Here is a 55,577-nt window from a genome sequence, read left to right as displayed (position 1 = left end):
AAGTCCTGGCGAATCCTCCGCCACGCCCGCTGCAGCCCAACCCGCCTCAGCGCGATCTGCCGCGATCCTCACCCTGGAGAGGTAACGCTGAAAAGGCTCACTGACAGCGCCCCAACGACGGAAGTTTCAGGTCAAGACGCTTCGTACGTCCCGAACGCGCAGTCCGCACGCAGTCCGCAGGACACCCGATCAGGACCATCTCGGCCCATCACCAGCCATCAGCAAAAGGCCAGGTCAGCGCCCCACAAGGAAGAACCCCGCAGGTCACCGACCCGGCCCACTACCAGGAGACGAAGAAGGCCTGATCCTCGATCAGGCTGTTGTGACCTACGGTTCTTTGATCATCAGGTCATCCCGCCCGCACCCGGCCTGCGGGTCGCCGAGCAGGCGGCCGTGGCGGTCCGGGTGCGGTCTTTTCGGCCGGCCCGGACCCCGCCCGAGGCCGCGCCGCGGTTCCGCGAAGGGCGATCAGTGCCGAGTGGTCCGGCCGCTGCCGACTGCGAGGAGCAGTCGAAGCGAGGCCGAGGCCGGCCTCGGGTGGCCGTCTCACCCGCTGAGCCTCCGAGGGCCGGAGAGCGCGGCCACGCCCCCATGCGCGGACTTCGGAGGCCTGGAGTTACCCGAAACACCTCTTCATCACCCACCGGTAGGTGTCAGCCCTCGTTGCGGTGGTCTCCGCTCCGCAGGACCTCGCGCGGCCGCCGCGCCGGTCGCCTGCTCCGTTCCAGTCGCGCAGGCGGCGTCGGCTCGTATCGGGTGAATGGACACTCGGAATCGCCCTGTGTATGGTCGTCGGGTTCGTGTTCGATCAGGAGTTGTGGAAGGGAGGTGAGGTTGATGACCGCGCTGATGGCCGCCTTGCGGAGTGCCCGGGTCTCCCTCACGTCCCGGGTCGTGGCCTGACTCTGCTGTCCGGGCCCTCGCTGAGAGCGTGAGCTCGCGGGGCCATCACACGAACGTCTCCTGAAACGGATCTCCCATCGTCATGGGCAACACCTGGATCACGCGCGCCGAAACCAGCGCCGACATCCCCGCCATCCGCGACATCAACCTCGCCGCCTTCCCCACCCCTGCCGAGGCCGACCTCGTCGACACCCTGCGCGCCGACCCGGCCGCGTGGATCGAGGGCCTCTCCCTGGTCGCGGCGGACGGGACCGGCCGCCCGGTGGGTCACGCGCTGCTGACCCGCTGCCACATCGGCACCACGCCGGCCCTGTGCCTGGCCCCGTGTGCCGTCCGACCGGGACAGCAGCGGACCGGCGCGGGTACCGCGGCCATCAGTGCCGCCCTGGCAGCAGCAAGGACTCTGGGCGAGCACCATGTGGTCGTCCTCGGGCACCCGGACTACTACCCGCGGTTCGGGTTCACCCGTGCCTCGGCCCACGGCATCGGCCTGACCATCGACGTCCCCGACGACGCCCTGATGGCACTCAGCCTCGACGCCGGCCATCCGCTACCCAGCGGGACCGTTCACTACGCCGCCGCGTTCGGCATCTGAGTCCACCTGTGCCGCGCGGGACCACATTCCCGCGCGGCACGCTCATCAGGTGGCGACCCCCGGGCTCGGCGATGGCCTGGTCCACCTGCCTGGGGACGTCGCATGAGTCCACGCGGGTGTCCCCCTCAGCGAGCATGAGGCTCTCGGGGCCGTGCAGCTCGGTGGACATCCACGGTGAACCGGGCTCGCTGCCCGCCACGATGTCGCCGTCCGGTTCGCCGAGCCCGGCGCCCCGTCCCACGGCGCCCCGCGCATCCTGGCCTCGTGGGCCGACGCCCCGCCCCCGGCGGGGAGCCGGGCGGCCGACGGCGGTTCACTGCCCGCCTGAACACGGCGTCGGAGTCCGCCGCGCTCCCGCCCGAACGTCCTCCCGGCCCGGATCGCCGAGGTGTCAGTGGAACTGCGGCACGATCAGATAGATGCCGTAGCCCACCACCGCCCCGCATGCCAGGAAGCACAGGGCCGCCTGGGTGCGGCCGGCGACGGTGGGGGTGGGGTCGGTGTCGGTGGGGGTGTGGGAGAGGCCGAGGACGCCGAGGGTGAAGACGACGACCACGGCGACGGTGACGCCGAGGCTGACCGCGGCGACGCGGGCGAGGGCGGGCCAGTCCACGTGCATGAGGGCTCCCTGCGGTAGGGGTCAGGTGGCCGAGCCGGCTCGGACGGTCACCCGGTGATGGTCGTTGACGTTGCCGGCGTGCACCGGGTCCCGGCGGGCGGCGAGCACGATGGCCGCCGCCAGGGTGAGGGCCACGGCCGCGATGACGACCGTGCCCGCGGTGCCGCCGTGCTTGACGACGCTCGCCGACAGGCCCCCGACCAGCGCGGCCGAGGGCAGTGTGATCAGCCAGGCCAGCACCATCCGGCCGGCCACCCCCCAGCGGACCTCCGCGAGCCTGCGGCCCAGGCCGGCGCCGAGGATGCTGCCCGACGCGACCTGGGTGGTGGAGAGCGCGAAACCGAGGTGTGCGGAGGTGAGGATCACGGCCGTGGAGGCAGTCTCGGCCGCGAAGCCCTGCGGCGACTGGATCTCCGTCAGGCCCTTGCCCATGGTCCGGATGATCCGCCAGCCGCCCAGATACGTACCGAGCCCGATCGCCAGCCCGGCGGCGCCGATCACCCACACCGGCGGACCCGCGTCGTGGCCTAGCGCGCCCGCCGAGATCAGGGTCAGCGTGATGACGCCCATGGTCTTCTGCGCGTCGTTGGTGCCGTGCGCCAGCGAGACCAGGGAGGCGGAGGCGATCTGGCCGAGCCGGAAGCCCCGGGACACCGTGTCCTTGCGGGCCCGGGCCGAGAGGCGGTAGGCGAGATAGGTGGCGATCAGGGCCGCGACACCGGCCACCACCGGCGAGGCCACGGCCGGGATCAGGATCTTCTCCACCACCTTGTCGAAGTGCACCGCGTCCCCGCCCGCACCGACCCAGACCGCCCCGATCAGCCCGCCGAACAGCGCGTGCGAGGAGCTGGAGGGCAGGCCGGCCAGCCAGGTCAGCAGGTTCCACAGGACCGCCCCGACCAGCCCCGCGAAGATCATCGCCGGGCTGACCCGGGCGTCGTCCACGATGCCCCCGGAGATCGTCCGGGCCACCTCGGTGGACAGGAACGCCCCGGCCAGGTTGAGGACCCCGCTGATCAGGACCGCGGTACGCGGTGCCAGCGCGCCGGTGGCGATGGAGGTGGCCATCGCGTTCGCGGTGTCGTGGAACCCGTTCGTGAAGTCGAACGCCAGTGCCGTGACGATGACGACCGCCACGAGGAACGTGATGTGGTCCATCCCCCCAGGCAAGCAAGCGCAGGCCAATGGTCGGCGAACCGGGAGCAAAACTTCCGGCAAGGAGCGCGGGCCGCTGTGCGAGGCTGGGGGCATGACCGTCCCGGAGGACCTCAGACGGCTACGCCGGGTGCGCGACCGCATGGACCGGGAGTACGCCGAGCCGCTGGAGATGACCGAGCTGGCCCGGGACGCGCTGATGTCCCCCGGCCACTTCCAGCGCAGCTTCCGCAAGGCCTTCGGCGAGACCCCCTACAGCTACCTCATGACCCGCCGGATCGAACGGGCCAAGACACTGCTGCGCCGGGGCGACCGCACGGTGACCGAGGTGTGCCTCGCCGTCGGCTGCACCTCGCTCGGCTCCTTCAGCTCCCGGTTCACCGAGCTGGTCGGCGAGACACCGAGCGCCTACCGGGCCCGGGACCACGAGGCCGTCGCGGTGATCCCGTCCTGTGTGGCCCGCACCTTCACGCGTCCGTGTCGCCGCCCGTACTGAGGCATACCCGGTTCCCGCGCGCCGGATGCCGTCGCGGCCTAGCGTGAGCCCATGGACGTGAAACTGAAGCAGTGCTTCATCGCGGTGGACGATCATGACAAGGCCCTGGCCTTCTACCGTGACGTGCTCGGCCTGGAGGTCCGCAACGACGTGGGCTTCGAGAACATGCGCTGGGTGACCCTCGGCTCGCCGCTCCAGCCGGACGTGGAGATCGTGCTGGAGCCGCCCGCCGCCAATCCCGACGCCTCCCCCGCCGACCGGCAGGCGATGGCCGAGCTGCTCGCCAAGGGCATGCTGCGCGGGGTCATCTTCACCACCGCCGACTGCGACGCGCTGTTCGAACGGGTACGGGCCTCGGGCGCGGACGTGCTGGAGGAGCCCACGGACCAGCCGTACGGGGTCCGCGACTGCGCCTTCCGGGACCCGGCCGGCAACCTGCTGCGCTTCCAGCAGCGGCCCGCCGACTGAAACCCGCCCGGTTCCAAGGGACTTACCGCCTACACTCCGCGCCGTGATCATTCGCTGGGCGTACGCCTACATCGACCGGGCCGCCGACCGCCTCCCCGAGGTGGGCGCCTTCTGGACGGCCGCCACCGGCACCCGACTGTCCGAACCCCGGGGAGAGCAGGGAGAGTTCGTGACCCTGCTAACAGAGGGCACGGACGCCTGCGTGAAGCTCCAGGGCGTCACCGAGGGCGCCGGTGGCGCGCATGTCGACCTGTGCGCGGGTGACGTACGGGAGTTGATCGACACGGCCCGCGCCCTCGGCGCCGCGCTGGTGGCGGACCGGGGCGACTGGGCCGTACTGCGCTCCCCCGGCGGGCAGTTGTTCTGTGCCGTGCCCTGGTCCGGGGAGTCGGTACGGCCGCCGGTGGTGGCGGGCAGCCGACTCGACCAGGTCTGCCTGGACATCCCGCCGTCCTCGTACGACGCGGAGACCCGCTTCTGGGGCCGGCTCACCGGCTGGGAGCAACGGACCGGATCACGGCCGGAGTTCACGGTGCTGGCGCCGCCCACCGGTCTGCCCGTACGGCTGCTGCTCCAGCGTCCGGACGACGAGCGACCGGCCTCCGCCCACCGGGACCTCGCCTGCGCGGACATCGCCGCCGTCCGGGCACGGCACCTGGAACTGGGCGCTGTCGTGGTGCGCGAGGAGGCGCACTGGACGGTGCTGCGCGATCCGGCCGGCGGCACCTACTGCCTGACCGGCCGCGACCCCGTGACGGGCGGGCTGCCGGCCACCGGCGGTCAGGGTTCGGTGGACACGTAGGCGCAGGCGGTGCGTGGCACGTCCGTGGGGGGGCGACGGGCAGTCACCGTCGTCCGGGGCGGGGTTCGGGCGGGGCGACTCGTGGAAGTCCTCCCAGCGGTAAGGGCCGCCGGGCCGCTCGTCCTCCCGGAGGACGAGCGTGAGGACGCCCGCGACGGCCATGGCCGCCGCCCATGCCATGACGGCCCAACGCCACCATCTGCGCCAACCGGGCCCGCCCCGTCCGGTCACCGCCAGGAGCGCACTTCCACCACGGCGTCGACCGGCACCGGCCCGTACACGTGCGGGAACTCCTCGCCGCCCGGCTCCAGCGCCTCGTACCGCACCGGCGCGCCCACCAGCGCGGGGTCGACCACCAGGACGACCAGTTCGTCCGGCCCGGTGTAGTCGCCGTAGAGGAGGCCCGCGATGCGCGGAAGCTGCTCGTCGGTGGAGAAGTGGATGAAGCCCTCCTCCGCCAGGGTGCGGCCCCGGGTCGAGATCTCGTAGGTACCGCGCTCCCGCGCCGTGTCCCAGAGGGCGCGCTCGGTGACGTGCAGGATCTTGGGGAGTTTCGGCATGCGGCCCACGGTACGGTGCCCGGTGACGCGGCGCGTATCGCCTTTTACGACATCTGCCCGCGTCGCCGCTCGGCGGGTTCCTCCGGTTCCTGTGGCGGGCGGGACGCGCAGTCGGGGTTGCCGCACGGGCCGGGGCGCCAGACCGGCACCCAGGCGCCCAGGGTCTTGTGCCGCCCGACCACGGTGTCGACCGTCTGACCGCAGACCGGACAGACGGCTCGCTCCCTGTCCATACCCTCAGCGTAGGACCGCCGGGGGCTCGGCGCTTCTGGTGCGGACGGACGCACGCCCCCGCTTCCCTGGGACCGGAGCCCCCGGTGACCGCGTGGGGTCAGGAACCGCACGGGCCGGGGGACTCCGGGGACCTGGCCCGGCCGGCAGGGCTCAGCCGGTGCGCCGGGTCACGAACTCGGCGAGGGCCAGCAGGCCGTCCGCCGACTGAGGGTCGGGGACCGCGCGGGCCAGTTCCTGTACGGCCCGGGCCATCCGGTCGGCCGCCTCGGCCTGCGCCCAGTCCCGGCCGCCGGCCTGCTCCACGAGCCGTGCCGTGCGGGCGATCTCCTCGGCGGCCTCCGCCTCCTGCGGGCGGTGCGGTCTCGCGTACCGCTCGGCGAGTTCGGCTGCCGCCGGGGTGCCGGAGGTGAGCGCCGCCACCACCGGCAGCGACTTCTTGCGGGCGGCGAGGTCCGCGCCGACCGGTTTGCCGGTGTGCCGGGAGTCGCCCCATATCCCGATGACGTCGTCGATCAGCTGGAAGGCGAGGCCGACCTGCCGGCCGAAGTCGTCCAGCGCGGCGACCTCCGCCTCCTCCGCGCCCGCGTACAGCGCACCGATGGCGCAGGCGCAGCCCAGCAGGGCGCCGGTCTTCGCCTCGGCCATGCCGAGCACCTCGTCGAGAGTGACCTCCGCGGGGGCCCGGCCCTCCAGGTCGACGTCCGTGTGCTGGCCCTCGCACAGCTCCACGACGCAGTCCGCGAGCCGGGCGGCGGCGCGGGCGGACGCCGGGTGCGGGTCCTCGGCCAGCAGCCGCAGGGCGAGCGCCTGGAGGGCGTCCCCGGCGAGGATGGCGTCCGGCTCGCCGAACACCGCCCAGGCCGTGGGCCGGTGCCGCCGGGTGGTGTCGCGGTCCATCACGTCGTCGTGCAGGAGCGTGAAGTTGTGGACGAGTTCGACCGCTGCGGCGGCGCGGGCCACCGCCGTCCGGGCCGTGGCGCCGCCCAGCGCGTCGGCCGCCGCGAGCACGAGCGCCGGCCGGACGGCCTTGCCGGCGTTGCCCGCCGCCGGGGTGCCGTCCGCGTGCTGCCAGCCGAAGTGGTAGCGCGCGATCCGGCGCATGGCCTTCGGCAACGATTCGACCGCCGCCCGCAGTTCGGGGTCGACCAGGGCGCGGGTGCGCTCCAGGAGTGCCGCCGCCTCCCTGCCGTCATGCGCCCCGGCAGAAACGTCCGCCTCGGTGACACCGGTGGCGTCGGTGACACCGGGAGCATCGCGCGCATCGAGGGCGGGGTCCTCCCGTCGCCCGTCCGCCGCGGCCGAACGTGGCACGCCCGGTAGGCGCCGTTCTGTTTCCGTCATGGACTCGGCCATGCCTCCCCCTCGCCAGGTCCTCGGACACCGGCGTCGCCCGGCCGGCCGGACACGTGCCCCGAGGGTGTACCCGCCCCGGAGGGCGAGGACACCGCCACGACCTGCGGAAACGTCACCTCCACCGACCGATCTCGACGTTCTCCAGCACACCGAGGGCGTCGGGCACCAGAACGGCGGCCGAGTAGTAGGCCGTCACCAGGTACTTGATGATGGCCTGTTCGTTGATGCCCATGAAGCGCACGGAGAGGCTGGGCTCGATCTCGTCCGGGATGCCGGACTGGCGCAGGCCGATGACGCCCTGCTCCGCCTCGCCGGTACGCAGGGCGATGATCGAGGTCGTACGGGCCGCGCTGATCGGGATCTTGTTGCTCGGGTAGATCGGCACGCCGCGCCAGGTCGGGATGCGGTGGCCGGCGATGTCGATGGTCTCCGGGACCAGGCCCCGCTTGTTCAGCTCGCGGCCGATCGCGGCGATCGCGCGCGGGTGGGCCAGCAGCAGCTTGGTGCCCCGGCGGCGGCTGAGCAGTTCGTCCAGGTCGTCCGGGCCGGGTACGCCGTCGTGCGGCTGGATCCGCTGGTCGTACTCGCAGTTGTGCAGGAGGCCGAACTCCCGGTTGTTGACCAGCTCGTGCTCCTGGCGTTCCTTGAGCGCCTCGACCGTGAGCCGCAGCTGCTGCTCGGTCTGGTTCATCGGCTGGTTGTAGAGGTCGGCCACGCGCGAGTGGATGCGCAGGACGGTCTGGGCGATGCTCAGCTCGTACTCACGGGGCCGGGGTTCGTAGTCCACGAAGGTGTGCGGGATGTCGGGCTCGCCGGAGTGGCCGGCCGCCAGCTCGACCTCCTTCTCGCCGTACTTGTTGGTGCGCTGGTCGGGGATCGCGCGGACCTGCTCCAGGTGGGCGCGCAGCGCCTCGGAGCGCTCGGCGACCTGCTCGAAGTCGTCGCGGGAGAGGGTCAGCACGGTGGTCGCGGTGTCGGCGCGGACCGTGTACTCCCAGATGGCGTCCGGGTCCAGCAGCGCCCGGTCGCCGAAGTAGGCCCCGTCGGCGAGAACTCCGAGGACGGCGTCGTCGCCGTACGGACCCGTGCCGACCTTCTCCACCCGGCCGTGGGCGAGCAGGTACACCTCACCGGTCTGGTTGCCGAAGTCGGCGATGACCTCGCCGGGGGCGAAGTCGCGCTGGCGGCAGCGGCGGGCCAGCTCGCTCAGCACCTCCTCGTCCTCGAAGGAGCGCAGCGCCGGCAGCTCGCCCAGCTCGGCCGGGACGACCTCCACCTGGTCCCCGGTCTTGACGAAGGTGATGCGGCCGTCACCGACGGCGTAGGTCAGACGCCTGTTCACCCGGTACGTACCGCCCTGGACGTCCACCCACGGGAGTGTGCGCAGCAGCCAGCGGGAGCTGATCTCCTGCATCTGCGGGACGGACTTGGTGGTGGTGGCCAGGTTCCGCGCGGCCGCTGTCCCCAGGGACTGCTGCGGCTTGCCCTGTTCCGTGCGGACCTCTTCGCCTACCGACATATGGCAATGCCCTCTCATGTATGGCCGGCCGCATCGCACACCGGTCTCGCGAGAAGCCTTTCATCACGCAACGTGCCTGTGCCATTACCCGAAAGAGCGGGAATGGATCATCGGATTACTGGGCAAGAAGGGGATTCCCGCCCGGCGTTGCCCGGGATGCCCGGCCTGTCTGGATCGGCTCGCACACCGTCCGAACGGTGTGGCCCGATGCGCCCGTTTTCGGTAGAAGCACCATGAGAGATACCGGTACGAGCACGAGCACGAGCACGAGCACGAAGGAGTCGGTCATGGCCCCACCCATGTCCGCGAGCGCGTTTCTGGCCGCTCTCCAGGCGGAGGGCGTCACGGTCGCCGAGGTCGGCGACTGGCGGCAGCACAACCGCAACCACAAGGGGCCCTGGGGCCCGGTGCACGGCGTGATGATCCACCACACGGTGACCCAGGGCAGTGAGCGCACCGTGGAGATCTGCCGGGACGGTCACGCCGAGCTGCCCGGTCCGCTGTGCCACGGGGTGATCACCAAGGACGGCACGGTCCACCTGGTCGGCTACGGCCGCGCCAACCACGCGGGGCTCGGCGACGACGAGGTGCTGCGCGCGGTCATCGCCGAGAAGGGGCTGCCGCGGGACAACGAGGCGAACACCGACGGCAACCGGCACTTCTACGGCTTCGAGTGCGAGAACCTGGGCGACGGTGCGGATCCCTGGCCCCAGGCCCAGCTGGACGCGATCGAGCGGGCCGCGGCGGCGATGTGCCGGCGGCACGGCTGGACCGCGCGGTCGGTGATCGGCCACCTGGAGTGGCAGCCGGGGAAGGTGGACCCGCGGGGCTTCACGATGGACTGGCTGCGCGAGCGGATCACCGAGCGCCTGAAGGGCTAGCCGGGGGCCACGGAGGCCACGGCACCCGAACCGGCCCCGCCTTCGCGCGACAATGAACCCGTGACCAGCACACTCCCCCTCTCCCCCCGGCTCCCCTCCCCGCTGCGGGAGGCGCGCGACGAGCGTTTCGGGCGTCACGGGGTCCGGCTGCTGCTCAAGCGGGACGACCTGATCCACCCGGACCTGATCGGCAACAAGTGGCGCAAGCTGGTGCCGAACATCGAACGGGCCGGAGGCCGCGCGCTGGTCACGTTCGGCGGCGCCTACTCCAACCATCTGCGGGCCACCGCCGCCGCGGGCCGGCTGCTCGGCTTCCCGACGGTCGGCGTGGTGCGCGGCCAGGAGCTGGCCGACCGCCCGCTCAACCGGTCCCTGGCCCGGTGCGCGGCCGACGGCATGCGGCTGTGCTTCGTGGACCGGGCGACGTACCGGCGCAAGACCGAGCCGGAGACGCTGGCCGGCATCCTGCGGACGGCCGGCGCCGAGGACGCGTACGTCGTGCCGGAGGGCGGCAGCAACACCGCGGCGGTACGGGGCTGCCGCGCGCTCGGCGCGGAACTGCGCGGGGCGGCCGACGTCGTGGCGATCGCCTGCGGCACGGGAGGCACGCTGGCCGGGCTGGCGGCGGGTCTCGGGAGCGGGCAGCGGGCGCTTGGGGTGCCGGTGCTGAAGGGCGGTTTCCTGGGGGCGGAGATACAGGACTTGCAGGAACGTGCCTTCGGCGGCCGGCGCGGCGAGTGGTCGCTGGACGAGCGCTTCCACTTCGGCGGCTACGCCCGTACCGGCCCCGAACTCACCGCGTTCGCAGAGGATTTCGAGGCACGGCACGGGCTGGCCGTGGAGCGGCTGTATGTCGCCAAGTTGCTGTACGCCCTCGTCACCCTGGCCGGCGAGGGCGCCTTCGCGCGCGGGACGACGGTGGCGGCCGTCATCACCGCCTGAGCGGCGAGCGACGAGCGACGAGCGACGAGCGACGAGGGTGCCTTCCCGTCACGCCGTCTCCCGGTAGACCGCCGCCTCCTCCAGGTCCAGGCGGCGCAGCAGGGCGCGGAGCATCTCGTCGTCGATGTAGCGCAGGTCGCGGAGCCTGACGAAGACCTCCCGCTCGGCGCCGATCATCTCGCGGGACAGCCGGCGGTAGGTGTCGTCCACGGACTCCCCGGTGACGGGGTTGGCCTGGCCGAGCCGCTCCCAGACGGCGTTGCGGCGGCGTTCCAGCACCCGGCGCAGCCGGTCGGCCAGTGGCGGGGGCAGGGCGTTGCGGTCGTCGGAGAGGAGTTCGTCGAGGCGGCTCTCGGCGGCCAGCGAGGCCTGTGCCTGGGCGTTGGCCTCGGCGAGGGTCTCGGCCTGCTGGTCGCGGCCGGGGAACTTCAGCAGCCGGATGAGCGGCGCCAGGGTGAGGCCCTGGGCGACCAGGGTGCCGATCACGGTGGCGAAGGTGAGCAGGAGGATCAGGTCGCGCTGCGGGAAGGGACTGCCGTCGTGCACCGTGAGCGGGATGGAGAAGGCGATGGCCAGCGACACCACACCGCGCATCGCGGCCCACGAGGTGACGATCGGCGCCCGCCAGGTGGGGTTCTCCTCGCGTTCGCGGATCTTGCGGGAGAGCAGGCGGGGCAGGAAGGCCGCCGGATACACCCACACGAAGCGGGCCGCCACGACCACGACGAAGACCACGACCGCGTACCAGAGGGCGTCCATGCCCTGGTACTCGCGGATGCCCCGCAGCACCACCGGCAGCTGGAGCCCGATCAGCGCGAAGACCGCCGACTCCAGCAGGAAGGCGACCATGCGCCAGACCGCCTCCTCCTGGAGCCGGGTGGCGAAGTCGACCTCCCACGCGCGGTGCCCGAGATAGACGGCCACCACGACGACCGCGAGGACGCCGGAGCCGTGGAACTGCTCGGCGACGGCGTAGGCGAAGAACGGGATCAGCAGGGACAGGGTGTTCTGGAGCAGCGCTTCCTTCAGGCGCGTGCGCAGCCAGTGGATCGGCACCATGAGCACCAGTCCGACGACGACGCCGCCGACCGCGGCCCGCAGGAACTCCTCGATACCGCCGGCCCAGGTGGCGCCCTCGCCGACGGCCGCGGCGAGGGCCACCTTGTAGGCGGTGATCGCGGTCGCGTCGTTGAGCAGGGACTCGCCCTGAAGGATCGTGGTGATGCGGGACGGCAGTCCCACGCGGCGCGCGATCGCGGCGGCGGCGACCGCGTCCGTCGGGGCCACCACGGCGCCCAGCACCAGGGCGGCGGGCAGCGGCAGGCCGGGGACGACTAGATAGGCGACCCAGCCGACGACGAAGGTCGCGAACAGCACGTACCCGATCGACAGCAGACCCACGGGTCGCTTCTGCGCCCGCAGGTCCAGGTACGAACTCTCGGTGCCCTCCTTGTACAGCAGCGGCGGCAGCACCAGGGGCAGCACGACCTCGGGGTCCAGTCCGTAGTGCGGGACCCCGGGGAGATAGGAGACCGCCAGCCCGACGGCCACCAGCAGCAGCGGTGCCGGCACCGGTGTGCGCCGGGCGGCCCCCGCCACGGCGACACTGCCCGCCACCAGCATCAGCAGCGGCATCACGTCCATGTCCTCGCCCGCCCTCTTTCCGCGCGGTCACCCGCACACCCGTCGTAATCTGGCAATCATGAAACAGTGCACGCACGCGTCCGCGCTGCCGCACCCGGAACCGGAGCCGCAGAGCGAGACCTGCCTGGAGTGTCTGCGGGACGGCACCCATCCCGTGCAGCTGCGGCTCTGTCTGACCTGCGGCCATGTCGGCTGCTGCGATTCCTCGCCGAACCGGCACGCGACGGGGCATCATGAGGAGTCGGGTCATCCGGTGATGCGGACCTTCGAACCGGGCGAGGACTGGCGGTGGTGCTTCGTCGACCACGTGCTGGTGTGAGACGCACTGACTGGTGTGAGACGCACTGATGTGACAGGTGCTGGTGTGACACGTGTGGGTCCGAACCGTCCCGCCGGGCGGCCCGTGTTCCCGGTCGGCAGTGTTTTCGTGTGACACTGCAAGTGGCCGCTGCCGCACGACGGTTCGAGCGTCGGACGCCTGGGTACGTCAACCCGGCGCGCGCTCTTCCCATTTGGGCCCGCCGACCCCCTAGACACGGAGCGTATCCGCGGGTTTACTGTGAGTGACGCCAAGGGGTCGGGGTCCCGGGACGGGAACGTTCGGAGCGCGATAGCGTCACCGCTGAACCACGTACGCGTTACCCCCGGGGGGCGACCCCCGGCCCCGTAAAGCTTGTACCACCATGGAGGTGAGGGTGTCCCAGATCGCAGGCGAGCCCGCGGCGAACCAGGACTTCGTGGAAGTCCGGCTTCCGGCTGCGGGTGCCTACCTGTCGGTGCTGCGGACGGCCACGGCCGGTCTGGCGGCCCGCTTGGACTTCACCCTGGACGAGATCGAGGACCTGCGCATCGCCGTGGACGAGGCCTGCGCGATCCTGCTCCAGCAAGCCGTTCCCGGCTCCGTGCTCAGCTGCGTCTTCCGGCTCGTCGACGACTCGCTGGAAGTCACGGTCTCGGCGCCGACGACGGACGGCCACGCCCCCTCGCGGGACACCTTCGCCTGGACCGTGCTGTCGGCCCTCGCGGGCAAGGTCTCGTCCGCCGTCGACGAGGACAGGACCGTGTCGATCAGCCTCTACAAACAGCGCGGCGCGGGCCCCGGCCCGGCGTGAGGAACGGGGACGGTCCGGTGCGGGACGAAGAGCGCGGCACACGGGAGCTGCCGGCCGGTGACGGCGCGGCCCCTGGGTCATGGGGACCTGACCGCCCGGGCGAGGTCCGGGGCGGACGCGCGGCCGAGACGCCCGGGGACGGCGCCCCGGCCGTGTTCCGGCAGACGGCGGAGGGCATCGACGGCATTCCCGAACAGGCCAGACCGCACCCGGAGGGCGACCCGGCGCACGGCGGCGACACCGCCGCGCGGGGCACACCCGCGGCAGGACGCGGCGCGGTCGGTCCCGCCGGCCGCGGGACGGGGGCACGGGGAAGGGCTACGGGCCGGACGATGAGCGAGCACGAGCGAAACGCCGAGGACGACGCGCCGGCCGCGGAGGCCGTCCGCGCCGTACCGCACGATCCGCACGACCGCACCGGGGCGCGGGCGCTCTTCGTCGAGCTGCGCGGGCTGGACACGGGCAGCACGGAGTACGCGGAGCTGCGCAACCGGCTGGTGCGGATGCATCTGCCGCTCGTGGAGCACCTGGCCCGCCGCTTCCGCAACCGCGGCGAGCCGCTCGACGACCTCACCCAGGTCGCCACCATCGGGCTGATCAAGTCGGTCGACCGCTTCGACCCGGAGCGGGGTGTGGAGTTCTCCACGTACGCCACCCCGACCGTGGTCGGCGAGATCAAGCGGCACTTCCGCGACAAGGGCTGGGCGGTGCGGGTGCCGCGCCGGCTCCAGGAGCTGCGGCTCGCGCTGACCACGGCGACGGCCGAGCTGTCCCAGCTGCACGGCCGCTCCCCCACGGTGCACGAGCTGGCCGAGAAGCTGGCCATCTCCGAGGAGGAGGTCCTGGAGGGCCTGGAGTCGGCGAACGCCTACTCCACGCTGTCCCTGGACGTCCCCGACACCGACGACGAGTCCCCGGCGGTGGCCGACACCCTCGGCGCCGAGGACGAGGCGCTGGAGGGCGTGGAGTACCGCGAGTCCCTCAAGCCGCTGCTGGAGGACCTGCCACCGCGCGAGAAGCGGATCCTGCTGCTGCGCTTCTTCGGGAACATGACCCAGTCGCAGATCGCGCAGGAGGTCGGCATCTCGCAGATGCACGTCTCCCGGCTGCTGGCGCGCACGCTGGCCCAGCTGCGGGAGAAGCTGCTCGTCGAGGAGTAGTCCGCCCGTGAGGCAGCCGGGTCACTCGGTGCGGCCCGGCCCCTTGATGCCCAGGGCCCGGGTCGTCTCGCCGTTGACGAGCAGCACCAGGGCCGCGACGGCGACGACGGCCAGCGCGATACCGGCCGGGATGGCCATGCTGTCGGCCTGCAGCAGGCTGTAGGCCACCGGCAGGGCCATGAGCTGAGTGATCATCGCCGGGCCCCGGCTCCAGCGGCGGCACAGCAGCAGCCCACGCGCGGCGAGCAGCGGCAGCAGCGCGAGCACGACAAGGGTGATGCCGAGCGTCACGGCCTGCTGCCGGTCGTCCGCGCCCCCGGCGATGCCCCGCACCAGCACCCACAGACCGCCGGCCAGCAGGGCGATCCCCTCGATACCCGCGAGCACGGCCGCGTACGTCACCCGGCGCGGACGCGGCCCGGCGGCGCCGGCGGTGGCCGGCTCGGCGGTGTTCGCGCCGGTGGTGTCCGCGCGGGCGGTGTCGGTGGTGTCCACGGATTCCTGGACGCGCTTCTGCTCACGGCTCACCCCAGCAGGGTAGCCGCCGGGCCCGCACCCCCTCGGGGCCCGGTCGGGTGTCCGGGCTCACGCCCTCCCCTCTTACCGGATCCCTACCTCGGTCTGGGCCGGGTACCACCCAGTAGGTACGCTGCCATGCATGCGTGCACTTCTCGTGGTCAATCCGGCGGCTACCACCACAAGCGCACGCAGGCGTGACGTTCTGATCCACGCACTGGCCAGCGAGATGAAGCTGGAGGCCGTCACCACCGAGTACCGCGGCCACGCCCGCGACCTGGGCCGGCAGGCGGCGGAGAGCGACGACATCGACCTGGTGGTGGCGCTCGGCGGCGACGGCACGGTCAACGAGGTGGTCAACGGACTGCTGCACACCGGGCCCGACCCGGAGCGGCTGCCCGGGCTGGCCGTCGTACCGGGCGGATCCACCAACGTGTTCGCGCGCGCCCTGGGGCTGCCCAACGACCCGGTCGAGGCGACCGGCGCCCTGCTGGACGCGCTGCGTGAGCGCCGGGAGCGGGTGATCGGCCTGGGGCTGACCTCGGGTACACCCGGCACCGAGGACGAGGCGGTGCCGGACCGCTGGTTCACCTTCAACGCCGGGCTCGGGTTCGACGCCGGGGTGGTGGGGCGGGTCGAGCAGCAGCGGGAGCGGGGCAAGAAGTCGACGCACGCGCTCTACGTGCGCCAGGTGGTCCGGCAGTTCCTGGGCGAGCCGCATCGCCGGCACGGCACGATCACGCTGGAGCGGGCCGGCGAGGAACCGGTCGGGGATCTGGTCGTCGCCATAGTCTCGAACACGTCCCCGTGGACGTATCTCGGCAATCGCCCGATGTACACGTCACCTAAGGCCTCGTTCGATACCGGTATCGATGTGCTCGGTCTCAGCCGCCTCTCGACGGCCGCCGTTGCCCGGTATGGCACCCAGTTGCTCACTTCGTCCCCCGAGCGGGGACCCCATGGCAGGCACGCCCTCTCGCTGCACGATCTGGACCGCTTCACCTTGCATTCGAAGGTGCCTCTGCCCCTCCAGATGGACGGTGACCACCTGGGGCTGCGAACCAGCGTGACGTTCACAGGCGTACGCCGTGCACTGCGTGTGATTGTGTGAGCGGAAGACGCAAAAGTCCTTTCACTCGAACGTTTAGGCCAGGATCCACCCCATGGAAGTACGGCTGTGACCTAGTCGACACCGAGGAATCAAAAAAAACTTTCCGGAAGGGGTTGTATCCGCCGCTGAGGTTTGCGAGTCTCTACGTGGCGATCGGGACGGCCCGCAGGAACGGCCTCCACTGATCACCGGAACCCCTCCTCAAACTCAGGACCCCGCCGGGGAAGACGCGGCGGCTGGCCCTTCACTTGTTGAGGGATTCGTGAAAGCGTTCACATTCACAAGCAACTTGCACGTAATACCAAGGAGAGGTAGCAGCCATGGACTGGCGTCACAACGCCGTTTGCCGCGAGGAAGACCCCGAGCTCTTCTTCCCCATCGGCAACACCGGTCCTGCGCTGCTGCAGATCGAGGAAGCCAAGGCCGTCTGCCGTCGCTGCCCGGTTATCGAGCAGTGCCTGCAGTGGGCGCTTGAGTCCGGTCAGGACTCCGGCGTCTGGGGTGGTCTCAGCGAGGACGAGCGCCGTGCCATGAAGCGCCGCGCCGCCCGCAACCGGGCTCGTCAGGCCTCCGCCTGACACTCCCACCCCTGCTGACAGCCTGAGCTTGGCGGCGCGTGCAGCACGCACGCATCTCCCGCCCCCGAGCCGCAGCGCGCAGTATCCCCCGATGCCGCTAGCAGAGCAGCAACGAGCACGAGCCTCGGACCGAAAACGGTCCGGGGCTTTCTGCTGTCCCGAGCGCGGCCAGATTCCTCAACCTCCGGCCGGCCTGGCCCCGTCGGCTACTTCTGTGCCCGCACCGGAAGGTCCAGGACGACCCGGGTTCCCCGCTCCGGGGCCGGGACCATGTCGAAGGTGCCGCCCAACTCGCCCTCCACCAGGGTGCGGACGATCTGGAGGCCGAGGTTGCCCGAGCGGTGCGGGTCGAACCCCTCCGGCAGACCGACCCCGTCGTCCTGGACGGTGACCAGCAGCCGGGCCTCCTTGCTGGTGCCGCCCCGGACCGCGGAGACCTCGACCGTGCCTGTGTCGCCCTGCCGGAAACCGTGTTCGAGGGCGTTCTGGAGCACCTCGGTGAGGACCATCGACAGCGGGGTCGCCACCTCGGCGTCGAGTATCCCGAACCGTCCGGTGCGCCGGCCGGTCACCTTTCCGGGTGAGATCTCGGCGACCATCGCCAGCACCCGGTCGGCGATGTCGTCGAACTCCACCCGCTCGTCCAGGTTCTGGGACAGCGTCTCGTGCACGATGGCGATGGAGCCGACCCGGCGCACCGCCTCCTCCAGGGCCTCCCGGCCGCGGTCGGACTCGATACGGCGGGCCTGAAGGCGCAGCAGGGCGGCGACCGTCTGGAGGTTGTTCTTCACCCGGTGGTGGATCTCCCGGATGGTCGCGTCCTTGGTGATCAACTCGCGTTCGCGACGGCGCAGTTCGGTGACGTCCCGGCACAGCACCAGCGAACCGATGCGGGTGCCCTTGGGCTTGAGCGGGATGGCCCGGAACTGGATCACCCCGTCGTGGGCCTCGATCTCGAACTCGCGCGGGGCCCAGCCGCTGGCCGACTTGGCGAGCGCCTCATCCACCGGGCCCCTGGTCGGGGCGAGTTCGGCGGTGGTGTGCCCGAGGTGGTGGCCGACCAGGTCGGCGGCGAGGCCGAGCCGGTGGTAGGCGGACAGCGCGTTCGGGGAGGCGTACTGGACGGTGCCGTCCGCGTCCAGCCGGATCAGTCCGTCCCCGACCCGGGGCGAGGCGTCCATGTCGACCTGCTGGCCGGGGAAGGGGAAGGCGCCGGCCGCGATCATCTGCGCGAGGTCGGAGGCGCTCTGGAGGTAGGTCAGCTCCAGGCGGCTCGGGGTGCGCACGGTGAGCAGGTTGGTGTTGCGGGCGATCACGCCGAGGACGCGGCCGTCGCGCCGTACCGGGATGGACTCGACCCGTACGGGGACCTCTTCACGCCACTCCGGGTCGCCCTCGCGCACGATCCGGCCCTCGTCCAGCGCCGCGTCCAGCATGGGGCGCCGGCCGCGCGGGACCAGGTGGCCGACCATGTCGTCCTGGTAGGAGGTGGGGCCGGTGTTGGGGCGCATCTGGGCGACCGAGACGTACCGGGTGCCGTCCCGGGTGGGGACCCACAGGACCAGGTCGGCGAAGGAGAGGTCGGAGAGCAGTTGCCACTCCGAGACCAGCAGGTGGAGCCATTCGAGATCGGAGTCGTCGAGGGCCGTGTGCTGGCGTACGAGTTCGTTCATGGAGGGCACGTGTGCGAGCGTACCCGGCGGTCTGTCGGTGGCCGAAAAACACCCGCGGGCCGCGGCGCCTGGAAGGGACCCTCAACCCTCCCGGCACCGCAGCCCGGAGCATCATCGGCCGCGGGGTGTGCGGTCCCGGCCGGCCGAAGGCCGAGGAGCCGGGGCAGTCAGGGCAGAGAGCACCGGTTCCTCGATCCGCCTTCCTGTGCGGGGAAGACGGAGGCTTGTTTCACCTTGTTCGCTTGGATCTGTTCACTTGAATCCGTTCACCTGGATTGTGGACTAGACCACGCGGGCGTGTCCATGGTCGGTACGGGGTCCGCCCGGAGCCCGTCCGGGGCGCGCCGCTGGGGCGCACCGCGGCACGCGATGCCCCGCAGCCTAGCCCGCCGGGCTCAGTCGTGGGGCCAGACGGCCATGGCAATCCCGGCGACCGCCTCCAGTTCCGCCCGGCTCGCGCCGTCGCGGGCCTGCTGGGACATGCCCTGGACGACCGCGCCGAAGTGGCGGGCGAGGGCGTCCGGGTCGGTGGCCGCCGGGAGCCGGCCGGCCGCGTGGTCGGCGCGCAGGTGCCCGGCGAGGGCGGCGATGGTGGCGTTGCGCCGCGCGCGCAGCAGGGCCTCCACCTCGGGGCTGGTGCAGTTGGTCGCGGCGTGCACGACCAGGCAGCCGTGCGGGTGGCCGGGGTCGGTGTACTCGGCGGCGGCCTCGCGCAGGGTGCGGGCGACGGCGGCGCGGGCGGTGGACTCCTCGGCGAAGGCACGCTCGGCGAAGGCGCCGTGCGTGCCGAGGTAGACCCGGACGACCTCCTCGAACAGGGTGCGCTTGTCCCCGAAGGCGGCGTACAGGCTGGGGGCGCCGATGCCCATGAGCCGGGTGAGGTCGGCGACCGAGGTGGCCTCGTAGCCGTGCTCCCAGAAGGCCAGGAGGGCCTTCTCCAGGGCGGCGGCGCGGTCGAAGGAGCGCGGCCGGCCGCGTGTCCTGCCCGGGCCGGCCGGCGCTGTCGTCTCCCGCGCGTTCACCATGGAGGGAATTCTATAGCGCCTCCTAGGAAATGCTTCCGGCCGGTACGGAGCTGCCGGTGTGAGGCGGCCGGAATCCGCGGTGGGACGGGCGCTCTCGAACCCCGGTTCTGTTAGATTGGTCTAAACCACACAGAGACGCACGAGCCCACTTCAGAACGGCAGGCCCAGCGTGGAAGTTGTCATCGTTCCGGACGCGGCGGCGGGCGGCGAGCTGATCGCCGAGGCCATGGCGCAGCTGCTGCGACGCAAGCCCGACGCCCTGCTCGGCGTGGCCACCGGCTCCACCCCGCTGCCCATCTACCAGGCGCTCACCGCCAAGGTGCACTCCGGCGCCGTGGACGCCTCGCGGGCCCGGATCGCCCAGCTCGACGAGTACGTGGGGCTGCCCGCCGAGCACCCCGAGTCCTACCGCTCGGTGCTGCGCCGCGAGGTGCTCGAACCGCTCGGCGTCGGCATGGACGCGTTCCTCGGCCCGGACGGCACGGCCGAGGACATACAGGCGGCGTGCGCGGCGTACGACCGGGCGCTCGCCGAGGCCGGCGGCGTCGACCTCCAGCTGCTCGGCATCGGCACCGACGGGCACATCGGGTTCAACGAGCCGTGCTCCTCGCTCGCCTCGCGCACCCGGATCAAGACCCTCACCGAGCAGACCCGTGTCGACAACGCGCGCTTCTTCGAGGGGGAGATCGAGCAGGTCCCGCACCATGTGATCACCCAGGGCATCGGCACCATCCTGGAGGCCCGGCACCTGGTGCTGCTGGCCACCGGGGAGGGCAAGGCGGACGCGGTCGCGGCGACCGTGGAGGGCCCGGTCGCGGCAGTCTGCCCGGCCTCGGCGCTCCAGCTGCACCCGCACGCCACGGTGGTCGTGGACGAGGCGGCGGCCGCCAAGCTCAAGCTCGCCGACTACTTCCGGCACACCTACGCCGACAAGCCCGGCTGGCAGGGCATCTGAGGACGGCACCGGTACCGGCACCCGGCGTTGGACTAGACCAACAGCGGGTACGCCGGTATACAGAGGGGATCACGGAGCATGCGGGTGGGCCGCGGGTGGACTCCTGACCCACGCGGCCGTGCCACGATGTGAGCCGCGGCCGATGCGAGGTCGGCCGCTTCGGCATCCGGAGCCGGGAAGGCAGAGCATGAGCACCGACGTCAGCAGTGCGGAGAACGAGGCCGGCACCGCCGTCCGTACCGCGCGCGTGCCGAAGTACTACCGTCTGAAGAAGCACCTGCTCGACATGACGGAGACGCAGGCGCCCGGCACCCCGGTCCCGCCCGAGCGGACGCTCGCCGCCGAGTTCGACACCTCCCGCACCACCGTCCGCCAGGCCCTCCAGGAGCTGGTGGTCGAGGGCCGCCTCGAACGCATCCAGGGCAAGGGCACCTTCGTCGCCAAGCCCAAGGTCTCCCAGGCGCTCCAGCTCACCTCCTACACCGAGGACATGCGCGCCCAGGGCCTGGAGCCGACCTCGCAGCTGCTCGACATCGGGTACGTCACCGCCGACGACCGGCTCGCCGAGCTGCTCGACATCACGGCCGGCGGGCGCGTGCTGCGCATCGAGCGGCTGCGCATGGCCAACGCCGAGCCCATGGCGATAGAGACCACCCACCTGTCCGCCAAGCGCTTCCCGGCGCTGCGCCGCTCGCTGGTGAAGTACACCTCGCTCTACACCGCGCTCGCCGAGGTCTACGACGTCCACCTCGCCGAGGCCGAGGAGACCATCGAGACCTCCCTGGCCACCCCGCGCGAGGCCGGTCTGCTCGGCACCGACGTGGGTCTGCCGATGCTGATGCTCTCCCGGCACTCCCTGGACCGCGAGGGGCGGCCGGTGGAGTGGGTGCGCTCGGTGTACCGGGGCGACCGGTACAAGTTCGTGGCCCGGCTGAAGCGCCCGCAGGACTGACATCGCCGTACCGATATCCGGACGAGGTCTTCCCGCACCCTGACACCGTCACCTAGATTGCCTGCGCGTTACCAGGTGATCAGCGAGGGGACGGAGCCACCGCATGTCCGAAACACCACCCGAAGTGAGACCACCGGTGGTCACGCCGGTGCGCGTCGTCATCGGCCTCTGTCTCGTCGCGCCCTTCGTGGCGATGCTGTGGGTCGGCTCCTTCGCCAAGACGGACCCGGCGTTCATCGGGATCCCGTTCTTCTACTGGTACCAGATGGCCTGGGTGCTGATCTCCACCGCGCTCACCGTGCTGGCCTACCGGCTGTGGCAGCGTGACCAGCGCGGCCGCGCGGTGCGGGGCGGGGGTGCGGCGAAGTGAAGGACGGTGTGAACGGCGTCGCGCTCGGCGTCTTCGTCTTCTTCTTCCTGGCCGTCACGGTCCTGGGCTTCCTGGCCGCGCGCTGGCGCCGGGCCGAGAACGAGCACTCGCTCGACGAGTGGGGGCTGGGCGGCCGGTCGTTCGGCACCTGGATCACCTGGTTCCTGCTCGGCGGCGACCTGTACACGGCGTACACCTTCGTCGCCGTGCCGGCGGCGATCTACGCGGCGGGCGCGTCCGGGTTCTTCGCGGTGCCGTACACGATCCTGGTGTACCCGCTGATCTTCACGTTCCTGCCGCGCCTGTGGTCGGTCTCGCACCGGCACGGATACGTCACGACGTCGGACTTCGTGCGCGGCCGGTTCGGCTCCAAGGGGCTGTCGCTGGCGGTGGCGGTGACCGGCATCCTCGCGACGATGCCGTACATCGCGCTGCAACTCGTCGGCATCCAGGCCGTACTGGACGTGATGGGCGTCGGCGGCGGCGAGAACACCAACTGGTTCGTGAAGGACCTGCCGCTGCTGATCGCGTTCGGCGTGCTGGCCGCGTACACGTACTCCTCGGGGCTGCGCGCCCCCGCGCTGATCGCGTTCGTCAAGGACACGCTGATCTACATCGTCATCGCGGTGGCGATCATCTACATCCCGGTCAAGCTGGGCGGGTTCGACGACATCTTCGCCAAGGCGGGCGAGAAGTTCACGGCCACCGGCGCGGGCGGCCTGGTCCCGGCGCCGGCCGGCCAGTGGACGTACGCCACGCTGGCCCTCGGCTCGGCGCTGGCGCTGTTCATGTACCCGCACTCGATCACCGCGACGCTGTCCTCGAAGAGCCGTGAGGTGATCCGGCGCAACACCACGATCCTGCCGCTCTACTCGCTCATGCTGGGCCTGCTGGCGCTGCTGGGCTTCATGGCGATCGCGGCCGGGGTGAAGGTCACCAACGGACAGCTGGCCATCCCGCAGCTGTTCGAGGACATGTTCCCGGACTGGTTCGCGGGCGTGGCCTTCGCGGCGATCGGCATCGGGGCGCTGGTCCCGGCGGCGATCATGTCCATCGCGGCGGCGAACCTGTTCACGCGCAACATCTACAAGGACTTCATCAGGCCGAACGCCACGCCGAAGCAGGAGGCCCAGGTCTCCAAGATCGTGTCGCTGCTGGTGAAGGTGGGCGCGCTGGCCTTCGTCCTCACCATGGACAAGACGGTCGCCATCAACTTCCAGCTGCTCGGCGGTATCTGGATCCTGCAGACCTTCCCGGCCCTGGTCGGCGGCCTGTTCACGCGCTGGTTCCACCGCTGGGCGCTGCTGGCCGGCTGGGCGGTCGGCATGGTGTACGGCACGCTCGCCGCGTACGGCGTCGCCTCCCCGACCCAGCGGCACTTCGGCGGCTCGGCCAAGGAGATCCCGGGCATCGGCGAGATCGGCTACATCGGTCTGACGGCGTTCGTCCTGAACGTGGTGGTGACGGTGGTCCTCACGTTCGTCCTCAAGGCCCTCAAGGCCCCCGAGGGCATCGACGAGACCCACCCCGGCGACTACACGGCGGACGCGGGCGACCCCGGGGTCGAGGTGGAGCTGCCACCGGCCACGGCGGGCACCTCGCACTAGGTCCAGCGGGACGGTCAACGGAAGCGGGTCGCCGGTCAGTCACGGCGGCCCGCTTCCGTGTGAGGCGCCCGGGGGAGCGGCCAGGCGTCCGCTCAGGGCGTTCGCGCGGGGTCCGGCACCTCCCCGGGCGCTCCGGCGCCGAGCGCGCCCCGGAGCCGTACCGGAGGGCTTTTCCGGGGCGCCCGGAGATCACTCTCCTCACCCGGCGGCTGACCCTCTGGAGCCGTCGCGACACAACATCTGGGGGTGTCACCTCGGCCCGGCACTAGATGTATGCTCATGCTCGCTGTCGCCGCAGGGGAATCCGGTGCGAATCCGGAACTGTCCCGCAACGGTGTACTTGTGCGTATCCGCGTACGAGCGTCAGTCCGAACGCCTGCCGACAGCGGCGCGCCCGGCCATCCGGCCCGGGTGCCCTGAGACGTCCGGGCCTCGTGGAGTGGGCCGGTGGACGCGACGCCGTGTGCGCTCGTGGCTGCCGCCCCCTGCTCTCCGCCAGGCCCCCGTGCCGAGCGAGGGAGAGCCCCACGTGACCATCGCGCCAGCCGACCCGGCTTCAGTCACCGAGCTGAAGACCGACGGTCCCGGTGCCGCGCTGCTGCGGACCCTGACCGAGCTGACCGCCGACCTCCCCGACGCCGACCCCGGCCGGGTCGCCGCCGCCGCGCTGCGCGGCCGGTCCGCGCGGGCCGACGAGGCGGAGTTGCGCGAGCTGGCCACGGAGGCCGCCGCCGGGCTCATCTCCGAGGACCCCGCCTACTCGCGGCTGGCCGCCCGGCTGCTGACGCTCTCGATCCGGGACGAGGCCGCCTCGCAGGGCGTGACGACGTTCGCCGAGTCCGTCGCCGTGGGGCACCGCGAGGGGCTGATCGCCGACCGCACCGCCGAGTTCGCCCGGCTGCACGCCGTACGCCTGGACGCGCTGGTCGACCCGGCCGCCGACGACCGCTTCGGCTACTTCGGCCTGCGCACCCTGCACAGCCGCTACCTGCTGCGCCACCCGCTCACCCGCAAGGTCGTCGAGACCCCCCAGCACTTCATGCTCCGGGTCGCCGCCGGCCTCGCCGAGGACGACTCCGCCCGCGCGGTGGACGAGGTCGCCGCGCTCTACGGGCTCATGAGCCGGCTCGACTACCTGCCGTCCTCCCCCACGCTCTTCAACTCCGGCACCCGGCACCCCCAGATGTCGTCCTGCTACCTCCTCGACTCCCCGCTGGACGAGCTGGACTCCCTCTACGACCGCTACCACCAGGTCGCCCGGCTTTCCAAGCACGCCGGCGGCATCGGTCTGTCGTACTCCCGCATCCGCAGCCGGGGTTCGCTGATCCGGGGCACCAACGGGCACTCCAACGGCATCGTCCCGTTCCTGAAGACGCTCGACGCCTCGGTGGCCGCCGTCAACCAGGGCGGGCGGCGCAAGGGCGCGGCGGCGGTGTACCTGGAGACCTGGCACTCCGACATCGAGGAGTTCCTGGAGCTGCGGGACAACACCGGTGAGGACGCCCGCCGTACGCACAACCTGAACCTCGCGCACTGGATCCCGGACGAGTTCATGCGCCGGGTCAACGCCGACGCCGAGTGGTCGCTGTTCTCCCCGGCGGACGTGCCGGAGCTGGTGGACCTGTGGGGCGCGGAGTTCGACGCCGCCTACCGGAAGGCCGAGGCCGCGGGGCTGGCCAGGAAGACGATCCCCGCCCGGGAGCTGTACGGCCGGATGATGCGCACGCTCGCGCAGACCGGCAACGGCTGGATGACCTTCAAGGACGCCGCCAACCGCACCGCCAACCAGACGGCGCTGCCGGGCCACGTCGTGCACTCCTCCAACCTCTGCACCGAGATCCTGGAGGTCACCGACGACGGCGAGACGGCGGTCTGCAACCTGGGCTCGGTCAACCTGGGCGCGTTCGTCACCGGCGGCGGCATCGACTGGGAGCGGCTGGACGAGACGGTCCGCACGGCCGTCACCTTCCTCGACCGGGTCGTGGACATCAACTTCTACCCGACCGAGCAGGCGGGCCGCTCCAACGCCAGGTGGCGCCCGGTCGGCCTCGGCGCGATGGGCCTCCAGGACGTCTTCTTCAAGCTGCGGCTGCCCTTCGACTCCCCCGAGGCCAAGGCCCTGTCCACCCGGATCGCCGAGCGGATCATGCTCGCCGCGTACGAGGCGTCCGTCGGCCTCGCCGAGCGCAACGGCCCGCTGCCGGCCTGGGAGAAGACCCGTACCGCCCAGGGCGTGCTGCACCCCGACCACTACGACGTCGAGCTGAACTGGCCCGAGCGCTGGGCGGCGCTGCGCGAGCGGATCGCGCGCACCGGCATGCGCAACTCGCTGCTGCTCGCCATCGCGCCGACGGCCACCATCGCCTCCATCGCCGGTGTGTACGAGTGCATCGAGCCGCAGGTCTCCAACCTGTTCAAGCGCGAGACGCTGTCCGGCGAGTTCCTCCAGGTCAACTCCTACCTGGTGCAGGACCTGAAGGACCTGGGCGTGTGGGATGCCCGCACCCGGGAGGCGCTGCGCGAGTCCAACGGCTCGGTGCAGGAGTTCGGGTGGATCCCCGCCGAGGTGCGGGCGCTGTACCGCACGGCGTGGGAGATCCCGCAGCGCGGCCTGATCGACATGGCGGCGGCCCGGACGCCGTTCCTGGACCAGGCGCAGTCCCTGAACCTGTTCCTGGAGACGCCGACCATCGGCAAGCTCTCCTCGATGTACGCGTACGCCTGGAAGTCGGGCCTGAAGACGACGTACTACCTGCGCTCGCGCCCCGCGACGCGCATCGCCCGCGCCGCCCAGGCGCAGGCCCGGACGGCCATCCCCGTCCAGCAGGCCGCCGACCCCGAGGCGATCGCCTGCTCCCTGGAAAACCCCGAGTCCTGCGAGGCCTGCCAGTGATGACCACCCGTAACCAGAACCTCCTCGACCCGGGCTTCGAGCTGACCCTGCGCCCCATGCGCTACCCGGACTTCTACGAGCGCTACCGGGACGCCATCAAGAACACCTGGACCGTGGAGGAGGTCGACCTCCACTCCGACGTCTCCGACCTGGCGAAGCTGAGCCCGGCCGAGCAGCACCTGATCGGCCGGCTGGTGGCCTTCTTCGCGACCGGTGACTCGATCGTCGCGAACAACCTGGTGCTGACGCTGTACAAGCACATCAACTCCCCCGAGGCGCGGCTGTATCTGAGCCGTCAGCTGTTCGAGGAGGCCGTGCACGTCCAGTTCTACCTGACGCTGCTGGACACCTACCTGCCCGATCCGGACGACCGGGCGGCGGCCTTCGCGGCGGTGGAGAACATCCCGTCGATCCGCGAGAAGGCCGAGTTCTGCTTCAAGTGGATCGACTCGGTCGACAACCTGGACCGGCTGGAGTCCCAGGCCGACCGCCGCCGCTTCCTGCTGAACCTGATCTGCTTCGCCGCGTGCATCGAGGGCCTGTTCTTCTACGGCGCCTTCGCGTACGTCTACTGGCTCCGCAGCCGGGGTCTGCTGCACGGTCTCGCCACCGGCACCAACTGGGTGTTCCGGGACGAGACGATGCACATGTCCTTCGCCTTCGACGTGGTCGACACCGTCCGCAAGGAGGAGCCGGAGCTGTTCGACGACGCGCTCCAGCAGCAGGTCACCGACATGCTCCGGGAGGCCGTCGAGGCCGAGCTGCAGTTCGCCCGCGACCTGTGCGGCGACGGTCTGCCCGGCATGAACACCGACTCCATGCGCCAGTACCTGGAGTGCGTCGCCGACCAGCGCCTGACCCGCCTGGGCTTCGCGCCGGTCTACGGCTCGGAGAACCCCTTCTCCTTCATGGAGCTGCAGGGCGTCCAGGAACTGACCAACTTCTTCGAGCGCCGCCCGTCGGCCTACCAGGTCGCCGTGGAGGGCAAGGTCGACCTGGACGAGGACTTCTGAGCGGAGTCCGGTCAGGCCGTGCGGGTCGCGCCCTGGCGGGTGCGGGTGTCGGCCTTGCGGGGAGCCGGCCGGCGGGTGGCGGGGGTGCGGGACTGCTGCGCCTCGCGGATCTGGCGGTCCATGCGCCGGTCGCGGAGGATGCCGAGGACCGACGGGAGGATCATCACGACCAGGATCCCGAGGGTGAGGGTCATTCCGATGAGGCCTTCGATCTGGTTTCCGTTCATGACACCACTGTCGCGCCGGTCGCCCCGGTCCGGGAGTGGCAGGACTGCCGGGGACCCTCGAATTACTGCCAGTCGCGAGGCACACTGGGCAGCATGCTGAAGAACGTGGCCGCAGTGCTGCTGGACGGAGTGCACCCCTTCGAGCTGGGCGTCGTGTGCGAGGTGTTCGGCATAGACCGCAGCGAGGAGGGGCTGCCGGTGTACGACTTCGCGGTGGTGTCGGCCGAGGGGCCCTGCCTCAGCACCCACTGCGGGTTCACGGTGTCGACCCCGCACGGTCTGGAGCGGCTGGAGGACGCCGATCTGATCGCCATCCCGGCCGGTGAGACCTACGCGCACCGGGAGTACCCGGAAGAGCTGCTGGACGCGCTACGGCGGGCCGTGGACCGGGGCGCCCGGGTGCTCAGCGTCTGCTCAGGGGTGTTCGTGCTGGCCGCCGCCGGGCTGCTGGACGGCCGCCGGTGCGCGGTGCACTGGCACCACGCCGAGTCGCTGGCCCGGCGCTATCCGAGGCTGAGCGTCGAGCCGGACGTGCTGTACGTGGACGAGGACCCGGTGATCACCTCGGCCGGCACCGCCGCCGGCATCGACGCCTGTCTGCACCTGGTGCGCAAGGAGCAGGGCCCCGAGGTCGCCAACAAGATCGCCCGCCGGATGGTGGTGCCCCCGCACCGGGACGGCGGACAGGCGCAGTACATCGAGCGCCCGCTGCCGAAGGCCACCTGCGACACCGTCGGGGAGGTGCTGGCCTGGATGGAGGCCCACCTCGACCAAGAGGTGACGGTCGAACAGCTCGCCGCCCGCGCCCACATGTCACCGCGCACCTTCGCGCGCCGCTTCCAGCAGGAGACCGGCACCACCCCCTACCGCTGGATCCTGCGGCAACGGGTGCTGCTGGCACAGGAGTTGCTGGAGGGCACGGACGAGACGATGGACGCGATCGCCTGGCGCACCGGCTTCGGTACCGCCGCCGCGCTGCGGCACCAGTTCACCAAGGCGCTCGGCACCAGCCCGAACGCCTACCGGCGCGCGTTCCGGGGCCCGGAGGCCGCCTGACCGCGCGCCGGTGCGGTGCCGGGTCCGACGGCTCCACCCCGTCGGACCCTCAGGCCGCGCCGCTCACCACTCGACGGGCCTGAGCAGCAGGTCGTAGGGGCGCAGGGTGATGCCCACACGCGTGCTGCCGTCCGAGCCGGCGACCTGCTCGAAGCGGTACTTCGCCGAGATCGCCGCGACGACCAGGGAGAGCAGGGCCAGGGAGAAGTGGTCGCTGGGGCACTTGCGGTTGCCCACGCTGAACGGGCTCATCGCGTACTTCGGCACCTCCCCGGCCCGCTCGGGCAGCCAGCGGTCGGGGTCGAAGTCGAGGTGCCGGTCGTAGGAGCGGGGGTCGCGCTGGATGGCGTAGGGGCTGTAGATGATGTCCGCCCCGGCCGGAACGCGATAGCCGCCGAGCGTGGTGTCGGTGATCGCGCGCCGGGTCAATACCCATACGGCGGGCCGAAGCCGCAAAGCCTCCAGGACCACATTGTTGGTGTGCCGGAGCGCGCGTACGTGCTCGAATCCCACCGGTTGACCGCCGGTCACGGATTCGACCTCGGCCCGTACCTTCTCGGCGTGTTCCGGGTGTTCCGCGAGGAGTTGGAGCAGCCACATGATCGTGGAAGCGACCGTTTCGCTTCCGGGGGTGAGTATCGCGACGACCTGGTCGTGGATCTCCTGTTCCCCGATGGGGTCGCCATTGTCGTCCCGCGCCTCCAGCAATGCCGTCAGCAAATCGTCCGGCTTTTGACCAGATGCCCTTCGCTCGGCGACGATCTCGTCCACCAGCAGATGCAAATCGGCCAGCGCCCGGTTGAATTCGCGGTTGGCCGGAATCGGCAGCCGGTAGAGCGGTCCGAGCGGCACCACCATCCTGCGGTACATACCGCGGAAGACGACGGCGAGATCGGTGCTGAGCCGTTCGGCGCGCTCGTCCATGAACTCGCCGCGCAACAGGCAGCGGGCGGCGATGCGGACGGCGACCCGGAAGGCCTCCGAGGTGCACTCGATGGTGCGGCCCGGCCGCCAGCGCTCGGTCAGCGCGTGCGCCTCCTCCTCCATGATCGGGCCGTAGGCGGGGATCGCGTCGAGCCGGAAGGCGGGCTGGATGGTGCGCCGCTGGCGGCGGTGGGTCGGGCCGTTGGCGGTGGCCACGCCCTCCTTGCCGAGCAGCCCTTCGAGGGACTCCCAGACCGGCCCGGAGATCTTGAAGTCGGGACTCAGGGCGAGTGCGCCGGTGAGCGCCGGCGCGGTGACGGCGTACACCGTCTTGGGGCCGAGCTTCAGGCGTACGACCTCGCCGTGGTCGCGCAGCCGGGCCATGAAGGCGAGCGGGTCGCGCACCAGTTTCAGGCCGTGCCCGAGGCCGGGGACGGCGCCGCCGGCCAGGGGCGGTTCCACGGGCTCGATGGTCTCGGTGTTCCCGGCGGCCTCGGGGGTCGCGGGCTTCACGGACTCGACGGTCATTTCTCACCTGCCGCTTCGTTGGTGACGTAAGGGGGCGTGGACCGGTCGTCCCAGCTGTCGACCATGTACCGGCCCGACTCGTGATGGAACCAGTAGACGGAGCTGAACCAGTTGCGCATATTGCCGACGGCGGCGCGCACGGCGGCACTTAATTCCTTTCCTCGGACCGTCCCGTCGGCGAGTGTGCCGGCGAACCGCAGGACCTGTTGTTCGGCGTCGAGAAATTCGCTGATGCATTCCTCGACGCGCCGCCTCAGGTCGTCGGTGGCTTCTTCGAGGGTCAGCCCCTCGTGTGTGATGAGACTGATTCCGAGATTGTGGACCTCGTCGCCCGCTATCTCCTTCGGCAGTGAGCAGAGGTCGTTGTACCAGGCGGCGAATTCCTGGCTGAGCAGTGCGGCCCGGCGATAGGCGGGGTGTTTCCGCACCGCGTCCGGGAATTCGCACCCGGCGCTCGGTTCGAGCAGGTCCGTCCAGATCCAGTGGGCGAAGGTGAGCCGGCGCAGCGCGAGATATTCCTCGACACCGGGAACGCGTCCCTCGGTGCGGTTGCGGAACTCGCGGTCGTAGGCCTCGATGACCGCGTGGAAGTGCCGGGCGAAGCGCTCGTTCCAGGTGTCCGGCAGGAAGCCGTAGAGCCGGACCACGCTGTCCGCGAAGCCCGCGACCAGCGGGTCGGGGTGGTGCAGATGGTGGCCGGGCGCGTCCAGGGCCGCGTGCAGCCGCGAGCGCAGCCGGCGCCAGTCGTCGGTGCGGCCGTGCACGACGTTGCGGTCGTGTCGGTCGTCCCAGACGAAGAACCAGGCGCTGTAGTCGGCTACGGCTTGCAGGACCTCGTCGGAGGCCCCCAGGTAGAACCCCGCCATGAGGTCCGTGTAGCACAGTCCGTCGGCATATTCCCGCACCTTGTCCGCCGGCATGAGCCGCTTTTCCAGCAGCCAGATCCGGGTCTTCTCCTGGAGCCGCGGCCAATACGGGTGCAGTTGCCGGGGAAAGACGGACTCGATCACCGGAAGTGCCAGTGAGGGTGGTACCACGACCGCCGTCGGCGTCGCTGTGGTGCTGTGTGGGAAAGCTTGCACAGGACAAACCCCTCTCAGCCGCCAGGGAGCGCACACCCCCTGTTGTGCCGGGCGTGCGCCGTTGCGTATCCCCGCACTTCCCATTCAGCACCACAACTGACCGCCATGGGAACGGATTTGCTCCATTCACTACCCCAGGATGCCGTGAAAGCCCCCTTGCGTGACTGGTTAGGGATCACCAGCAGCCGGGCTCCGACCGGCTGTACGCCGCACGGATGAGCGACGCGTGGACACGCGAAGGGCGCCCGAGCGGGGGTGATTCCCGCGCCGGGCGCCCCGACGGACGTAGGCGGCCTAGTCGTTGGCGACCACGGGGTAGCGTGGCTCGTTCTCGGCCATCTGCCGCAGCGCGTCCTTGCGGTCCCGCTTGGAGAGCCGGTCGATGTAGAGGTAGCCGTAGAGGTGGTCGGTCTCGTGCTGCAAACAGCGCGCGAAGTAGCCGGTGCCGCGGACCTTGACCGGGTTGCCCCGCTCGTCCTGGCCGGTCACCTCGGCGTAGTCGGGGCGCGCCAGCGGGGCGTACGCCGTCGGCACCGACAGGCAGCCCTCGTTGCTGTCGTCCAGCCGGCGCCGCTCGGCGGGCAGGTCGACCAGCTTCGGGTTGCACACCACGCCGACGTGCCGGGCGCCCTCGTCGTCCGGGCAGTCGTAGACGAAGACCTTCAGGCCGACGCCGATCTGGTTGGCGGCCAGCCCCACGCCCTCCGCGGTGCGCTGGCTGGCGAACATGTCGGCGACCAGCTGCCGCAGCTCCTCGCCGAACTCGGTGACGTCCGCGCACTCCTTGTGCAGGACCGGGTTGCCGACGACCGTGATCGGGCGCGAGGTGCCGCGCTCCCGCCAGGCCGTCTCGCGCTCCTCGGGGCTCTCCGTGTCGACGACATAGCCCTCGTCGTCGACGGGGAGCACGCCCGCGTGCTGCTGATCGGTGTCCTGCTGCGCCATGACCGACGTACGCCTTCCTGCAAGCCTGGAAAATTCTGCGAGTACAGCCTAAAGGCGGCCGGTCACCCGCGGCTCAGCAAACCTCTTCGAGATCCCGCCAGTCCCGCGAGTCGGGGCTGTCCGCCACCCAGCCGTCCAGCAGCCCCCGGACCAGTGAGGCCGGCGCGGCCACCCCGCACTCGCGCTCCGGCACCCACAGCTGCCCGTCCGTCCGGTGGCCGAGCGGCCCCGGGTGGCCCGGCTCGCTGTGGTCGTGCGGGTCCAGGTGGACGCCCTCGCCCTCGTCGGACGGCATCCGGGACTCCGAGCACATCCGGCACAGCAGCCGCACCGAGGACGACCAGTCCTCCGCCGCGAACCCCGCGTCCGCCGCGAGCTGCTCCAGCGCGTCCCGGTCCGCCTCGGTGGCCGCCTCCAGCAGGACCACCCAGGTGGGGACGGGAGACGGCGCCCACAGCTCGATCTCGTCGAAGACCGGGTAGGAGTGCCCGGTGGACGTGGTGCGCTCGCCGTGCGGGACGCCGTCGTGCAGCACGACCTCGCCCCAGCGCCGCCCGGACGAGGGAAGCGGGATGGAGAGCACCTCCATTCGGGCCGGGTCCAGCCTGCGGCCCCACACCACCTCGGCCTCGCCCTCCGGGGAGAGCCGCACGGCCGCGCTGCCCAGCTCCATGCCGACCGGCTCCCCGGCGACGGTGGCCCCGCCGGGCACCTTGAGGCCGTAGGCCTGCCAGGCGCGGCGGGCCAGCGGCCAGTCCTGGAGCGCGGTCGCGGCGATGCCGACGTTCCACCAGTCGGGGGCGCCGGTCTCCCGGTCCAGCAGGGCCACCGCGCGCAGTCCGGCCGCGCGGGCCTGCTCCCAGTCGTGCCGGAATTTGTGCAGCAGGGCCAGGTTGAACCAGGACTCCGCCAGCCAGGGCTCCAGGTCGGCGGCCCGGGTGAGCAGCTCGCCCGCGTCCTCGTACCGGCCGTCGCCGATGAGCGTGAACGCTCGGTCGGTGGCCTGCCGCCAGGAGGCGGAGGGCCGGTGCCGTGCCTTGCCGAAGATCCTCACGATTCCCGCCTGCCAGTTCCATTTCCCGCTGTGGGCTGGCTTGTGCCCCCGGACACCCTCTCCCTCGCATCCAACCACGTGCGGTGGGAAAGGCGCTCATTACCCATGGGTTACCCAGCCGCGGGCGGGGTCAGACAGTGCCGTACGTCTCCCGCCGTCCGCGCCCGGCCCGCCCTCGGCGCGGGCACGGGACTGGGCGAGCACCCGGGCGAGCGACTCCACGACCTCGGGAGCGTAGTCCCCGGCGGTGCCGAGCCGCAGGTCCTCCAGCGCCCGCAGCGGCCCCTCGGGGCCGGCGTCGCGGCTCTTCTCCTCGTACGCGTTCACGGCCCGGACGATCCGGGCGGCGAGCGGCTGCTCGGCACAGGGGTCGGCCTGCCGCTCCACGACGACGGCGACGGCCGCGGCCACCCCGGTCTGCCGGACGACGGCGCCGCCGAGCAGGGCGATGCGGCGCTGCTCGGCGGCGGGCAGGCCGGCGGTCGCGCCGGCCGGGACCGGGTCGACCAGGCTGAGCTGACCGATGTCGTGCATCAGGGCCGCGTACTCCAGCATGGTCAGCTCACCGCCGGTGAGGCCCAGGTCGCGGCCGACGGCGAGGCTGAGCGCGGCGACCCGGCGGGCGTGCCCGGCCGGGGTGTAGCCGGCGATCTCGGTGGCGCGGGCGAGCGAGGCGATGGTCTGCCGGTAGGTGGCCCGGACGGCGGCGTGCCGGCGCACGGACAGCTGGGTGAGCAGCAGGGGCAGGCAGAACACGGGCAGCGCCCACAGTCCGACGACGGCGACCGCGAGCGCCATCACCGCGCCGGTCGCGCACACGGCGGCGCCGATGCCGAGCAGGCCGCGCAGTTCCTCGCGCAGCAGCGGGCCGAACGGCCAGCGGGTGCGGCAGTGGGCCAGCGCGGCGCCGAGCACGGCGTCGCACAGCATGGTCAGGGCCAGCAGGGTGATGAGGAGCAGGGCGTAGGCGGGGCCGCTCCAGGAGGTGAAGTAGCCGCGGTTGTAGAGGGGTTGGAAGCACAGGGCGGCGAAGCCGGCGGTCAGGACCCGGCGCGCCAGGTGGTCCAGAACCGGGCCGCGCCCGCACCAGAGGTGCGGGACCGCGCCGAGCAGGGCGGCGGCGAGGACGACGGTGACGACCTCGGCCGCGCCGTGGTCGGTGGGGCGCCCGCCGACGGCCCCCAGCAGCGCGTACGACAGCGCCCCCGCGGTACCGAGCGGCGCGGCCTGCCGCACCGGGCCACCGCTCCACCGGGTCAGCTCCCCGACAGCGGTCAGCACCCCGAAGGCGAGCGCGACCCCCCGGTCCTCCAGCCCGGTCCACAAAACTGCGGCGAGACAGCCGGCCGCGACGAGGGCGGCGGCCCCGTGCACACACCGGAGCGCGGTCACGGGGCGGCCCGGATGCTCGGGACACGGTCCGCGGAGACGGTGACCGGCGGACGCGGCAGCGCGTACGGCCAGGCCCCGGCCGCGCCGAGGGGCGCTGCCCGGCGGGCCGGGTCGCCGGTCCACCGGGACGACTCGGGCACGGCCGGTGCGGCGGCGCCGGAGGCGGTCGCGGGGCGCTCCGGGTGGTCGGCACACACCCCGGCGGAGACGGTGACCACCGGACACGGCAGCACGTACGGCCAGGCCCCGGCCGTGCCGGGAGGCGCGGCCCGGCGGGGCGGCTCGGACACGGCCGGCGCGGTGGTGTCGGGCACGGCCAGCGTGGTGGCGGCGTCGGGGGCGGTCATGGGGCGGTCCGGGTGCTCGGAATGCGGTCCGCCGAGGTGGTGGCGGGTGTGGGTTCGTCGGCGGTGACCGTGGGGTGCCAACCGTAGGCGCGGACGGCGCGGGCGAGGGCGGCGACCATGGCCGGGTCGAACTGGGTGCCGGCGCAGCGCTCCAGTTCGGTGACGGCCACCTCGACGGGGCGGGCCCGGCTGTAGGAGCGGGTGGAGGTCATCGCGTCGAAGGCGTCCGCGACCGCGACGACCCGGGCGCACTCGGGGATCTGGGTGCCGGCCAGGCCGTAGGGGTAGCCGCTGCCGTCGAGGCGTTCGTGGTGGTGCAGGATCGCGGCGCGGGCCTCGCCGAGGAAGGAGATGCCGCGGACCATCTCGTGGCCGTACTCGGGGTGCAGTTCGATGATCCGGCGTTCCTCGGGGGTGAGCGGGCCGTCCTTGCGCAGCAGCCGGGTGGGGACGCCGAGCTTGCCGACGTCGTGCAGGATGCCGGCGAAGCGGAGCGTCTCCACGCGGGCGTCGTCCATGCCGAGTTCGCGGGCGATCAGCACGGAGGCCTGGCCGACGCGTTCGCTGTGGCCGCGGGTGTAGCCGTCCTTGATGTCGACGGCCTGGACGAGGGCGCGGATGGTGGCCTGGTGGGCGGCGCGTTCGCGGTGGTACTGGGCGAAGGCCCACCAGGAGACGCACATCGGCAGCAGCACGAGCAGGGCCGCGACCGGGCCGTATGGGCTGCGCCACAGCACGGCCATCATCAGCCCGGCGAGTCCGTGCACGGCCACGGGAGCGAGGGAGCGGGCCAGCAGCCCGCGCCAGGAGCGGCGCAGCGGCACGTGCTCGGTGACGGCGAGGATGCCGCCGTCGAGGAGGCTCAGGACCAGGCAGAAGACGAGCACGGCCGCGCCGGCGGGCAGCAGCGCGTCCGGGAAGGCGCAGGCGACGACGGCGTCCCGGCCGCCGAGCAGCCAGTGGACGGCACCCGCTCCCCACACGGCGAGCGAGGGCCGGGCGGCCCGCCACAGCCGGCGGGCCGCCGCGGGCCGCTGTTCCACGCGGCACAGCAGCGCGGCGGGCAGCGGGACGAGCGCGGCGGCCGGCGGGGGCAGCAGGAACGCCCCGGCGAGCAGCACCGGGTAGAAGGTGCCGCCGAAGCGGTGCCTGACGAGGTGCTCGCAGGACGCGTAGACGGCGGCGAGCAGCGCGATGGCCCACCAGGGGGCGTGGGTGCGGGGTACCGGGAGCACGCACAGGGCGGCCAGCAGGGAGACAGCGGCCACATAGCCGCGTGCCCGTGCCGGCAGCGCCTCCATCGCGTCCCTCCCCGACCATGCCTGTCCAGGCTCGGAGCCTAGGACGGAGGGTCGGGGGCGCGGGGCCTATGACCTGAGGATTAGCACGTTCGGGTGAAGTCCCGGCGATCGGACCCGGGTCAGCGTTCCTGCGGGGTGGCGGTCACGTCGTGCTCGGGCACGGTGCCGCCGGAGCGGATCAGGTCGATCCGCCCCATGACCTTGGCCCGCAGGTCGGCCGGCACGTCGTCATGTCCGCAGCACCGCTTGACCAGCTTCTTCACGGCCTGCTCCAGGCCGTACTTCTCCAGGCACGGCGAGCATTCCTCGAAGTGGTGCTGGAACTTGTCGCGGTCGACATCCGGCATCTCGCTGTCGAGGAACTCGTACAGATGATCGAGGACCTCACCGCAGTCCGTCTCGTGCGGCTCTCCGCAGCTCATGAGCCCGAGCCTTTCGCTTCGTTCGACTCTCCGGCGCCGGCCGGGACCAGACCGCGGTCGCGGGCGTAGTCCTCCAGCATGCCGCGCAGTTGACGGCGGCCCCGGTGCAGCCGGGACATCACCGTTCCGATGGGTGTCCCCATGATGTCCGCGATCTCCTTGTACGCAAAGCCCTCTACGTCCGCGAGATAGACGGCGATGCGGAACTCCTCGGGGATCGCCTGGAGGGCCGACTTCACGTCCGAGTCGGGCAGGTGGTCGAGCGCCTGCGACTCGGCGGAGCGCAGGCCGGTCGACATGTGCGACTCGGCGCGGGCGAGCTGCCAGTCCTCGATCTCCTCCGCGGCGGAGCGCTGGGGCTCGCGCTGCTTCTTGCGGTAGGAGTTGATGAAGGTGTTGGTCAGGATGCGGTACAGCCACGCCTTGAGGTTGGTGCCCTCACGGAACTGGTGGAAGGACGCGTACGCCTTGGCGTAGGTCTCCTGCACCAGGTCCTCGGCGTCGGCCGGGTTGCGGGTCATGCGCAGCGCGGCCGAGTACATCTGGTCGAGGAATTCCAGTGCGTCCCGCTCGAAGCGCGCGCTGCGCTCCGCGGTCGACTCGGAAGAGGCCTCCGCGCTCACGCCCTGGCCCTCGGGCTGCTCCGCCTGGCCGTTGTCGGTCCCCGCGTCGGTCCCAGTGACCGGACCCACCTCCTCAAGATCCCGGGCGGGACCGAAACCGGCCCCACTCGTTTCGGAGGATAGAACACGACCCGTGCCTGCCGCCCCTCGAATGGAGGCCGTCTTCGCCGCGTGCAGGACCGTCCAGTCCAGGTCACGGCGGTTCGGGCATACGGTCGAACCCATGCGGCGGACTTCCCTTCCCACGACGTCGGTGCCGAGGCCTCAGCACTTCTGTCCGCCACAACAGCGGGGCGCCGCGCCGCATTCCCAGGGGTCACCCGAGTGACGCGGCCCACCGCACGACAGCGTCGGTGAGGATCCCCAGGGCGCGCTCCTGGGTGGTCTCCGCGCGCTTGGGCACCGCGAAGCCGTGGTCGGCGCCCGGCACCTCGACCAGTTCGTGGGACGCCTCGGGGAACTCGGCGGGCCGGCCGAAGGGGTCGTTGCCGCCCTGCACGACCAGCGTGGGCGCCCCGGCGCCGAGCAGTTCGGCGGCCCGGGACTTCTCGGGCCTGCCGGGCGGGTGCAGCGGGAAGCTCAGCGCGAGCACGGCGTGCGCGCCCAGCTCGGCGGCGGTGCGGCAGGCGACCCGGGCGCCGGCGCTGCGGCCGCCGGAGATCACCGGCAGGCCGGGTGCCGTGAGCGCCGGCCACACCCCGCGCCAGCCGGTGTCGAGGGTCTTCGGCGCGGGTGCGAGCTTCTTGCCGGCGACCCGCCAGGGCTGCTCCACGAGGGCGACGCTCACCCCGTGCGCGGGCAGGGCGCCGGCGAGCGCCCGGAGGTCGCGGGCCTCGATACCGCCGCCGGCGCCGTGGCTCACAGCGAGCACGAGGCGCGGGCGCGGGGCCGGGTGCCAGGTGACGCGGGCGTCCCCGGCGTCGGTGCTGATGATCTCGGTGGTCACGCTGAGGCCTGCCTTTCGGATCGTGCCGGTGTCACAGAGCGGGGCAAGACCCTAGAAGAGCGTGCCCTCCTCCGGTGCCGCCAGTTCCTTCAGCAGCTCCGGGCCGTTGTTGCGGACGTTGCTGACGGCCGTGGAGACCGGGTAGGCACGCATCAGGCCGGGCGGCGGCGGGGCCAGCAGCTCGCGCAGCGCGTCCGGGTCGGTGCGGGCGGGGTCGAGCCAGGCGTCCCAGCGGTCCGGGGTGAGCATCAGCGGCATGCGGGGGTGGATGTCGGCGAGGGAGCGGGGGCCGTCGGCGGGGGCGACGGCCAGCGGGGTGCTCTCGGCCTCCGTGGTGATCACCGAGCAGGTGACCCACCAGGCCCCGGGGTGGTCGTCGGGCAGGGTGCGGTCGCGCCAGAACTCGTAGAGGCCGGCCATCGCGAACACCGAGCCGTCGGCGGGCAGCACGAAGTACGGCTGCTTGCGCGGGCGCTTCTTCCGGCCCTCGACCTCCAGCTCCCGCTCCTGGGCGCCGGTGACCCACTCGAAGTAGCCGTCGGCGGGCAGGACGCAGCGCCGGGCGGCGAAGGCCCGGCGGTAGGACGGCTTCTCGTGGACGGTCTCCGCGCGGGCGTTGATCATGCGCGCGCCGCCTTCGGGCGTCTTGGCCCAGGACGGCACCAGGCCCCACTTCAGCTTGCGCAGCTGGCGAACCGGACGGGGCGAGTCCGCGTCTTTCAGGGGACGGTCGAGAACGGCGTAGACCTCCTTGGTCGGCGCCACGTTGTAGTCGAGCTCCAGAGCCTCCTCCGGCTCCCACTTCTCGATCCCGAAGGCGCCCGCGAGATCCTCGGGCCGACGACTCGACGCATACCGTCCGCACATACGTGCCACACTGCCACACCGCCGTACGACGACAGGGAGTCTGCACCGGACATGGAGAGCATGGACAGCCTCGCCGCCCTCGCGCTGCCCGACCTGTGGGACCGGCTCACCGGCACCCAGGGCGACCCCGACCTGTGGGTGGTGCTGGCCACGCTGGCCGCCGCGCTCGCGGTCGTCGTCCCGCCCGCGCTGTGGCGGATAGCCCGCAACGCGATCACCATCGCGCACGAGGGCGGCCACGGCCTGATCGCCCTGCTCACCGGCCGGCAGCTCACCGGCATCCGGCTGCACTCCGACACCAGCGGCCTCACGGTCAGCCGGGGCAAGCCGTACGGCCTGGGCATGATCCTCACCGCCGCGGCCGGCTACACGGCGCCCTCGCTGCTGGGCCTCGGCGGCGCGGCGCTGCTGGCCGCCGGGCGCATCACGCTGCTGCTGTGGGCCGCGACCGCGCTGCTGGTGGTGATGCTGGTGATGATCCGCAACGCGTACGGCGTGCTGACGGTCGTCCTCACCGGCGGCGCCTTCCTGCTGGTGTCGTGGCTCACGGGTCCGCAGGTACAGGCCGCGTTCGCGTACGCGGTGGTGTGGTTCCTGCTGCTGGGCGGGGTCCGGCCGCCGTTCGAGCTGCAGGCCAAGCGGTCGCGGGGCGGGGCCGGGGACTCGGACGCGGACCAGCTCTCCCGGCTCACGCACGTCCCGGCGGGCCTGTGGCTGTTCCTGTTCCACGCCGTCTCGCTGTGCTCCCTGATCGGCGGTGGCACCTGGCTGCTGGAGGGATGAGTCCGGGCCCCTCCTTATAAAGTGGCCCCATGGCCCCGAACACCGCCCCTACCGCCCTCTGGCCCGCCCCGTACGCGAGCGGAGCCGTCGATGCCACGGTCCACGTGCCGGGGTCCAAGTCGGTCACCAACCGCGCCCTCGTGCTCGCCGCCCTCGCCTCCGAGCCCGGCTGGCTGCGCCGCCCGCTGCGCTCCCGCGACACCCTGCTGATGGCCGGGGCGCTGCGCGCGATGGGCGTGGAGATCGAGGAGGGCGTCGGCCCGGACGGCACCGGCGAGGCCTGGCGGGTGCTGCCGGACGGCCTCCAGGGCCCGGCCACGGTCGACGTCGGCAACGCCGGCACCGTGATGCGCTTCCTGCCGCCGGTGGCCGCGCTGGCCGACGGCCCGATCCGGTTCGACGGCGACCCGCGCTCCTACGAGCGTCCGCTGCACGGCGTGATCGACGCGCTGCGCCAGCTCGGCGCCCGGATCGACGACGACGGCCGGGGCGCGCTGCCGCTGACCGTGCACGGCGGCGGGGCGCTGGACGGCGGCCCGGTGTCGATCGACGCCTCGTCCTCGTCGCAGTTCGTGTCGGCCCTGCTGCTGTCGGGCCCGCGCTTCAACCAGGGCGTGGAGGTCCGGCACACCGGTGCGACGCTGCCCTCGCTGCCGCACATCCGGATGACGGTGGACATGCTGCGCGCGGTCGGCGCCCAGGTGGACACCCCGGAGTCGGGCGGCGAGCCGAACGTGTGGCGGGTGACGCCGGGCGCGCTGCTCGGCCGGGACCTGACGGTCGAGCCGGACCTGTCCAACGCGCAGCCCTTCCTCGCGGCGGCCCTGGTCACGGGCGGCAAGGTGCTGATCCCGGACTGGCCGGAGCGCACCACCCAGCCGGGTGACCGGCTGCGGGAGATCTTCACCGAGATGGGCGGTTCCTGCGAGCTGACCGACTACGGCCTGGTGTTCACCGGTTCGGGTGCCGTGCACGGCATCGACGTGGACCTGGGCGACGTCGGCGAGCTGACCCCGGGCATCGCGGCGGTCGCGGCGCTGGCCGACTCCCCCTCCACCCTGCGAGGCGTGGCCCATCTGCGGCTGCACGAGACGGACCGGCTGGCCGCGCTCACCAAGGAGATCAACGAACTGGGCGGTGACGTGACCGAGACGGCCGACGGCCTGCACATCCGCCCGCGCCCGCTGCACGGGGGCGTGTTCCACACGTACGACGACCACCGGATGGCGACCGCGGGCGCGGTGATCGGCCTCGCGGTCGAGGGGGTGCGGATCGAGAACGTGGCGACGACGGCGAAGACCCTGCCGGACTTCCCGGAGCTGTGGACCGGGATGCTCGGGCAGTAGGGACGTCACGCCATGCGCCGCTACGGCAAGCACACCGACGAGGACGACATCCGCAGCCGCCCCAACCGCAAGGGCAACCGGCCGCGTACACACATCCGGCCCAAGCACGAGGACGCGGCCGAGGGCATGGTCCTCACCGTCGACCGGGGCCGGCTGACCTGCCTGGTCGAGGACCGGGTCGTACTGGCGATGAAGGCGCGCGAGCTGGGCCGCAAGGCGGCCGTGGTCGGCGACCGGGTGGCCCTGGTCGGCGACCTGTCCGGCGCCAAGGACACGCTCGCGCGGATCGTCCGCATCGAGGAGCGCACCTCGGTGCTGCGGCGCACGGCCGACGACGACGACCCGTACGAGCGGGTGGTCGTGGCCAACGCCGACCAGCTGGCGATCGTGACCGCGCTCGCCGACCCCGAACCGCGCCCCCGGCTGATCGACCGCTGTCTGGTCGCGGCCTACGACGGCGGCCTGGAACCGCTGCTGGTCATGACCAAGTCGGACCTGGCCTCACCGGACAAGCTGCGGGAGCTGTACGGCGACCTGGACATCCCGTTCGTCGTCACCAGCCGGGAGGAACTGGAGAACGGGGACGCGGCGGACCGGGTGCGGGAGCAGCTGGACGGCCGGATCACCGCGTTCGTGGGGCACTCCGGCGTGGGCAAGACGACCCTGGTCAACGCGCTCGTGCCGGCGGACCGGCGGCGTACGACGGGTCATGTGAACGCCGTGACGGGCCGCGGCCGGCACACCACCACCTCCGCGCTCGCGCTGCCGCTCGGGGACGGGGCGGGCTGGGTCGTCGACACCCCGGGGGTGCGGTCCTTCGGCCTGGCGCACATCGACCCCTCCCGGGTGATCCACGCCTTCCCGGACCTGGAGGCGGGCACCGAGGGCTGTCCGCGCGCGTGCGGCCACGACGAGCCGGACTGCGCGCTGGACGCGTGGGTGGCCGACGGACACGCGGACCCGGCGCGGCTGTACTCGCTGCGCCGGCTGCTGGCCACGCGGGAGCGCCGGGAGGGCGACTGAGCACCGCGTTGTTTGGCCGGGCGGACGGCAGGTAAGTGCATAATCGCACCGAGCCGGAGATCCGGACCAACGGGAGGACCGCACATGGCGTGGCTGCTGGTCATGGTGGCCGGGATTCTGGAGACCGGCTTCGCCGTGTGCCTGAAACTCTCGCACGGCTTCACCCGGCTGTGGCCGACGGTCGCGTTCGCCTCCTTCGCCCTGGGCAGCTTCGGCCTCCTCACCCTCTCCCTGCGCAAACTCGACGTCGGCCCCGCCTACGCCGTCTGGACCGGCATCGGCGCGGCCGGCACCGCGATCTACGGCATGGTCTTCCTCGGCGACCTGGTCTCCACCCTGAAGATCGTCTCCATCAGTCTGGTGATCATCGGGGTGATCGGGTTGCAGCTGTCGGGGTCGGCCCACTAGGGGCGCCGTGCCACAGGTGTGACTCACAAAACCTCGCGCACCCTCGGGAAATGGCAGGCCGCGCCGTCCCCCTCGAACTCCGGTACCTCGTGGGCGCAGCGCTTCTGTTCGTCCCCGGCGAGGGTCGGGTACAGGGGGCAGCGGGCCCGGAAGCGGCAGCCGTCGTAGCGGTGGGTCGGGCTCGGGGGGTCGCCCTGGAGGAGGATGCGGGTGCCCTGGCGTTCGCGTTCGCGGTCGGGGTCCGGGACGGGGACGGCGGACAGCAGGGCCTGGGTGTAGGGGTGCCGGGGGCGGGCGAAGACCTCGTCGACGGGACCGGCCTCGACCGTGCGGCCCAGGTACATCACGCTGACGCGGTCGGCGATGTTCCGGACCACCGCGAGGTCGTGGGAGACGAAGAGGTAGGCGAGGCCCAGTTCCTCCTTCAGCCGGCGCAGCAGGTCGAGCACCTCGGCCTGTACGGAGACGTCGAGCGCGGAGACCGGTTCGTCCAGGACCAGCAGCTCGGGTTCGACGGACAGCGCGCGGGCGATGCCGATCCGCTGCCGCTGGCCGCCGGAGAACTCGTGCGGGTACCGGTCGGCGTGGGCCGGGTCCAGGCCGACCCGGGTGAGGAGTTCGGGCACCCGGCGGCCGATGACCGCCTTGCCGGCGCCCTGGGTGCGCAGCGGCTCCGCGATGATGTCGCCGACGGGCATCCTCGGGTCCAGGGAGGCCATCGGGTCCTGGAAGACGATCTGGACGCGCCGGCGCAGGGCCCGGGTCTCCGCCTTGGTGAGGGTGCCGGGCCGTTGTCCGAACAACTCGACCGTCCCGGCCTCGGGCTGGGCGAGTTCGAGCAGTTCGAAGAGGGTGGTCGACTTGCCCGAGCCGGACTCCCCGACCAGGGCCAGGGTCTCGCCGCGCCGGATGTCGAGGTCCACCCCGTCGGCCGCGTACACCGTGCCGGTGCGGCGCCGGACGACGCTGCCCTGGAGGACAGGGAACGTACGCGTGAGCCCGCGCACCCGCAGCACCGGCTCGCCGTCGGCCCGGGCGGTCCGGCGCGGGGTGTCGATGCGGGGCACGGCCGCGAGGAGCTGCCGGGTGTACGGCTCCCGGGGCCGGTGGAACACCTCCCGCGCCGGGCCCTGTTCGACGACCCGGCCGTCCCGCATGACGGCGACCCGGTCGGCCATGCCGGCGATGACCCCGAGGTCGTGGCTGACCAGCAGCAGGGCGGCGCCGGTCTCCCGCCGCGCGGTGCGCAGCACGTCCAGGATCTGGGCCTGGATGGTGACGTCCAGGGCCGTGGTGGGTTCGTCGGCGAGGATGAGGTCGGGGTCGTCGGCCAGCGCCATGGCGATCATCGCGCGCTGGCGCATGCCGCCGGAGAACTCGTGCGGGAACGCCCGCGCGCGGAGCGCCGGTTCGGGGATGCCGACGAGGTCCAGCAGTTCGACGGCACGCTCCCGGGCGCGTTCCCGGCCGACGTCCCGGTGGGCGCGGACGGCCTCGGCGATCTGGTCGCCGATCCGGTACACGGGCGTGAACGCGGAGAGCGGGTCCTGGAAGACCATGGACACCCGGCTGCCGCGGATCCGGGTCAGCTCCCGCTCGCCCGCGCCGAGGAGTTCGGTGCCCTCCAGCCGTACCGAGCCGCGGGTGACGGCGTTGCCGGGCAGCAGTCCGAGGACGGCGAGCGCGGTCGCGGACTTGCCCGAGCCGGACTCGCCGACCAGGCCCAGGACCTCGCCGCGGTCCAGGGTGAGGTGCACGTCCCGGACGGCGGGTCTGCCGTCGAAGTCGACGTCGAGTCCGCGTATGTCGAGCAGCGGGCTCATCGGCGCGCCCCCTTCGAGGTCGGGTCGAGGGCGTCGCGCAGTCCGTCGCCGACCAGGTTGACGGCGAGCACGAACACGACGAGCAGTCCGGCCGCGAAGAAGAACATCCACGGGTAGGTGACCGCGGCCCCGGTGCCGGAGGCGATCAGCGTGCCGAGCGAGACGTCGGGCGGCTGGACGCCGAAGCCGAAGTACGACAGCGCGGTCTCGCTCATCACCGCGCCGCCGACCTGGATCGTGGCGTCGATGATCAGGAAGGAGGCGACGTTCGGCAGCACGTGCCGCCAGATGATCCGGAAGGGTCCCACGCCCATGTAGCGGGCGGCGCGCACGAATTCGCGCTCTTTCAGGGACAGGGTCATCGAGCGCACCACCCGTGCGGTGATCATCCAGGCGAAGACGGCGAGCAGCGCGACGAACGCGAACCAGCCGCCGGAGCGCAGCCGGGGCGAGATGATCGCGATGATGAGGAAGGCCGGGAAGACGAGCAGCAGGTCGACGAGGAACATCAGCAGCCGGTCGGTCCAGCCGCCGAAGTAGCCGGCGCAGGCGCCGACGAGCGAGGCGAGGCCGGTGGCGAGGACGGCCACCAGCAGCCCGATGACGAGGGACTTCTGGAGTCCGCGCACGGTCTGCGCGAAGACGTCCTGGCCGATGCGGTTGGTGCCCCACCAGTGGTCGGGGCCGGGTGCGGAGCGCAGCGCGCCGTAGTCGATGTGGTCGTAGGACCAGGGGGTGAGGTAGGGCCCGGCGAACGCGAGCAGGAAGAGCAGCAGCAGGAGGACGGCGCCGAAGAGCGCGGACCGGTTGCGCAGGAACCGGCGCAGCACGAGCGCGGTCCGGCCGGTCGGCGCGGCGGTGACGGCCTCGGCGACGGCCTCGGGGGGCTCGATGAGCGTGCTCATGACGCCTGCCGGATACGCGGATCGAGGGCGGCGTGCAGCAGGTCGGCGAGGAAGCCGGACAGCAGCACGACGACGGCCGCGAAGATGTTGACGGCGACGACGGAGTTGACGTCGTTCTTGCCGATGGAGTTGACGAACCACTCGCCCATGCCGTGCCAGCCGAAGATCGTCTCGGTGAAGGTGGCGCCGGTGAAGAGGGCGAGGAAGCCGTAGGAGAAGTAGGTCGACATGGGGATGAGGGCGGTGCGCAGCCCGTGCCGCAGCAGGACCGCGCGGCGGCCGAGCCCCTTGGCGCGGGCGGTGCGCAGGTAGTCGGAGCCGAGGACGTCGAGCATGGTGCTGCGCTGGTAGCGGCTGTAGCCCGCGACGGTGAACAGGACGACGGAGACGGTGGGCAGCAGCAGATGCACCGACCGGTCCTTCAGCACGGCCCAGAAGCCGCCGTCCGCCCCGACGCTCTTCTCGCCGGTGAACTGGATGAGGTCGGTGCCGGTGGTCTGGTTGAACCAGATGGCGCCGGTCTTCAGCAGGATCGCCAGCAGGAACACCGGTGTCGACAGCAGCGCGAAGGAGGCGACGGTGACCGCGCGGTCGCTGAACCGGTACTGGCGTACGGCCGTCCAGGCGCCGACGAGGACACCGGCGACCGTGCCGACGACGGTGCCGGTGAGCAGCAGCCGCAGGCTGACGCCGATCCGCCGGCCGAACTCGGCGTTGACCGAGGTGCCGTCGATGGTCCGGCCGAGGTCGCCGTGCAGGAGGGCCCGGTCGGCCCAGTGCCCGAAGCGCTCGCGCAGCGGCTGGTGGTCGTTCAGGCCGAGCGCGGTGAGGTGGTGGTCCACGGCGCTCGGGGACAGCGGTGGCTGCCGGCCCTCGTAGTAGGCGCGCGGATCGAGCGCCAGTGAGGCCAGCAGGTACGACAGGCAGACGGCGGCCAGCAGCAGGACGGCGTAGTAGCCGAGGCGTTTGGCCAGGTAGAGGGGCACATCACATATGGTCTAGTCCTCTTGTTGCAGCATTGTGAAGAGAACATGTCAGTAGTCCCGAAGGTCTCCCGCCGTCCCTCGGCGGCGTTCTACGTTCGGCGCGTCCCACCCCGTCGAACCCCACGAAGGACACCGACATGCGTCCCATCCCCGCCGCCGCCTGGATCGCCGCCACCGCGGCCACCGCGCTGCTGGTGACCGGCTGCGGCTCCTCGGACGAGGCCGGCGCGCCCCACAAGGCGGCGGCGCCGAAGGCCGACGGCCAGGACATCAACGCCCGGCCGGTCGCCGACCTGCGCCAGGGCGGCACGCTGACGATGGGCATCGATCAGTGGATCACGCAGTACAACATCAACAACGTCGACGGCCAGCAGGGCGACGCCCAGGAGATCGCCCGGACCGTCCTGCCCGACCTGTTCGACTCCGACGCCCGGGGCGCGCACCACGTCAACCCCGACTTCCTGCTGTCGGCGAAGGTGACCTCCACCAGTCCGCAGGTCGTCGAGTACCGGCTCAACCCGAAGGCGAAGTGGTCCGACGGCAAGTCGCTGAGCTGGCACGACTTCCAGGCCCAGTGGAGGGCCCTGAACGGCCGGGACAAGCGCTACGAGGCCGCCGACACCAGCGGCTACGACCAGATCGCCAAGGTGGAGCAGGGCGCCGACGCGCACACCGTGAAGGTCACCTTCGGCTCGCCGTACGCCGACTGGCAGCGGCTGTTCGACCCGCTGTACCCGGCCGCGTACTACGACAGCCCCGCCGCGTTCCTCAAGAGCTGGTCGGAGAAGGTGCCGGTGTCCGGCAACGCCTTCAAGGTCGGGAAGTACGACAAGACCGCGCAGACCGTCACCCTGGTCCCGGACCCCACGTGGTGGGGCCGCAAGCCCAAGCTGGACTCGATCGTCTTCCGCGTCCTGGACTCCGCGGCGCGCACCGACGCCTACCTCAACAAGGAGATCGACTACACCACCGCCCTGCTGCCCGAGGACTACAAGCGGCTGGTGAAGGCGCCGGACACGGACATCCGGCGGGGCGCCCGCTGGGACGAGGTGCACATCACGCTCAACGGCGGCCGGGGCCCGCTGAAGGACCTGCGGGTACGGCAGGCGGTGCAGCACGCCGTCGACCGCAAGGGCATCCAGGAGGCCTTCGCCAAGGACCTGTCCTTCGAACTCAAGCCGCTGAACAACCACTTCTTCATGCCGAACCAGCAGGGCTACACGGACACCACCGACGGCTACGCGGACTTCGACGCGGCGGCCGCGGCCAAGCTGCTCGACGCGGCGGGCTGGCAGGACAACGGCGCCGGCAAGCCGCGCACCAAGGGCGGCGAGCGGCTCACCCTCGACTACGTGCTCAGCGCCGGCGGCACCGCCGCCCAGACCGACCAGGCCGAACTGGTGCAGCAGCAGCTCGGCCAGGTCGGCATCAAGGTGGAGCTGAAGAAGGTGCCGGCGAACGACTACTTCAACCAGTTCGTCAACCGCGGCAACTTCGACCTGACCAGCTTCCGCAACGTCGACGCCGTCTACCAGTCCATGCTCACCCCGGTGTTCGTCCGGCCCAAGGGCGGCAACCTGTTCCAGAACTTCGGCTCGGTCGGCTCTCCGAAGATCGACACGCTGCTGCACCGGGCCGCGGGCACCACCGACCCGGCCGCCGCCGCCCGGCTGTACAACCAGGCCGACCACGAGATCTGGCGCCTCGCCCACTCCATCGAGCTGTACCAGCGCCCGCAGATCCTCGCGGTCCGCAAGGGCCTGGCCAACTTCGGGGCGGAGGGCCTCGCGGACGTCGACTACACCAAGGTGGGCTGGCTGAAGAAGTAGCGCGCCCGCTGCCGACGCGCCCGCTACCGGGGGAACACCGCGCGGACCAGCTCCGCCATGCCGCCCTCCCCCGGCGGCGCCGCCACGCCGGACAGGGCCAGCCGGACGACCAGTTCGCAGGAGCGGGTCAGCCGGGCGGTGACGGAGGGCGCGGCGGCGGGCGCGGACAGCGCCGCCACAGCACGGTCCCGGACCAGGTGGACCAGCTCGCGGGGCGTGGGCAGCGGGCCGTCGGCCCGGCGCTGGGCGGGCACCGCGGAGCCGGACGGCACGCCGGCGAGTGACGGCGCCGGCAGCCGTTCGCTCCAGCAGCCGGTGAGCAGGGCCCGCACCAGCGCGTCGTCGCGGGCCGCCGCGGCGGTCCACTCGGCGGCCGCGATGAGCCGCTCCCCCGGCTCGGCGGCACCGCCGAGCGCCCGCTCCACACCGGCGAGATAGCCGTCGGCCGCCCGCCGCACCAGCGCCCGGGCCAGCCCGTCCTTGCTGCCGAACTCGTTGTACAGGGTCTGCCGGGACACTCCGGCCGAGGCGGCCACCTCGACCATCCGCACCGCGGACCACGGCCGCCGCACGAGCGCGGCGCAAGCGGCGTCCAGCAACGCTTCCCGGGCAGCAGGCATCCTCGCCTCCCTGGGCCGCACCAGCCCTGCGCCCAGGTTTGACGCGCCCGTACCCCCTGTCAAGGGCGCGGGATGGCACTTCGGACACCGCCGTGCGGACGCGCCACGCCCCCGGCCCCCTGTTGGCCCCGGCCCCGCTCCGGCGGATACCGTGCATCACATGCCGGACTACCTGGACGACCTGCGCCTCGCCCACGTCCTCGCGGACGCCGCGGACGCCACCACCATGGACCGCTTCAAGGCGCTGGACCTGAAGGTGGAGACCAAGCCGGACATGACACCGGTGAGCGAGGCGGACAAGGCGGCGGAGGAACTGATCCGCGGTCACCTCCAGCGCGCCCGCCCGAGAGACGCGGTCCTCGGCGAGGAGTACGGCGTGGAGGGCACCGGACCCCGCCGCTGGGTGATCGACCCGATCGACGGCACCAAGAACTACGTACGCGGCGTGCCCGTCTGGGCCACCCTGATCTCCCTCATGGACGCGGGCGCGGACGGTTACGAGCCGGTCGTCGGCCTCGTCTCCGCGCCCGCGCTCGGCCGCCGCTGGTGGGCCGCCAAGGACCACGGCGCCTTCACGGGACGCAACCTGACCTCGGCGAGCCGGCTCCACGTCTCCCGGGTCGACCAGCTCGCCGACGCCTCCTTCGCGTACTCCTCGCTCACCGGCTGGGAGGAGCGGGGCCGGCTCGACGGCTTCCTCGACCTCGGCCGCCAGGTCTGGCGCACCCGCGCGTACGGCGACTTCTGGCCGTACATGATGGTCGCCGAGGGCTCGGTGGACCTGTGCGCCGAACCGGAGCTGTCGCTGTGGGACATGGCGGCCACGGCCGTCATCGTGACCGAGGCGGGCGGCACCTTCACCGGCCTCGACGGCCGCCCCGGCCCGCACAGCGGCAACGCGGCGGCCTCCAACGGCCTGCTCCACGACGACCTGCTGGGGTATCTCGGACAGCGCGACTGACCCGGGGGTTCGAGCCCACGCGCGCCGTCGCCGGACGTCGCGCGCCCCCTTGTCGGCTCTCCCCCCGCCTGTCACGCTGGAGCCTCCCCCACTTGTGAACTTGTGAATTCCCGTACGAGTGCCGGGAGTTCTCCTGGAGGTGGCCCCACCCATGCTGGTACGCGACGCCATGAGCACGGTGATCCTCACCATCGGCCCCGCCCACACACTCCGCCAGGCGGCGACGCTGATGTCCGCCCGCCGCATCGGCGCCGCCGTGGTCCTCGACCCGGACGCCGGCGGCATCGGCATCCTCACCGAACGCGACATCCTCAACTCCGTCGGCATCGGCCAGAACCCGGACACCGAGCGCAGCCACGCCCACACCACCGCCGACGTCGTCTTCGCCTCCCCGACCTGGACCCTGGAGGAGGCCGCCCGGGCCATGACCGAGGGCGGCTTCCGGCACCTGGTCGTGCTGGACGGGGCCGAGGTCGCCGGCATCGTCTCGGTCCGCGACATCATCCGCTGCTGGCTCCCGGCACCCGCGCCGGTGTCCTGAGCCCACGGAAGCGGGCCGGACCCGAGCACCGGGGGTCCGGCCCGCCCGGCCGCGGGGGCGGCCGGCTCAGCCGCGCAGCGCCGCCACCGCCGTGTCCAGCCGCTTGCCGAAGTCGGCGTCGGCGCTGCGGAAGTTCTCCACGGCCCGCTCGGCGATGTCCGCGCGGGAGACCTGCGCGAGCGAACCGGCCAGGTTGGCGATGAGCCGCTCCTTCTCGGGCTCCGTCATCAGCCGGTACAGGTCGCCCGCCTGCACGAAGTCGTCGTCCTCGGCGTGCGGTGGTGTCGGGTGGCCGCCGGTGCCGCCGGCGAATCCGTCGTACGGCTGCCACAGCGCCCGGCCGGTCTGGGCGGGGCCGCCGAAGCTGTTCGGCTCGTAGTTCTTCGCGGCGCCGTGCCGGCCGTCGTAGAGGAGGCCGTCGCGGGAGTGGGTGCGCGCCTCGGTGGCGTGCGGGCGGTTCACCGGCAGGTGGCCGGCGTTGACGCCGACGCGGTAGCGGTGCGCGTCGCCGTAGGCGAACAGCCGGCCCTGGAGCATCTTGTCCGGGGAGGGGCCGATGCCGGGCACGAAGTGCGCGGGGCTGAAGACCGACTGCTCGACCTCGGCGAAGACGTTGCCCGGGTTGCGGTTCAGCTCCAGCCGGCCGATCTCGACGACCGGGTAGTCCGCGTGCGGCCACACCTTGGTCAGGTCGAACGGGTTGAAGCGGTACGTCGCCGCGTCCGCCGCCGGCATGATCTGCACGCCCACGGTCCAGCTCGGGAACTCGCCGCGCTCGATCGCCTCGCGCAGGTCGCGCTGGTGCGAGTCGGGGTCCCGGCCCGCGAGGACCCCGGCCTCCTCGGCGGTCAGGTTCTTGATCCCCTGGTCGGTCTTGAAGTGGTACTTGACCCAGAAGACCTCGCCGGCCGCGTTGTTCCACTGGTAGGTGTGCGAGCCGAAGCCGTCCATGTGCCGGTACGACGCGGGGATGCCGCGGTCGCCGAAGAGCCAGGTCACCTGGTGCGTGGACTCCGGGGACAGCCCCCAGAAGTCCCACACGCTGTCGGCTTCCTGGCTGCCGGTGTAGGGGTCGCGCTTCTGGGTGTGGATGAAGTCCGGGAACTTGATCGCGTCCCGGATGAAGAACACCGGGGTGTTGTTGCCGACGAGGTCGTAGTTGCCCTCCTCGGTGTAGAACTTCAGCGCGAACCCGCGCGGGTCACGGACGGCGTCCGCCGAGCCGAGGTTGCCGGCGACGGTCGAGAAGCGCAGGAAGACCTCGGTCTCCTCGCCGGGCCCGGCGAGGAAGGCGGCCCTGGTGTACGGGGTCACGTCGGCGGTCACCGTGAAGGTGCCGTAGGCCCCGGCGCCGCGTGCGTGCACGACCCGCTCCGGGATGCGCTCCCGGTTGAAGTGGGCCAGCTTCTCCAGGAGGAGCTGGTCCTGCACCAGCACCGGGCCGCCGATCCCCGCGGTCTCGCTGTTCTGGTTGTCGGCGACCGGGGCCCCGGCCTCGGTGGTGAGCGGTCCCTGCGTCACGTGCGCCTCCTGTGTCATCCCTGACCTGTCCTGTCCTGTGAACCCGAAGTCGATTCGATCCTACATTGGACTCAGTCCAAGTCAATCAGAAGTCCAAAGTCACACCTGTTCCCGTCCTGGTCCGCCTTCCTGTTACGCTGGTGGCCATGAGCGACCTTCTGGAACGACTGCGTGGACGCGGATGGCGGATGACCTCGCAGCGACGCGTGGTGGCCGAGGTCCTCGACGGCGAGCACGTGCATCTGACGGCCGACGAGGTCCACGCGCGCGCCGTGGCGAAGCTGCCGGAGATCTCCCGGGCGACCGTCTACAACACCCTGGGCGAGCTGGTCTCACTCGGTGAGGTGCTGGAGGTCGCCACGGACAAGCGCGCCAAGCGCTACGACCCGAACGCGCACCAGCCGCATCACCACCTGGTCTGCGCGCGCTGCGGCGCCATCCGCGACGTCCACCCGACGGGCAACCCGCTCGCCGACCTCCCCGACTCCGAGCGCTTCGGCTTCACGGTGTCGGACGTCGAGGTCACGTACCGGGGCGTGTGCCCGAACTGCGCGGGCGGCTGACGGAAGCGAAGGAGAAGGGGGCCTGCGGGCCCCCTTTTTCGTACCCGCTCACGTCCTCGACGCGGAAACGACCGAGGGCCGGAACCCGTTTCCGGATTCCGGCCCTCGGCCTTCAGTAGCGGGGACAGGATTTGAACCTGCGACCTCTGGGTTATGAGCCCAGCGAGCTACCGAGCTGCTCCACCCCGCGTCGGTGAACACGACATTACGCGAGGGCGGCGCGGGGAAGCAAATCCATTCGGCCCAGGGTGTCCGACGTCACGCCGACAGCTCCTGCCGCAGCGCGTCCCGCAGCCGTCCGGCCCGCTCGGCGACCTCGGCCGGCCCCAGCGCCACCGCCCGGTCGGCCCACCGCTGCCCCTCGGCCAGCTCGCCGCGACGCGCGTAGACCAGGGCCAGCCGGAGCGCCGCCCGTCCGTGCCCGGCGTCCGCGGCCCGCGTCCACCACACGGCGGCCTCCGGCTCGCTGCCCTCCCGCGCGAGCAGCAGGCCGAGGTTGAAGGCGCCGTTGCGGGACCCGGCCTCCGCCGCCGCCCGGTACCAGCGGGCGGCGTCCACGACGTCACCGCGCGCGGCCGCCAGCATCCCGACCCGCACCTGGGCCCGGCGGTGCCCCAGGGACGCGGCCCGCTCGTACCACTCCTCGCACTCGGTCTTCTCGTGCACGATCTCGCCCAGCTCGTGCGCGGGCTCCGGCGGCCGGCGCGCGTCGAGCAGGGTGGCCAGCCGGTACGCCCCCTCCGCGCTGCCGCCGCCCGCCGCGCAGCGCAGGTGCCGCTCGGCGTCCTGCTCGTCGCCCTCCCGCAGCCGCGCGATGCCGACCTGGAGCGCGGCCTCGGTGTGCCCGGCCGCCGCCGCCCGCTCGTACCAGCGCAGCGCCATCGTCTCCTCGCCGCGCCCGGCGTACAGGATGCCGAGGTTGAACGCCGCGTCCACGCTGCCGGCCTCGGCGGCCTTGGAGAACCACGGCTCGGCGCCGGCCGTGTCGCCGACCCGCAGCAGCAGGACGGCGAGCGCGTTGGCGGCCTCCCGGTGCCCGGCGTAGGCGGCCCGCCGGTACCACTGCTCGGCCTGCGCGGTCCGGCCCTGCTCGGCGCAGAGCAGGGCGAGGTTGTACGCGCCGTTGTCGTCCCCGGCGTCCAGCGCGGCCCGGTACCAGCGTTCGGCGGTCTGGGTCTCGCCGCGCTCGGCGTGCAGCGCGCCGAGCGCGTTGGCCGCGTTGCCGTCGCCGTCCTGGGCCGCGCGCAGCCACCACACGGCCGCGCTCTCGGTGTCCCCGGCGTCGCGCAGCAGGAAGCCGAGCGCGCAGGCGGCGCGGGCCTCGCCGTCCTTGGCGGAGGTGAGGTACCAGCGCCCGGCCTCCTTCAGGTCGCCGCGCTTCTCCAGGATCGCGCCGAGGTGCAGCGCGGCCCGCCGGTGGCCGCGGGCGGCGGCCTGCCGGTACCACTGCTCGGCCCCCTCGACAGCGTTGTCAGCGCCGGTCTCCCCTTCGGGTCCGGCCTTGCGGTCGAGGGCGCGGGCCAGCCGGTAGGCGGCCTCCCGGTGGCCGCGCTCGGCGGCGGCCCGCATCCAGTGTTCGGCGCCCGCGTCCCCGCGGTGCTCCAGCAGGTCGGCGAGCGCGTAGGCGCCCAGGGCGTGGTCCTGCTCGGCGGACTGGCGCAGCCAGTACTCGGCGGCGGGCTCGTCCCCGCGCTCGCGGTGGTGGCGGCCCAGCGCGTGCGCGGCGGCGGCGGAGCCGGCGACGGCGGCGATCCGCCACCAGCCGGCGGCCTCGTCCGGGTAGCCGCGCTGGTGCAGGAGGACGCCGAGGTTGTTGGCGGCGGCCCGGTCGCCGGCCGCGGTGGCGCCCCGCAGCTGGGGTTCGGCCGCGTCCAGGTCGCCACGGCGCAGCAGCAGGGCGCCGAGGACGCTCATGGCCTCGGCGTCACCGGCATCGGCGGCCAGCCGGAGGCGCAGCTCCTCGGCCGCGTCCGCCGTGTCGTCCCGTTCGTCCCGGGACGCCTCCCCCTCGGGAGGCTGCACAAATCGCCCTGTCGTGAACAGAGTTGCCTTGTCCCCCATAACGTCCATCGTCGCACCACCTGCAACCTGGGTATACCCGGTATACCGCAACCCATGAGGTCACTTGAGCGTTTTGTCGACATGCCCACAGAGAGACAAGTCAAACACAGATGGCCCAACTCCCCGAGGCGGCACGGCGGTCCTTTTCCCCTCCGACATGAGTTCGCACACCACGAAGGCCCGGATCCCTGTGGGAATCCGGGCCTTCGATCGCAGTAGCGGGGACAGGATTTGAACCTGCGACCTCTGGGTTATGAGCCCAGCGAGCTACCGAGCTGCTCCACCCCGCGCCGTTTGCCTGGTAACAGTACCACGGCGCGGGGGGCCTTGATCAACTGCTTTTCCCGTCTCCGCCCTTGTCTCCACCCTTGTCGCTGCCCTTGGCCGCTCCGGACTGGGCGTCCTCGGCCCGCTTCAGGGCCTCCTTGAGGTCCTTCTGCGCCTTGTCGTACGCGGTCCAGTCCGGGCCGTCCGCCGCCTTCAGCGCGTCCTGTCCCGCGTCGAAGGCCTTCTGGGCGTCGTCCAGGGCCTGTTGGACCGTGGGATTGGTGGACGTGGGCGGCGGTTTGGTGGTGCCGGTGTCCGGTGGCCTGGTCGAGCCCTTCACACCGAACACCTCGTCGAGCGCCTCGTCCAGGGTGTCCTTGAACGCCGTGCGGCCGCCGTAGGTGACCAGAACCTTACGCAGCAACGGGTACTTCAGCGAACCGCCCCGGACGTAGACCGGCTCCACGTACAGCAGGCCGCCGTCGAGCGGGACGGTCAGCAGATTGCCGTACTCCACCTTCGAGTGCCCGCGGCTGAGCAGGCTGATGGTCTCGGCGATGTCCGACTCGGAGTTGAACTGGCTCTGCACCTGTTTGGGCCCGTCGACCGTGGTGCTCGTCGGCAGCTTCAGCACTCTGATCTTGCCGTAGTCGGCGGCGCGTGGATCGGAGTCGACCGCCATGAACGCGCTGAGGTTGTCCCGTCCGTTGGGCGTGAACGTCGTCGTCAGCGAGAACGCCTGCTTGCTCTGGTCGGGCATCTTCATGCTCAGGTAGTACGGCGGGACCGCGCTGCCGGAGTCGTTGGTCGGGTCGTCCGGGACCTCCCACACCTCGCTGCCGCTGAGGAACGTCTGCGCGTCCGTCACGTGGTAGCGGGTGAGCAGCTCGCGCTGGACCTTGAACAGGTCCTGCGGGTAGCGCAGATGGTCCATGAGGTCACCGGAGATGGCCGAGCGGGGCTCCACCGTGCCGGGGAAGGCCTTCATCCAGGTCTTCAGCACCGGGTCCTTGGCGTCCCACTGGTAGAGCTTGACCTCGCCGGTGTACGCGTCGACGGTCGCCTTCACCGAGTTGCGGATGTAGTTGAC

At 71.9% G+C, this 55,577-nt stretch carries 55 protein-coding genes, 2 tRNA genes, 1 pseudogene and 1 riboswitch (2 of these 59 cut by a window edge); of the genes and pseudogenes, 27 read left to right on the top strand and 31 right to left on the bottom strand.

Translation table 11 applies throughout. The features are described from left to right. Both NX794_RS28475 and NX794_RS28470 read left to right on the top strand, forming a co-directional pair. Nucleotides 1-85, top strand: a pseudogene (locus NX794_RS28475) (transposase family protein); its annotated part reaches 478 nt to the left of the window's first position; the annotation flags it as partial. 900 nt (nt 86-985) lie between these two features. Further along, entirely contained in the window at nt 986-1,498 is a 513-nt protein-coding gene (locus NX794_RS28470) for a GNAT family N-acetyltransferase (protein WP_258782102.1), read from the top strand. A gap of 391 nt (nt 1,499-1,889) precedes the next feature. Here NX794_RS28470 and NX794_RS28465 read toward each other — a convergent pair whose 3' ends face one another. Together NX794_RS28465 and NX794_RS28460 are read right to left on the bottom strand one after the other, a co-directional pair. After that, nucleotides 1,890-2,117, bottom strand: a complete 228-nt coding sequence (locus NX794_RS28465; protein ID WP_258782101.1) for a hypothetical protein — start codon at nt 2,115-2,117, stop codon at nt 1,890-1,892. A gap of 21 nt (nt 2,118-2,138) precedes the next feature. After that, nucleotides 2,139-3,275, bottom strand: coding sequence for an inorganic phosphate transporter (locus NX794_RS28460; RefSeq protein ID WP_258782100.1), 1,137 nt, complete (start codon nt 3,273-3,275; stop codon nt 2,139-2,141). Nucleotides 3,276-3,366: 91 nt separating this feature from the next. On the opposite strand from NX794_RS28460, the gene NX794_RS28455 reads away from it, so the two are divergent. From NX794_RS28455 to NX794_RS28445, 3 genes are read left to right on the top strand one after another with little or no spacing between them, the layout of a single operon-like run. Continuing rightward, nucleotides 3,367-3,768 carry a helix-turn-helix transcriptional regulator gene (locus tag NX794_RS28455; RefSeq protein WP_258782099.1) on the top strand — a complete coding sequence of 134 codons (402 nt, stop codon included), beginning with the start codon at nt 3,367-3,369 and terminating at the stop codon, nt 3,766-3,768. A gap of 51 nt (nt 3,769-3,819) precedes the next feature. Next, the gene (locus NX794_RS28450; RefSeq protein ID WP_258782098.1) at nt 3,820-4,236 is read left to right on the top strand and encodes a VOC family protein; all 417 of its coding nucleotides are present in this window, start codon (nt 3,820-3,822) and stop codon (nt 4,234-4,236) included. 43 nt (nt 4,237-4,279) lie between these two features. Beyond that, a complete protein-coding gene (locus NX794_RS28445; protein ID WP_258782097.1) occupies nt 4,280-5,038 on the top strand; it encodes a VOC family protein in 759 nt (252 codons plus the stop codon). A 227-nt stretch (nt 5,039-5,265) separates the two neighbouring features. Here NX794_RS28445 and NX794_RS28440 read toward each other — a convergent pair whose 3' ends face one another. The 4 genes from NX794_RS28440 to NX794_RS28425 form a co-directional block, all read right to left on the bottom strand. Beyond that, a complete protein-coding gene (locus NX794_RS28440) occupies nt 5,266-5,598 on the bottom strand; it encodes a DUF952 domain-containing protein (protein WP_258782096.1) in 333 nt (110 codons plus the stop codon). A gap of 44 nt (nt 5,599-5,642) precedes the next feature. After that, entirely contained in the window at nt 5,643-5,831 is a 189-nt protein-coding gene (locus NX794_RS28435; RefSeq protein WP_258782095.1) for a hypothetical protein, read from the bottom strand. A gap of 151 nt (nt 5,832-5,982) precedes the next feature. Further along, nucleotides 5,983-7,173 (bottom strand): family 2 encapsulin nanocompartment cargo protein polyprenyl transferase, encoded by a 1,191-nt coding sequence (locus tag NX794_RS28430; RefSeq protein WP_428985978.1) that lies wholly within the window; start codon nt 7,171-7,173, stop codon nt 5,983-5,985. Nucleotides 7,174-7,297: 124 nt separating this feature from the next. After that, entirely contained in the window at nt 7,298-8,704 is a 1,407-nt protein-coding gene (locus tag NX794_RS28425; RefSeq protein WP_258782093.1) for a family 2B encapsulin nanocompartment shell protein, read from the bottom strand. A 287-nt stretch (nt 8,705-8,991) separates the two neighbouring features. Between NX794_RS28425 and NX794_RS28420 the strand changes: the two genes are divergently transcribed. Together NX794_RS28420 and NX794_RS28415 are read left to right on the top strand one after the other, a co-directional pair. After that, complete coding sequence (locus tag NX794_RS28420) at nt 8,992-9,585, top strand: N-acetylmuramoyl-L-alanine amidase (protein ID WP_258782092.1); 594 nt, start codon at nt 8,992-8,994, stop codon at nt 9,583-9,585. Nucleotides 9,586-9,645: 60 nt separating this feature from the next. Further along, the gene (locus NX794_RS28415; protein WP_258782091.1) at nt 9,646-10,527 is read left to right on the top strand and encodes a 1-aminocyclopropane-1-carboxylate deaminase/D-cysteine desulfhydrase; all 882 of its coding nucleotides are present in this window, start codon (nt 9,646-9,648) and stop codon (nt 10,525-10,527) included. Nucleotides 10,528-10,575: 48 nt separating this feature from the next. Here the strand turns inward: NX794_RS28415 and NX794_RS28410 are convergent, their stop codons facing one another. Next, nucleotides 10,576-12,171, bottom strand: a complete 1,596-nt coding sequence (locus NX794_RS28410; protein ID WP_258782090.1) for a Na+/H+ antiporter — start codon at nt 12,169-12,171, stop codon at nt 10,576-10,578. 58 nt (nt 12,172-12,229) lie between these two features. Between NX794_RS28410 and NX794_RS28405 the strand changes: the two genes are divergently transcribed. The 3 genes from NX794_RS28405 (at nt 12,230) to NX794_RS28395 (ending at nt 14,443) form a co-directional block, all read left to right on the top strand. After that, the gene (locus NX794_RS28405; RefSeq protein WP_258782089.1) at nt 12,230-12,490 is read left to right on the top strand and encodes a UBP-type zinc finger domain-containing protein; all 261 of its coding nucleotides are present in this window, start codon (nt 12,230-12,232) and stop codon (nt 12,488-12,490) included. 376 nt (nt 12,491-12,866) lie between these two features. Beyond that, on the top strand, nt 12,867-13,283 hold the full coding sequence (locus NX794_RS28400; protein WP_137301875.1) for an ATP-binding protein: 417 nt from the start codon (nt 12,867-12,869) through the stop codon (nt 13,281-13,283). Nucleotides 13,284-13,300: 17 nt separating this feature from the next. Beyond that, nucleotides 13,301-14,443: an RNA polymerase sigma factor SigF gene (locus NX794_RS28395; RefSeq protein ID WP_428985977.1), complete on the top strand. Its 1,143-nt coding sequence runs from the start codon at nt 13,301-13,303 to the stop codon at nt 14,441-14,443. A gap of 21 nt (nt 14,444-14,464) precedes the next feature. On the opposite strand, the gene NX794_RS28390 is transcribed toward NX794_RS28395, so the two are convergent. After that, complete coding sequence (locus tag NX794_RS28390; protein WP_428985976.1) at nt 14,465-14,971, bottom strand: hypothetical protein; 507 nt, start codon at nt 14,969-14,971, stop codon at nt 14,465-14,467. Between the two features lie 130 nt (nt 14,972-15,101). Between NX794_RS28390 and NX794_RS28385 the strand changes: the two genes are divergently transcribed. Next, complete coding sequence (locus tag NX794_RS28385) at nt 15,102-16,070, top strand: diacylglycerol/lipid kinase family protein (RefSeq protein WP_258782087.1); 969 nt, start codon at nt 15,102-15,104, stop codon at nt 16,068-16,070. Nucleotides 16,071-16,390: 320 nt separating this feature from the next. Continuing rightward, a complete protein-coding gene (locus NX794_RS28380) occupies nt 16,391-16,648 on the top strand; it encodes a WhiB family transcriptional regulator (RefSeq protein WP_003992873.1) in 258 nt (85 codons plus the stop codon). A 206-nt stretch (nt 16,649-16,854) separates the two neighbouring features. Here the strand turns inward: NX794_RS28380 and NX794_RS28375 are convergent, their stop codons facing one another. Both NX794_RS28375 and NX794_RS28370 read right to left on the bottom strand, forming a co-directional pair. Next, nucleotides 16,855-18,321 (bottom strand): sensor histidine kinase, encoded by a 1,467-nt coding sequence (locus NX794_RS28375; RefSeq protein ID WP_258782109.1) that lies wholly within the window; start codon nt 18,319-18,321, stop codon nt 16,855-16,857. 395 nt (nt 18,322-18,716) lie between these two features. Continuing rightward, nucleotides 18,717-19,346, bottom strand: a complete 630-nt coding sequence (locus NX794_RS28370; protein ID WP_258782084.1) for a TetR/AcrR family transcriptional regulator — start codon at nt 19,344-19,346, stop codon at nt 18,717-18,719. A 169-nt stretch (nt 19,347-19,515) separates the two neighbouring features. On the opposite strand from NX794_RS28370, the gene nagB reads away from it, so the two are divergent. From nagB to NX794_RS28340, 6 genes are all read left to right on the top strand, one after another. Then, entirely contained in the window at nt 19,516-20,301 is a 786-nt protein-coding gene (nagB, locus tag NX794_RS28365) for a glucosamine-6-phosphate deaminase (protein ID WP_258782083.1), read from the top strand. A 187-nt stretch (nt 20,302-20,488) separates the two neighbouring features. After that, on the top strand, nt 20,489-21,253 hold the full coding sequence (locus NX794_RS28360; RefSeq protein ID WP_258782082.1) for a GntR family transcriptional regulator: 765 nt from the start codon (nt 20,489-20,491) through the stop codon (nt 21,251-21,253). 103 nt (nt 21,254-21,356) lie between these two features. Then, a complete protein-coding gene (locus NX794_RS28355; protein ID WP_258782081.1) occupies nt 21,357-21,623 on the top strand; it encodes a DUF3311 domain-containing protein in 267 nt (88 codons plus the stop codon). Continuing rightward, the gene (gene mctP, locus NX794_RS28350; RefSeq protein ID WP_258782079.1) at nt 21,620-23,230 is read left to right on the top strand and encodes a monocarboxylate uptake permease MctP; all 1,611 of its coding nucleotides are present in this window, start codon (nt 21,620-21,622) and stop codon (nt 23,228-23,230) included. The genes NX794_RS28355 and mctP overlap by 4 nt, the downstream gene beginning before the upstream one ends. 286 nt (nt 23,231-23,516) lie before the next feature. Next, nucleotides 23,517-23,616, top strand: a riboswitch (adenosylcobalamin-variant (AdoCbl-variant) riboswitch). A gap of 143 nt (nt 23,617-23,759) precedes the next feature. Beyond that, nucleotides 23,760-26,123: a ribonucleoside-diphosphate reductase subunit alpha gene (locus NX794_RS28345; RefSeq protein ID WP_258782078.1), complete on the top strand. Its 2,364-nt coding sequence runs from the start codon at nt 23,760-23,762 to the stop codon at nt 26,121-26,123. Further along, nucleotides 26,123-27,136 carry a ribonucleotide-diphosphate reductase subunit beta gene (locus NX794_RS28340; RefSeq protein ID WP_258782077.1) on the top strand — a complete coding sequence of 338 codons (1,014 nt, stop codon included), beginning with the start codon at nt 26,123-26,125 and terminating at the stop codon, nt 27,134-27,136. The genes NX794_RS28345 and NX794_RS28340 overlap by 1 nt, the downstream gene beginning before the upstream one ends. A gap of 11 nt (nt 27,137-27,147) precedes the next feature. On the opposite strand, the gene NX794_RS28335 is transcribed toward NX794_RS28340, so the two are convergent. Further along, complete coding sequence (locus NX794_RS28335; RefSeq protein WP_258782076.1) at nt 27,148-27,363, bottom strand: hypothetical protein; 216 nt, start codon at nt 27,361-27,363, stop codon at nt 27,148-27,150. Nucleotides 27,364-27,456: 93 nt separating this feature from the next. Between NX794_RS28335 and NX794_RS28330 the strand changes: the two genes are divergently transcribed. Continuing rightward, nucleotides 27,457-28,419: a GlxA family transcriptional regulator gene (locus NX794_RS28330; protein ID WP_258782075.1), complete on the top strand. Its 963-nt coding sequence runs from the start codon at nt 27,457-27,459 to the stop codon at nt 28,417-28,419. Nucleotides 28,420-28,482: 63 nt separating this feature from the next. Here the strand turns inward: NX794_RS28330 and NX794_RS28325 are convergent, their stop codons facing one another. From NX794_RS28325 to NX794_RS28275, 11 genes are all read right to left on the bottom strand, one after another. Beyond that, the gene (locus NX794_RS28325) at nt 28,483-29,871 is read right to left on the bottom strand and encodes a bifunctional albaflavenone monooxygenase/terpene synthase (RefSeq protein WP_258782074.1); all 1,389 of its coding nucleotides are present in this window, start codon (nt 29,869-29,871) and stop codon (nt 28,483-28,485) included. Continuing rightward, nucleotides 29,868-30,953 carry an epi-isozizaene synthase gene (gene cyc1 / locus NX794_RS28320; protein WP_258782072.1) on the bottom strand — a complete coding sequence of 362 codons (1,086 nt, stop codon included), beginning with the start codon at nt 30,951-30,953 and terminating at the stop codon, nt 29,868-29,870. Before cyc1 ends, NX794_RS28325 begins: the two co-directional genes overlap by 4 nt. Before the next feature lie 294 nt (nt 30,954-31,247). Next, nucleotides 31,248-31,898, bottom strand: a complete 651-nt coding sequence (gene def, locus NX794_RS28315) for a peptide deformylase (RefSeq protein WP_258782071.1) — start codon at nt 31,896-31,898, stop codon at nt 31,248-31,250. A 73-nt stretch (nt 31,899-31,971) separates the two neighbouring features. Continuing rightward, entirely contained in the window at nt 31,972-32,952 is a 981-nt protein-coding gene (locus tag NX794_RS28310) for a hypothetical protein (protein ID WP_258782070.1), read from the bottom strand. Nucleotides 32,953-33,051: 99 nt separating this feature from the next. Beyond that, complete coding sequence (locus NX794_RS28305; RefSeq protein WP_258782068.1) at nt 33,052-34,344, bottom strand: HD-GYP domain-containing protein; 1,293 nt, start codon at nt 34,342-34,344, stop codon at nt 33,052-33,054. Beyond that, nucleotides 34,341-34,691: a hypothetical protein gene (locus NX794_RS28300; RefSeq protein WP_258782065.1), complete on the bottom strand. Its 351-nt coding sequence runs from the start codon at nt 34,689-34,691 to the stop codon at nt 34,341-34,343. The genes NX794_RS28305 and NX794_RS28300 overlap by 4 nt, the downstream gene beginning before the upstream one ends. Beyond that, the gene (locus tag NX794_RS28295; protein WP_258782064.1) at nt 34,688-35,992 is read right to left on the bottom strand and encodes an HD-GYP domain-containing protein; all 1,305 of its coding nucleotides are present in this window, start codon (nt 35,990-35,992) and stop codon (nt 34,688-34,690) included. Before NX794_RS28295 ends, NX794_RS28300 begins: the two co-directional genes overlap by 4 nt. 119 nt (nt 35,993-36,111) lie before the next feature. After that, nucleotides 36,112-36,414 (bottom strand): mycothiol system anti-sigma-R factor, encoded by a 303-nt coding sequence (gene rsrA, locus NX794_RS28290; protein WP_258782063.1) that lies wholly within the window; start codon nt 36,412-36,414, stop codon nt 36,112-36,114. Continuing rightward, the gene (sigR, locus tag NX794_RS28285; protein WP_258782062.1) at nt 36,411-37,106 is read right to left on the bottom strand and encodes an RNA polymerase sigma factor SigR; all 696 of its coding nucleotides are present in this window, start codon (nt 37,104-37,106) and stop codon (nt 36,411-36,413) included. The genes rsrA and sigR overlap by 4 nt, the downstream gene beginning before the upstream one ends. 247 nt (nt 37,107-37,353) lie before the next feature. Next, nucleotides 37,354-37,983, bottom strand: a complete 630-nt coding sequence (locus tag NX794_RS28280) for an alpha/beta hydrolase family protein (RefSeq protein ID WP_258782061.1) — start codon at nt 37,981-37,983, stop codon at nt 37,354-37,356. 51 nt (nt 37,984-38,034) lie between these two features. Then, a complete protein-coding gene (locus NX794_RS28275) occupies nt 38,035-38,850 on the bottom strand; it encodes an SOS response-associated peptidase (RefSeq protein ID WP_258782060.1) in 816 nt (271 codons plus the stop codon). 60 nt (nt 38,851-38,910) lie between these two features. Between NX794_RS28275 and NX794_RS28270 the strand changes: the two genes are divergently transcribed. The 4 genes from NX794_RS28270 (at nt 38,911) to NX794_RS28255 (ending at nt 42,410) form a co-directional block, all read left to right on the top strand. Continuing rightward, entirely contained in the window at nt 38,911-39,633 is a 723-nt protein-coding gene (locus NX794_RS28270) for a M50 family metallopeptidase (RefSeq protein ID WP_258782108.1), read from the top strand. 29 nt (nt 39,634-39,662) lie between these two features. Further along, nucleotides 39,663-40,979: a 3-phosphoshikimate 1-carboxyvinyltransferase gene (gene aroA / locus NX794_RS28265; protein WP_258782059.1), complete on the top strand. Its 1,317-nt coding sequence runs from the start codon at nt 39,663-39,665 to the stop codon at nt 40,977-40,979. A gap of 12 nt (nt 40,980-40,991) precedes the next feature. Continuing rightward, nucleotides 40,992-42,002, top strand: a complete 1,011-nt coding sequence (gene rsgA / locus NX794_RS28260) for a ribosome small subunit-dependent GTPase A (protein WP_258782058.1) — start codon at nt 40,992-40,994, stop codon at nt 42,000-42,002. Nucleotides 42,003-42,086: 84 nt separating this feature from the next. After that, nucleotides 42,087-42,410 carry a DMT family transporter gene (locus NX794_RS28255; protein ID WP_258782056.1) on the top strand — a complete coding sequence of 108 codons (324 nt, stop codon included), beginning with the start codon at nt 42,087-42,089 and terminating at the stop codon, nt 42,408-42,410. Between the two features lie 23 nt (nt 42,411-42,433). Here the strand turns inward: NX794_RS28255 and NX794_RS28250 are convergent, their stop codons facing one another. The 3 genes from NX794_RS28250 to NX794_RS28240 are packed head-to-tail and all read right to left on the bottom strand — an operon-like array spanning nt 42,434 to nt 46,124. Next, entirely contained in the window at nt 42,434-44,233 is a 1,800-nt protein-coding gene (locus NX794_RS28250; protein ID WP_258782055.1) for an ABC transporter ATP-binding protein, read from the bottom strand. Continuing rightward, on the bottom strand, nt 44,230-45,138 hold the full coding sequence (locus NX794_RS28245) for an ABC transporter permease (protein ID WP_258782053.1): 909 nt from the start codon (nt 45,136-45,138) through the stop codon (nt 44,230-44,232). Before NX794_RS28245 ends, NX794_RS28250 begins: the two co-directional genes overlap by 4 nt. Beyond that, complete coding sequence (locus NX794_RS28240) at nt 45,135-46,124, bottom strand: ABC transporter permease (protein ID WP_258782051.1); 990 nt, start codon at nt 46,122-46,124, stop codon at nt 45,135-45,137. Before NX794_RS28240 ends, NX794_RS28245 begins: the two co-directional genes overlap by 4 nt. A gap of 137 nt (nt 46,125-46,261) precedes the next feature. Between NX794_RS28240 and NX794_RS28235 the strand changes: the two genes are divergently transcribed. After that, nucleotides 46,262-47,953: an ABC transporter family substrate-binding protein gene (locus NX794_RS28235; protein WP_258782049.1), complete on the top strand. Its 1,692-nt coding sequence runs from the start codon at nt 46,262-46,264 to the stop codon at nt 47,951-47,953. A gap of 23 nt (nt 47,954-47,976) precedes the next feature. Here the strand turns inward: NX794_RS28235 and NX794_RS28230 are convergent, their stop codons facing one another. After that, nucleotides 47,977-48,573 (bottom strand): TetR/AcrR family transcriptional regulator, encoded by a 597-nt coding sequence (locus NX794_RS28230; RefSeq protein WP_258782047.1) that lies wholly within the window; start codon nt 48,571-48,573, stop codon nt 47,977-47,979. A 160-nt stretch (nt 48,574-48,733) separates the two neighbouring features. Here NX794_RS28230 and hisN point away from each other — a divergent pair, with 160 nt between their 5' ends. Both hisN and NX794_RS28220 read left to right on the top strand, forming a co-directional pair. Next, nucleotides 48,734-49,534: a histidinol-phosphatase gene (hisN, locus tag NX794_RS28225; RefSeq protein ID WP_258782044.1), complete on the top strand. Its 801-nt coding sequence runs from the start codon at nt 48,734-48,736 to the stop codon at nt 49,532-49,534. Nucleotides 49,535-49,685: 151 nt separating this feature from the next. Beyond that, entirely contained in the window at nt 49,686-50,075 is a 390-nt protein-coding gene (locus NX794_RS28220; protein ID WP_258782042.1) for a CBS domain-containing protein, read from the top strand. A 66-nt stretch (nt 50,076-50,141) separates the two neighbouring features. Here the strand turns inward: NX794_RS28220 and NX794_RS28215 are convergent, their stop codons facing one another. Further along, on the bottom strand, nt 50,142-51,596 hold the full coding sequence (locus NX794_RS28215; RefSeq protein WP_258782034.1) for a catalase: 1,455 nt from the start codon (nt 51,594-51,596) through the stop codon (nt 50,142-50,144). 146 nt (nt 51,597-51,742) lie between these two features. On the opposite strand from NX794_RS28215, the gene NX794_RS28210 reads away from it, so the two are divergent. Then, the gene (locus NX794_RS28210) at nt 51,743-52,159 is read left to right on the top strand and encodes a Fur family transcriptional regulator (RefSeq protein WP_258782033.1); all 417 of its coding nucleotides are present in this window, start codon (nt 51,743-51,745) and stop codon (nt 52,157-52,159) included. Nucleotides 52,160-52,275: 116 nt separating this feature from the next. On the opposite strand, the gene NX794_RS28205 is transcribed toward NX794_RS28210, so the two are convergent. The 4 genes from NX794_RS28205 to NX794_RS28190 all read right to left on the bottom strand — a co-directional run. Further along, nucleotides 52,276-52,349, bottom strand: a tRNA-Met gene (locus NX794_RS28205). Nucleotides 52,350-52,417: 68 nt separating this feature from the next. Further along, complete coding sequence (locus NX794_RS28200) at nt 52,418-54,229, bottom strand: tetratricopeptide repeat protein (RefSeq protein ID WP_258782031.1); 1,812 nt, start codon at nt 54,227-54,229, stop codon at nt 52,418-52,420. Nucleotides 54,230-54,436: 207 nt separating this feature from the next. Next, nucleotides 54,437-54,510, bottom strand: a tRNA-Met gene (locus NX794_RS28195). A gap of 41 nt (nt 54,511-54,551) precedes the next feature. Then, nucleotides 54,552-55,577, bottom strand: partial view of a UPF0182 family membrane protein gene (locus NX794_RS28190; protein ID WP_258782106.1) — the final stretch only. Its footprint extends 1,887 nt past the window's final position; the window shows 1,026 of its 2,913 coding nt (coding positions 1,888-2,913); its start codon lies beyond the right edge, outside the window; it ends in the stop codon at nt 54,552-54,554.

Origin of the sequence: Streptomyces pyxinicus (genome assembly GCF_024753135.1) — a bacterium.
GTDB classification, from domain to species: Bacteria; Actinomycetota; Actinomycetes; order Streptomycetales; family Streptomycetaceae; genus Streptomyces; species Streptomyces pyxinicus.
The sequence above is the reverse complement of the archived record's forward strand: the minus strand, read 5'-3'. Positions and strand labels throughout refer to the sequence as shown.

Coding starts and splice junctions, on each gene's coding strand:
- def (WP_258782071.1), bottom strand. CDS start 31,898: ATGGCGCAGCAGGACACCGATCAGCAGCACGCGGGCGTGCTCCCCGTC.
- NX794_RS28270 (WP_258782108.1), top strand. CDS start 38,911: ATGGACAGCCTCGCCGCCCTCGCGCTGCCCGACCTGTGGGACCGGCTC.
- NX794_RS28385 (WP_258782087.1), top strand. CDS start 15,102: ATGCGTGCACTTCTCGTGGTCAATCCGGCGGCTACCACCACAAGCGCA.
- NX794_RS28380 (WP_003992873.1), top strand. CDS start 16,391: ATGGACTGGCGTCACAACGCCGTTTGCCGCGAGGAAGACCCCGAGCTC.
- NX794_RS28435 (WP_258782095.1), bottom strand. CDS start 5,831: ATGGACAGGGAGCGAGCCGTCTGTCCGGTCTGCGGTCAGACGGTCGAC.
- NX794_RS28200 (WP_258782031.1), bottom strand. CDS start 54,229: ATGGACGTTATGGGGGACAAGGCAACTCTGTTCACGACAGGGCGATTT.
- NX794_RS28295 (WP_258782064.1), bottom strand. CDS start 35,992: ATGGAGGCGCTGCCGGCACGGGCACGCGGCTATGTGGCCGCTGTCTCC.
- NX794_RS28465 (WP_258782101.1), bottom strand. CDS start 2,117: ATGCACGTGGACTGGCCCGCCCTCGCCCGCGTCGCCGCGGTCAGCCTC.
- NX794_RS28340 (WP_258782077.1), top strand. CDS start 26,123: ATGACCACCCGTAACCAGAACCTCCTCGACCCGGGCTTCGAGCTGACC.
- NX794_RS28425 (WP_258782093.1), bottom strand. CDS start 8,704: ATGTCGGTAGGCGAAGAGGTCCGCACGGAACAGGGCAAGCCGCAGCAG.
- NX794_RS28300 (WP_258782065.1), bottom strand. CDS start 34,691: ATGACCGCCCCCGACGCCGCCACCACGCTGGCCGTGCCCGACACCACC.
- NX794_RS28430 (WP_428985978.1), bottom strand. CDS start 7,173: ATGACGGAAACAGAACGGCGCCTACCGGGCGTGCCACGTTCGGCCGCG.
- NX794_RS28410 (WP_258782090.1), bottom strand. CDS start 12,171: ATGGACGTGATGCCGCTGCTGATGCTGGTGGCGGGCAGTGTCGCCGTG.
- rsgA (WP_258782058.1), top strand. CDS start 40,992: ATGCGCCGCTACGGCAAGCACACCGACGAGGACGACATCCGCAGCCGC.
- NX794_RS28325 (WP_258782074.1), bottom strand. CDS start 29,871: ATGACCGTCGAGTCCGTGAAGCCCGCGACCCCCGAGGCCGCCGGGAAC.
- NX794_RS28335 (WP_258782076.1), bottom strand. CDS start 27,363: ATGAACGGAAACCAGATCGAAGGCCTCATCGGAATGACCCTCACCCTC.
- NX794_RS28440 (WP_258782096.1), bottom strand. CDS start 5,598: ATGCCGAAACTCCCCAAGATCCTGCACGTCACCGAGCGCGCCCTCTGG.
- NX794_RS28245 (WP_258782053.1), bottom strand. CDS start 45,138: ATGAGCACGCTCATCGAGCCCCCCGAGGCCGTCGCCGAGGCCGTCACC.
- NX794_RS28405 (WP_258782089.1), top strand. CDS start 12,230: ATGAAACAGTGCACGCACGCGTCCGCGCTGCCGCACCCGGAACCGGAG.
- NX794_RS28455 (WP_258782099.1), top strand. CDS start 3,367: ATGACCGTCCCGGAGGACCTCAGACGGCTACGCCGGGTGCGCGACCGC.
- NX794_RS28360 (WP_258782082.1), top strand. CDS start 20,489: ATGAGCACCGACGTCAGCAGTGCGGAGAACGAGGCCGGCACCGCCGTC.
- hisN (WP_258782044.1), top strand. CDS start 48,734: ATGCCGGACTACCTGGACGACCTGCGCCTCGCCCACGTCCTCGCGGAC.
- NX794_RS28370 (WP_258782084.1), bottom strand. CDS start 19,346: ATGGTGAACGCGCGGGAGACGACAGCGCCGGCCGGCCCGGGCAGGACA.
- NX794_RS28220 (WP_258782042.1), top strand. CDS start 49,686: ATGCTGGTACGCGACGCCATGAGCACGGTGATCCTCACCATCGGCCCC.
- NX794_RS28230 (WP_258782047.1), bottom strand. CDS start 48,573: ATGCCTGCTGCCCGGGAAGCGTTGCTGGACGCCGCTTGCGCCGCGCTC.
- rsrA (WP_258782063.1), bottom strand. CDS start 36,414: ATGAGCTGCGGAGAGCCGCACGAGACGGACTGCGGTGAGGTCCTCGAT.
- NX794_RS28375 (WP_258782109.1), bottom strand. CDS start 18,321: ATGAACGAACTCGTACGCCAGCACACGGCCCTCGACGACTCCGATCTC.
- NX794_RS28420 (WP_258782092.1), top strand. CDS start 8,992: ATGGCCCCACCCATGTCCGCGAGCGCGTTTCTGGCCGCTCTCCAGGCG.
- NX794_RS28450 (WP_258782098.1), top strand. CDS start 3,820: ATGGACGTGAAACTGAAGCAGTGCTTCATCGCGGTGGACGATCATGAC.
- aroA (WP_258782059.1), top strand. CDS start 39,663: ATGGCCCCGAACACCGCCCCTACCGCCCTCTGGCCCGCCCCGTACGCG.
- NX794_RS28250 (WP_258782055.1), bottom strand. CDS start 44,233: ATGAGCCCGCTGCTCGACATACGCGGACTCGACGTCGACTTCGACGGC.
- NX794_RS28210 (WP_258782033.1), top strand. CDS start 51,743: ATGAGCGACCTTCTGGAACGACTGCGTGGACGCGGATGGCGGATGACC.
- NX794_RS28470 (WP_258782102.1), top strand. CDS start 986: ATGGGCAACACCTGGATCACGCGCGCCGAAACCAGCGCCGACATCCCC.
- NX794_RS28255 (WP_258782056.1), top strand. CDS start 42,087: ATGGCGTGGCTGCTGGTCATGGTGGCCGGGATTCTGGAGACCGGCTTC.
- NX794_RS28330 (WP_258782075.1), top strand. CDS start 27,457: ATGCTGAAGAACGTGGCCGCAGTGCTGCTGGACGGAGTGCACCCCTTC.
- NX794_RS28235 (WP_258782049.1), top strand. CDS start 46,262: ATGCGTCCCATCCCCGCCGCCGCCTGGATCGCCGCCACCGCGGCCACC.
- NX794_RS28275 (WP_258782060.1), bottom strand. CDS start 38,850: ATGTGCGGACGGTATGCGTCGAGTCGTCGGCCCGAGGATCTCGCGGGC.
- NX794_RS28460 (WP_258782100.1), bottom strand. CDS start 3,275: ATGGACCACATCACGTTCCTCGTGGCGGTCGTCATCGTCACGGCACTG.
- NX794_RS28355 (WP_258782081.1), top strand. CDS start 21,357: ATGTCCGAAACACCACCCGAAGTGAGACCACCGGTGGTCACGCCGGTG.